The sequence below is a fragment of the Micromonospora sp. NPDC007271 genome, assembly GCF_040634005.1.
In the GTDB taxonomy this organism is placed as follows: Bacteria; Actinomycetota; Actinomycetes; order Mycobacteriales; family Micromonosporaceae; genus Micromonospora.
Genome location: NZ_JBEYER010000030.1, coordinates 1 through 55,254 on the forward strand (window position 1 = coordinate 1; position 55,254 = coordinate 55,254).

Here is a 55,254-nt window from a genome sequence, read left to right on the forward strand (position 1 = left end):
AGCGCGAGGAGTGAGCCGGTTTTGCGAGCCCCGCAGTCGCGAACGAAGGTGGCGCTGTGAGCGCGATGATCCCCCGGCAGCGCGACGGCCGCGACCCGGTGCCGTACGTGCTGGCCGTGGTCGGCACCGACGTGCACCGGTTCGACCGGCTGGTGGACTGGCTGGAGCGGTGGCACGCCGGGCGGCCCGGGGTCCGGGTCGTCCTCCAGTACGGCCACAGCCGCACCCCCCGCCTGCCCGAGGCCACCCCGTTCCTCGGCCACGAGGAGCTGCAGCGGGCGATGGCCGAGGCCACGCTCGTGGTGAGCCACGGCGGGCCGGCCACCATCACCGAGGCCCGCCGCACCGGTCACCTGCCGATCGTGGTGCCCCGGGACCCGGCGCACGACGAGCACGTCGACAACCACCAGCAGCTCTTCGCCCGGCGCCTCGGCGCGGTCGGCCTGGTCCGCCTCTGCGAGTCGGCGGCCGAGCTGGTTGCGGCCCTCGACGAGGGGCTGGCGGATCCGTCCCGTTTCACTCTCGCCGCGGACCCGGACCGGCCCGACCCGCGGGCCGAGGCGGTGGCCCGGGTGGGTCAGGTCATCGACGACCTGGTGGCCCGCCGGGTACGCCAGCGTGTCGGAGGGCAGCGGCGGTGACGGAGCGTCCTCGGGTTCTCTTCGTCGGCGGTCTCGGCCGCAGCGGGTCCACGCTGCTGGAGCTGCTCCTCGCCCAGAGTGCCGACGTGTGCGCGGTCGGTGAGGTGGTCCACCTCTGGGAGCGGGCGCTCGGCGCCGACGAGCGGTGCGGCTGCGGCGAACGCTTCACCGGCTGCCCGTTCTGGCGGCAGGTGGGCGAGCGGGCCTTCGGTGGCTGGTCCGCCGTCGACCGCGAGGAAATGCTGGCGCTCAAGGACCGGGTCGACCGCACCCGGCACATCCCCCGGCTGGCGAGGAGTTCCCTGTCGCCGGCACAGCTCGCCGACGTCCGGGAGTACGCCTCCCGCTACACCCGGATCTACCGGGCGGCCCTCGCGGTCACCGGGGCCCGGGTGGTGGTCGACTCCAGCAAGCACGCCTCGCTGGCCTTCGCGCTGCGCTGGGCCGAGGGGCTCGACCTGCGGGTGCTGCACCTGGTCCGGGACAGCCGGGCGGTGGCGTACTCCTGGGGCAAGCAGGTGCGCCGGCCCGAGGTGGTCGACGGCGAGGACTTCATGCCCACCTTCTCCCCGCTGGAGGTGAGCAAGCTGTGGACGGCGCAGAACGCCGCGTTCCACCTGCTCGCCGCCCGGGCGGAGGTGCTCCGGCTGCGCTACGAGGACTTCACCGCCGACCCGGCGGGCACCGTACGCCGCCTCCGGGAGTTCGCCGGGCTGCCGGACGACCCGGAGGCGCTGCGCATCCTCACCTCCGAGCCGTCGCCCCCGGCGTCGCCCGTCCGAGCTCACAGCATCGCCGGCAACCCGCTGCGGTTCAGCGACGGGCCGCTGACCGTCCGCCGGGACGAGGCGTGGCGTACCCGCCTGCCGCGTCGCAGCCGTGCCCTGGTCAGCCTGGCCACGCTGCCCTTCCGAGTCCGCTACGGCTACCTGGGCCAGCGGGGATCCGATTCCGTGGAGGCGTCCTCTTGAGTAGTCCGAGCATTTCGGTAGTCGTAGCGACGCGGGACCGTCCGGAGCTGCTGCGGGTGGCGCTCGACGCGATCCTCAACCAGGCGCACCCGGGCCTGGTCGAGGCCATCGTGGTGTACGACCAGTCCGAGCCGGACCGGTCCCTCGAGCTGGACCGGGGCGACCGCCGGGTCCGGGTCATCACCAACACCCGCACCCCCGGGCTGGCCGGGGCGCGCAACACCGGCATCGAGGCGGCCACCGGCGAGCTGGTCGCGTTCTGCGACGACGACGACGAGTGGCTGCCCGGCAAGCTCGCCGCCCAGCTCGGCGCGCTCGACGTCCACCCGGACGGCGCGCTGGTCAGCTGCGGCATCCGGGTCAGCTACGACGACCGGACCGTGGACCGCTCGCTGGACCGGTCCCGGGTGTCGCTGGAGGCGCTGCTCCGCGACCGGCTCACCGAGCTGCACCCGTCCACGTTCCTGATCCGCCGGGCCGCGCTGCTCGACGCGATCGGGCTGGTCGACGAGCAGATCCCGGGCAGTTACGCGGAGGACTACGAGTTCCTGCTCCGGGCCGCCCGGTACGCCCCGCTGGTGAACGTGGAGAGCCCGTACGTGCTGGTCCGCTGGCACAAGCGGTCGTACTTCGCACAGCGCTGGGAGACCATCTCGACCGCGTTGCAGTGGCTGCTGCGCCGGTACCCCGAGTTCGCGACCGTGCCGCACGGCGAGGCCCGGGTCGCCGGGCAGATCGCCTTCGCGCAGGCCGCCATGGGCAACCGGCGGGACGCGCTCCGCTGGGCTCGGCGTACGTTGGCCCGCAACCCCCGCGAGCCGCGCGCCTACCTGGCCCTGGCGGTGGCGAGCCGGGCCGTCCACGCCGACCGGGTGCTGCGTACGCTGCACAAGCGCGGCCGGGGCATCTGAGCCGTACGCCGAACGGGCGGGCGACCAGCCGGTCGCCCGCCCGTTCCACGTCACCCGGTCAGGCCGTGCAGAAGGACTTCCATGCCTGGATGCTCGGCTGGTCCAGCAGCCGGAAGTCACCCTTGCTGACGACGTTGTTCCAGTACGCCACGAACTCCGGCCGCTGCCCGTTGACGTAGCCCGTCATCGAGCGGATCCATTCGGCGCGGCCGGGGCCGGAGTCGCCGGGCAGCAGGTCGCTTCCGGTCTCGGCCAGGCCCCAGGGCTTGCCCAGCGCCCGGGACTTGCTGATCATCTGGCCGAAGACCTCCTGCGGGGGCGCGTACCGCTTCCACCGGACCGCCCAGTTGTAGCAGTCCCAGCCGAGCGTCTCGACGACGTCGCTCCCCGGGTAGAAGTCGTTGAAGCTCCGCCCGGACTTCGGGTCGACCGTCCAGCACATCAGGATGAGTGTGTTGATGAGCTTCGGATTGTTGGCCCGGGCGGCAAGCCCGGCGATCCGGCGCCAGGCGGCCCGGTACGCCTCGGCGGTGAACGCGCCCCGCTCCACGTCGTCCTCCGGCTCGTGGAAGTACGACCAGTAGACGTTGTGGTCGCGCGGAATCGAGGCGAACCATGAGGCCAGCCGAGAGTCGTACTTGCCGGCGTTGATGTCCTGCGGGGCGGCCTTGAAGGAGACGATCACGGTCCGGTCGACGACGTCGGACCGGCTGCCCTTCCAGGCCGGCGGAAGGCCGGGATAGAAGATCCGGGCAACCCGGAGTCGGCCGAAGGTGCGGTCGGACCGGGCCAGCGCCTGCGCGAAGGTCTCCCCGCTACCGGGGTCGACGGAGGCGCCGGGCAACGTCAGCCGCGTCCCCTTGAAGCCCTGGGCCGACCCGGTGGTGGCCGACGGCGAGGCGGTGGGACGGGCGCCGAGCCCTTCGGCGGCGCTCGGGCCGGCAGTTGCGGGGGCGGGTGCGTCGGCCGGGACCGGGCTCTGGGCCGGAGGTCGGGCGGCCTGCGGCGACGCCCCACTGGGCCGGTCGGTGGAGTCCGGGCGTAGCTTCGCCACGGCGACCCCGCCGCTGGCCACGGACAGTACGACCGCCGCCGCTACGGCCAGCCGCCAGCGCCGCCGCGAACCGCCGGGCGGTGCCGGTGCCGGAGCTGCCGGGGGCGGCAGCGGTCGGTCGGGACCGCCGGCACCGGGCGCGGCGGGCTCGTCGGCCCAGGCGTCCTCCCCCGGCGGCGGCCCGGTCGGGGCGGTGGTGGGAGCCGGCGATTCCTGCTCCCGGACCCTGTCCCAGGCCGCCGGGCCACCGGGTCCGGCCCACGACTGGTCGTGGTCGAGGTCGGTGGCGACGTGCCCGCCCTCGGGCCACGGCAGCGTCGACCGGGCCTCGATCGGCGGCACCGGCGGCGCGGCCTCCGGCCACGGCAGGGACGCTGCGCCCTGCTGGCGCGGGATGTCCTGGCCCGGCCAGAGGCCGGTCGGCTGCCCGAAGGCGTGCTGCTGGTCTCGCTCGGCCGGCATGACCCTCCCTGCTGGCGGCCCGTGTCGGGCAGGTGTATTCCGCGACACTATCCCCCGGTCACCCGGGCCGTGGGTACCGCGACACTCGGCCGAACGTTCGGCTGGCACCGGCGGCCACCGCGGCCCGCGATCCTTCGACGGCCGGTGGTCGCGGGCCGGCGTCGGTCGGAAGGTGGACGGACCCCGAGCCCATTTCTGATCTCCATGACCCGCCCGGCCGGATCGGCCGCCCGCATGTTGAACTTCGCGTGTATGCCGGTCGGACCCGCCGTACCAGGCCCTAGGCTCGTGCGCATGACCGCCGAGCAGCTGATCTCCTTCGCCCGTGGCGCTCCCTCGCTGGACATTGTTGATGTCGAGGGGCTCAAGGCCGCCGCCGTCCGTGCCTTCGACGCCGATCCCGCTGGCATCACGGCGTACGGCACCTCCGTCGGCTACCCGCCCCTGCGGAAGTGGATCGCGGAGAAGCACGGCGTCGAGGCCGACCAGGTGCTGATCACCAACGGTTCGCTCCAGGCCGACGCCTTCCTCTTCGACCACCTGGTCCGCCGGGGCGACGCGGTGGTGGTCGAGCGCCCGACGTACGACCGGACCCTGCTCAACCTTCAGCAGATGGGTGGCGAGGTCCACGGCGTGACGATCCAGCCGGACGGTCTGGACACCGCCGAGCTGCGCAAGCTGCTGGAGTCGGGGGTCCGGCCGCGGCTGGCCCACGTCATCCCGAACTACCAGAACCCGGCCGGGGTGACCCTGTCCCTGGAGAAGCGCCGCGAGCTGCTCGACCTGGCCGCCGAGTACGACTTCACGATCTTCGAGGACGACCCGTACGCGGACATCCGGTTCCGGGGCGAGCCGCTGCCCTCGATGCTGTCGATGGACACCCGGGGCGTGGTGGTGCACGCCTCCAGCTTCACCAAGACGGTCTGCCCCGGCGTCCGGGTCGGCTACCTGATCGGCCCGGCCGAGCTGATCGCCGCGATCGCCAAGAAGGCGACCAGTCTCTACATCTCGCCGGGCATGGTCTCTGAGGCGATCGTGCACCAGTTCTGCGTCTCGGGAGACATCGAGCGGTCCATCCACACCGTGCGTTCGGCCCTCGGTGAGCGGGCCGGGGTGCTCGCCGAGTCGCTGCGCCGGCACATCCCGGAGGCCCGGTTCGTGGAGCCGGACGGCGGCTACTTCCTCTGGGTGGAGCTGCCGGAGGACGTCGAGGTGGACCGGCTCGCCCCGGCCGCCGCGGAGCGCGGCGTCGCGGTGGTGAAGGGCAGCGACTTCCTCCTGGACGGCGGCCGGCACGCGCTCCGGCTGGCGTTCTCCGCGGTGACCGCGGACCGGATCGACGAGGGCGTCCGCCGGCTGGCGGAGGCGATGGCCGCCGTTCGCGGCTGATTTTCTGTCGGGTTTCCGACAGTATGCGGATACCGGCCGGCTCAGCTCTCCCGCTGGGCCGGCCGACGGCCCACAATGCTGCGAGCGCCGTTCACCCTCTGCCGGTGACGGTCCGCCGTGCGGGGCGTCTTCGTCGCCCCCGCCGGTGCCGCCGGCGCGCGCAGCAGAACTCCCGCCCCCAATAGGTGCCGGGTGGGCCGTGTCGCCCCTCACCCCCCTGACGCGGCCGGCCCGCCCGGCGCCACCCACGGCACCGCCCGCCGGGTGATGCCCGCCGCAGCCGCGCTGTCGCTCCGGCGCTCGCCCGCGCTGCGATTCCTCCCGATCGGCGTAACCTGCAAGCCGCAGCATCGTGGGGAGGGGGGCGAGAGATGACAGACCGGGTGGCAGGCGATCGCACCGGTGGGCAGAACGGCGGCCGGGTGCTCAGGCCACGGGCCTGGGCGGCACCCGTACGCGCCATGTCCCGCATCCTGAACGCCGACGGCTCCCCGCGTACGCCGGAGTCGAGCGGGCCCGGCCGGAGCGGGGTCGTCGACTGCGGCCTGTACGTGGACGGCGAGCGCCAGTCCGGCGAGTGGCACTACGCCGACGCCCTGGCGGCCGCCGGCAGGCGGCGCAACGCCTTCGTCTGGCTCGGCCTGCACGAGCCGACGCTGGACGAGATGACCGAGATCGCCGGCACCTTCGGCCTGCACGAGCTGGCGGTGGAGGACGCGGTCAAGGCCGAGCAGCGCCCGAAGCTGGAGCGCTTCGGCGAGGTCGCCTTCCTGGTGCTGCGTACCGCACGCTACTGCGAGCACGCGGAGCTGACCGAGAACTCCGAGGTGGTGGAGACCGGCCAGGTGATGCTCTTCATCGGGCCGAACTTCCTGATCAGCGTCCGGCACGGGGACGCCTGCCGGCTCGCGCCGGTCCGGGCCGACCTGGAGGCGAAGCGGGAGCTGTTGGGTCACGGTCCGTGGGCGGTCGCGTACGCGATCACCGACCGGGTGGTGGACCTCTACCTGGAGGTCGCCGACCGGCTGGAGGACGATCTCGACGTGCTGGAGGCCGACGTCTTCGACCGGCAGGGCAGCGGGCGGATCCAGCGGATCTACCAGATGAAGCGGGAGCTGGTCGAGTTCAAGCGGGCGGTGGCGCCGCTGCAACGCCCGCTGCTCACGCTCACCTCGCAGGTCAACCGGGAGGTGCCGCAGGAGGTCCGGAGCTACTTCCGGGACGTGCAGGACCACCTGAGCCGGACGGTTGAGCAGGTCAACTCGTACGACGATCTACTCAACTCGATCCTCCAGGCGCGGCTGGCCCAGGTCACCGTCGACCAGAACAACGACATGCGCAAGATCGCTGCATGGGCCGCGATCGGCGCCGTGTGGACCGCGATCGCGGGCATCTACGGGATGAACTTCGACAACATGCCGGAGCTGGGCTGGACGTACGGCTATCCGGGTGTCTGGGCCCTGATGCTGGTGTCGTCGTTCACGCTGTACCGGCTGTTCCGCCGCAACGGCTGGCTGTGACCGGGTCGGCCTGCCGCCGACGGCGGGCCGGCACCGGCGGACGGAAGCGCCGGCCGCGCGGGGCGTACCCCGGCGCGCCGGCGCTCTCCGTGCCCGCTGCGGTCAGCGACGGCCGCTGGCCTTGGCGGTGTTCTTTCCGTTGTTCAGCGCCTTGGTGACGTCGGCGGCCGGGCGGCCGGAGACGTCCCGGGCACCCTCGGCGACCGAGGGCACCTGGTCGGTCGGCTGGATCACCGGCTGGCTGCCGGACGTCGCGGTGGCGGCGCTGCCGCCCCCGGCCCCCGCCGAGCTGCCCGCACCGGTCGCCTGGGTCACCTTCGCGCTCGGGTCGGGCGTCTCCACCACGATCGTGTCGACGTCCTCGCGCATCGGCTCCAACCGGCCGGTCGGGTCGTACTCGGCCCACTCCAGCTGCTCGCGGCGGCGGCGCATGGCCATGGCGCTGGCCAGTCCGGCGACCGTGCCGGCGGCCAGCAGGCCGGCCATCGTGGCCGGCGACTTCTTCTTCTGCTTCTTCCTGGCGGCCTTCAGGTTCCTGGCCTTCGCCTTCCGGCTCACCGCGGCCTGCTTCGCGGCGGCGGCCTTCCGGCCGGCGACCGCCCTGCCCGCGGCCTCGGCCTGGGCGTTGCGCATCGCCAGGACCAGCGGCGCGAGCGCCATGACCGCCGAGGCGAGGCCGTTCGACGCCCGGTCCCGGACCATGATCGCGGTGGGCGCGACGGCACCCCGGGCTGCCCGGACCCGCGGGCCGACCGTGGCGCCGGTACCCTTCGCCGCGTAGGCCGCAGCCTGCCTCAGGTGACCGATGCCCTGGTTCAGCTCCGCCTTCGCGAGCTGCCCGTGACTCCTACGCCGCCCGATTCCAAACACGGTCCCACCTCCTGGGAGTTGTTCCTTAGTCATCCTCCACCCTCGGATGCCTCCGCATGGCCAGATCGGGCACATGGGAGGATCCGCATGGAACTGACCGACAAGTGAGGAGTACCCGTGGCCGAGGCTGTCTACGCCACCTTGCACACCAACGCCGGCCCGATCCGGCTGGAGCTCTTCCCGAACCACGCGCCCAAGACCGTCCGCAACTTCGTCGAGCTGGCCGAGGGCACCCGGGAGTACATCGACCCGCGGACCGGTCAGCCGGGCAGCGGGCCGTACTACGACGGCACCATCTCGCACCGCGTGATCAGCGGCTTCATGATCCAGATGGGCGACCCGACCGGCACCGGTCGCGGTGGCCCGGGCTACAAGTTCGCCGACGAGTTCCACCCGGACCTGCGCTTCGACCGGCCGTACCTGCTGGCCATGGCGAACGCCGGGCCGGGCACCAACGGTTCGCAGTTCTTCATCACGGTGGGGCCGACCCCGCACCTGAACAACCGGCACACCATCTTCGGGCAGGTGGCCGACGAGCAGTCCGCGAAGGTGGTCGACACGATCGCGAACACCCCGACCGGCCCGAGCGACCGGCCGCTGCAGGACGTGGTCATCGAGCGCGTCGAGATCGAGCGCAAGCCGGCGTGAGCGAGCGGAGCGAGCGAACCATTTGGCTCAGCAGCGTGGCGCCTCGCGCCGCCGCGGAGCGCAGCGTAGCGGCGGCGTGAGCGTCGTGCGGGTACCTTTGCTCGCATGACTGAGCGCTCCGGGCAGGCAGGCGACGCCACCGGCGGGCCGGTGCCGACCACTCCGGTCTGCTACCGCCACCCCGGTCGGGAGACGTATGTCCGGTGCACCCGTTGCGATCGGCCGATCTGCCCGGAGTGCATGCGGGACGCGTCGGTCGGGCACCAGTGCCCGGAGTGCGTCAGCGAGGGACGCCGCAGCGTGCGGCCGGCGCGTACCGCCTTCGGCGGCGGTGCCGCCGGCCGCCAGGGCTACGTCACCAAGACCCTGATCGCGCTGAACGTGCTGGTCATGGTCCTCTCCATCGCCTCGGCCCGGAGCGGGGCCGCGGCCGCCGGCGGCTCCGGCTTCGGCGGCCTGTTCGGCGACTCCACGCCGCTGACCAACTGGGGTGCCGTGATCGGCCAGGCCATCCTCCCGGACGGCACGCTCGGCGGGGTCGCCGAGGGGCAGTGGTACCGCCTGGTCACCGCGATGTTCCTGCACTACGGCCTGCCGCACCTGCTGCTCAACATGTGGGGGCTCTGGGTGCTCGGCCGCGCGCTCGAGGCGGTCCTCGGCCCGCTGCGCTTCCTGGCGCTCTATCTGATCGCCGGGCTGGGCGGCAACGTCGCGGTCTACCTGTTCAGCCCGGCCAACCAGCCCTCGGCCGGGGCGTCGACCGCCATCTTCGGCCTCTTCGCGGCGATCTTCGTGATCATGCGCCGGCTGGGCCGGGACACTTCGGCCATCGTGCCGATCCTGGTGATCAACCTGGTCTTCACGTTCGCCGTGCCGAACATCTCCGTTGCCGGTCACCTCGGTGGCCTGGTGGTCGGCGCGTTGATGGCCCTGGTCCTGGCGTACGCCCCGCGGATGCGGCGAACCACGTTCCAGGCCGCGGGCGGCGCGGTCCTGCTGGTGGCGCTGCTCGGGCTGGTCCTGGTCCGCACCGGGATGCTGATCGGCTGAGCCACGCGACCGGGATGCCGGTCGAGCCGCGCCGGTCGGGGCCGTCAGCCGGCGGCGGTGCGGGCGTCGCGGAGCGCCTCGGCGACCTCGTCCAGCGGCGCGTCCAGGTCGTACCGGCCGAACAGGTGCAGCGACTCGCCCGCGTCGATCTCCAGGGTCTCCGCGGTGAGCCCCCGCCGGGTACGCCGTTCCAGCCGGACTGCCTCCACGGCCGGCCAGGGCAGCCGCCGCCAGCCGGCGAAACCCTGGCGCACGGTGATCCCCTCGGCGTCGACGGTCAGTCGGACCGGGGCGACCAGGTCGCGTGCGGCCCAGCCGGCGAGCACGGCGGCGGCCAGTTCGGCGAGCACGAGCCGGACCAGGTCGCCGTCGGCGAAGAGCAGCCCCAGCACGATCAGGACGAACGCCCCGACCAGCTTGGCCACCGGCAGGGCGGCCGGCACCCGCCACTGCCGGGCCGGGGAGGACTGGGCCGGGGAGGACTGGGCCGGGGAGGACTGGGACATCACCGCACCAGCATGCCAGCCGGCGCCAACCTCGGCGGCGGTCGCCGGCCGGCCACACCGTTCCGCCGGGCGGCCGGAGCAACCGGGGGAGGACGGCCGGCCGGGTCACCACGTAGGATCGGGGCGAGCCAGGTTACCGGGGAGTAGACATGAGTGACGCGGTCATCGTCGGTGCGGTACGGACCCCGGTCGGGCGGCGCAAGGGCAGCCTGGCCGGAGTGCATCCGGTCGATCTCTCGGCGCACGTGCTGCGCGCCCTCGCCGAGCGGACCGGGATCGACCCCGGCCAGGTCGACGACGTGGTCTGGGGCTGCGTGTCCCAGGTCGGCGAGCAGTCCTGGAACGTCGCGCGCAACGCCGTCCTCGCTGCCGGGTGGCCCGAGTCGGTGCCCGGCACCACCCTCGATCGGCAGTGCGGGTCGAGCCAGCAGGCGCTGCACTTCGCCGCCGCCACCGTTCTCTCCGGCCAGGCCGATCTGGTGGTTGCCGGTGGGGTGGAGTCGATGACCCGGGTGCCGATGGGCTCCAGCGTGGCCGACGGGATGCCGTTCAGCGCGGCGATCCTGGAGCGCTACCGGGGCGTCGAGGGTGTCGCCGAGGGCAGCCCGCTCCCGTTCAACCAGGGGGTCGGCGCCGAGCTGATCGCCCAGCGGTGGCGCTTCTCGCGGGCCCAGCTCGACGAGTACGCGTTGGCCAGCCACGAGAAGGCCGCCGCCGCCCAGGACGCGGGCGCGTTCGACCCCGAGCTGGCCCCGGTGCCGCTCGCGGACGGCGGCAAGTTCACCGCCGACGAGGGCATCCGGCGGGACACGTCGCTGGCCAAGCTCGGCGAGCTGCCCACCCCGTTCCGGGCCGACGGCGTGGTCACCGCCGGCTCCGCGTCGCAGATCTCCGACGGGGCCGCGGCGCTCGCCGTCACCACCAGCGAGTGGGCCAGCCGGCACGGCCTGCGCCCGCTGGCCCGCGTGCACACCGCGGTGGTCGCCGCCGACGACCCGGTCACCATGCTCACCGCCCCCATCCCGGCCACGGCGAAGGCGCTGCGCCGCGCGGGGCTGGGCATCGAGGAGATCGGGGTGTACGAGGTGAACGAGGCGTTCGCCCCGGTGCCGCTGGCCTGGCTGGCGGAGACCGAGGCGGACCCGGAGCGGCTCAACCCGCGGGGCGGAGCGATCGCCCTCGGCCACCCGCTCGGCGGGTCCGGGGCCCGGATCATGACGACCATGCTCCAGCACATGCGGGACAACGGGATCCGCTACGGCCTGCAGACCATGTGCGAGGGCGGCGGGATGGCGAACGCGACCATCGTCGAGCTGCTCTGAGCCGGCACAGCCGCACGGGCTCCGGTGCCCGCCAGCCGAATGTCGGACAGGGGGTGCGAACCGCACGGGTGGAAGTTCCAGAAATCGGAAGTGACCCATATCACCCCTGGTCACTTGCTCGTTGCATCTTGCATGGACGTGTTCTCGCGAACGTTCCTTCCCGCCGCCGCCGAGACAGGTCTGGCGGCGCAGACCGTCAGCCGACACATGCCGATCTTCCGCCGGTGCGTCGGCTCCGGCGACGCCACGATCCTGGTCACCCGGTGCAGCCGCCCCGATCACCCGATCGGCGGTGAATACCTCCTGCTCCTCACCCACCGTCGGCTGGTGGTCACCCGGCAGAGCAGGGTGCTGCACCGACTGCACCTGCACCTCAACACCGAACTGCGCGAGCTGAGCAACGTCACCTGGAGCCCCGATCCCCGGTCGCACAGCGTCGAGCTGGCGGCCACGGCGATCGACGGGGTCCGCGAGCGGTTCCTCATCCGTACCCACCACCCGAAGCAGGTGTGGCAGGTCGACACCCTGCTCAACCACGCGTTCCGGACCCGGCTCCGGAGGCCCGCGGAGCGGCTGGTCGCCACCATCGGCGAGCCGCCGGTCGGCGCCCGGCCGGCCGCCTTCCGCCCGGCCCCGGTGCGCTGACCAGATCCTTACCGGGCCCGAACATTCCCCGTACGTCGCTGGCGCCCACCGGTCGGTAATCATGGGCCGGTGACCGCCGACACCGCGCAGCGTGGGCTCGTCCTCGTGGTGGAGGACGAGCCGGCCATCGCCGACCTGGTCCGGCTCTACCTGATCCGGGACGGGTTCGGCGTACACCTGGAACGGGACGGGGAGGCCGGGCTGTTCGCCGCGCGGCGGCTGCGCCCGGTGGCCTGCGTGCTGGACATAGCGCTGCCCCGCATGGCCGGGACCGAGATCTGCCGGCGGCTCCGCGAGGCCGGCGACTGGATGCCGGTCATCTTTCTCACCGCGCGTGACGACGAGGTCGACCGGATCGTCGGCCTGGAACTGGGCGCGGACGACTACGTGACCAAGCCGTTCAGCCCGCGCGAACTGGTCGCCCGGGTGCGGGCGGTGCTGCGCCGTACGGCCGGGATGCCCGCCGGGGCCGAGCAGCCCCGGGTGGTCGGCGCGGTCACCCTCGACCCGGGCCGCCGGACGGTCACCGCCGCCGGCACCCCCGTGCAGCTCACCTCCACCGAGTTCGACCTGCTCGCGTACCTGATGGCCCGGCCGGGCCGGGTCTTCACCCGGGAGGAGTTGCTGGCCGGCGTCTGGGGCTACGCGGCGCACGCCGGCACCCGTACCGTGGACGTGCACGTGGCGCAGGTCCGGGCCAAGCTCGGCGCGGCCAGCGTGATCCGGACCCACCGCGGCGTCGGGTACGCGGCCGATGCCTGAGCCCACCGCCGACGCGCTCCGGCCGCATCAGCCGACCGTCGCCCTGCCGGTGCTCGGCCCTCGCCCGGCGCCCGCCCGGCGGCCGAGCCGGCTCGGCCGTACCCTGACCGTCCGCGCGGTGCTGGTCACCTGCGCGGTGGCGCTGGTGTCGGTGCTGGTCACCGCGCTCGTCGCGGTCCCCTTGGCGGTGCGTGGGGCCGAGCGGCGGGACCAGGAGGCGCTGGACGCCCAGGCCCGGCTCGCCGCCAGCGTGCTCCGCGTCAGCGCCGCACGCCAGCGGGACAGTGCCGGGGAACGGCTGATCCGCCAGCTCCGCCAGCAGGACGTCGACGTGTACCTCATCCGTGCCGGCCAGGTGGACCGTTCCGGCCTGCCCCGGCAGGTGGTGACCCGGGTGTCGACCGGCCACAACGTCTCGGGCCGGCGGCTGGTGAACGGGAAACGGAGCCTGGTCGAGGGCCGGGCACTGCCCGGCGGGGACGGGGTGGTGCTGACCCGGGCCGCCACCGCCGGGCCCTGGCGTCAGGTGCTGCGTGGCCTCTGGCTGCCGCTGCTCGCCGGGCTCGCCGCGGGGGTGGCCGCCGGGCTGCTGCTGGCCCGCCGGCTGGCCCGGCCGATCCGCACCGCCGCCGTCGCCGCCGCCCGGCTGCGCGCCGGGGACCGCTCGGTCCGGGTGCCGGTCGAGCCGCCCGACGAGGTGGCCGACCTGGCGTACGCGCTGAACGGGCTGGCCGCCGCGCTGGCCACCAGCGAGGGGCGGCAACGGGAGTTCCTGCTCTCCGTCTCGCACGAGCTGCGCACCCCGCTCACCGCGATCCGGGGCTACGCCGAGGCGCTGGCCGACGGGGTGCTCGACGCGAGCGCGGTGCCGGCCACCGGGCGGACCATGCTCGGCGAGGCCGAGCATCTGGACCGGCTGGTCAGCGACCTGCTCGCGCTGGCCCGCCTGGAGGCCGCCGACTTTCCGCTGGAACCGGGCCCGGTCGACCTGACCCGGCTCGCCGCCGACGCCGAACGCACCTGGTCCGACCGGTGCGCGGCGGTCGGGGTCCCGTTCCGGGTGGAGACGCCGGGCGGGCCGGTGCCCGCGTACACCGATCCGGGGCGGATCCGGCAGGTCGTGGACGGGCTGCTGGAGAACGCGCTGCGGGTCGTACCCCCGGGGGCGCCGATCGTGCTCGCGGTCCGGCCGGCCGGCGCGGACCCGGCCGCGGGGGGCATCGTCGAGGTTCGCGACGGCGGGCCCGGCTTCACCGACGACGACCTGGCGGTGGCGTTCGAGCGCGGGGCGCTGCACCAGCGGTACCGGGGGGTGCGCAAGGTGGGCAGCGGCCTGGGGTTGGCGCTGGCCGCCGGCCTGGTACGCCGGCTGGGCGGCGACATCGCGGCCGGGCACGCGCCGGAGGACGGAGCCGCCCTCACCGTCCGGCTGCCCGGTGATCCTTACCTGCCCCGAACATCGGCCTGACGATCCGCTCGCGTCCCCGGGGGACGCTGGCCGCACCACCCACGAGAGAGGACAACCGATGGCACGTCAGGGAATCGTCACCGGCGTCACCGCGCTGTTCGCGGCGGCCACGCTCGGCCTCGCCGGCTGCGGCCCGGCCCCGCTCGCGCAGGAGCCGGCGAAGGAGACCGCGGTCGAGGTGGCCGCGGCCATGGGGGCGGACGGGCAGGCGCTCACCGCGCTGGGCCTCGACGCCGCCGACCTGGACGTCGACCCGGTCGCCGCCCCGGTGCCCTCGGCCTCCGCCTCGGTCGGCGAGCAGGCCGGTCCCCAGGACGAGCGGCGCGAGCGGGCGGAGGAGTGGCGGAAGCGGCACCGGGCCCGGGTGCTGCTGCGCAGGAACACCCTGCACGGTGAGGTGGTGGTGCAGGCCCGGGACGGCGGGACGAAGACGGTGGCCGTGCAGCGCGGCCAGGTGACCGCCGTCGACGAGAGGTCGATGACCGTGAAGTCCCCCGACGGCTTCACGATGACCTGGACCTTCGACGACAAGCTGCGCGTCGTCGAGCGTCGGAGGACCATCCAGTCGAGCGACATCAAGGTCGGCACCACGGTCGGGGTGGCCGGCACCAGGACCGGGGACAGCTCCCTCGCCCGCCTGATCGTCGTCCCGCTCAAGCAGAGCTGAAAGGAAGGGCCCCCTGTTAACGGATTCCGTTGTACAGGGGGCCCCTGTTAACAGGTCGGGTCAGTAGACGCGGGAGCCGATGAAGTCGGAGTGGCCGTAGCCGACCGGGTTGGCGTACGACCGGGACTCGAAGGACCACTGCTGGCGGGTGCTGGTGGAGCAGGTGGCCAGCCGCAGCCGCGGCGTACCCAGCACCGGGTTGTCGAAGCCGACGCAGAGGTTGGTCGCGCCGGCCGGCTTGAGCTGGTTGCCGGCGAAGACGAACTTCTGGTTGAGCCCGCCGTGGCAGTCGTGGATGTTGACTGTGGTGCCGGCGGTCAGCGCGCCGCCCGTCACGTCCAGGCAGCGGTCGTGGGAGAGCTCGGAGTGCAGCGACTGCCGCGCCGGGTCGTACCAGAAGCCCTGGTTGCGCCCGCCGTGGCAGGCGTACGCCTGCTGGACGGTGGCGTTGCGCGAGTCGTACCCCTTGCCGTCCACGCAGCTGTCGGTGGCGAGGTTACGGAGCTGCTTGAACGCCAGCAGACCGTCGACCAGCACGCCCTGCCCGGTGCTGGCCGGGTCGACGCAGGTGGCCCGCTGCCGGCCCGAGTTCCAGAACTGGGTGATGCACTGGGCGAACATGCCGTGCCCGCGGTAGTTGGGGTGGAACGACTGCCGGGCGGCGTTCTCGTCCCAGATCCCGATCTCGATGAAGAGACCGCGGACCGAGGTGTTGTCGGTGCACACCTCGTGGCCGTGGAAGAGCCGGCTGGCGTCCAGGTAGCGGGTGCCGGTGTTGGCGGCGGCCGCGCGCAGCGCCGACTCGAAGAGCGGCACGGCCTTGTTCCGGGCGAACGCCATGTCGGCCAGGTAGAGCAGGCAGCCGCCGGAGTACCAGCCGGGGAAGTTCGGGTTGTCCTCCACGTCCGGGCTGCCCGGGCTCGGGTACGACATGAGCACCAACTCGTAGTCCGATCGCAGGTAGCCGGCGGCGGTCATGGTCTGCCGGATCGAGTTGAGCGCCTCCTCGACCGCGCTCCGGCTGCCGTCGGTGCGGATCGTCCACTGGTCGGTGTAGGTCGGCCAGCACGGCCCCAGGAAGAAGACCCGGCGGATCGCACAGTCGGTGGCGACCGGTCCGAACTGGATGGTGCCGTCGCCGTTGGCGCCCACGACCACCCAGATCAGCTTGACGTGCGTGTTCCGCGCCTTGATCGCCAGGTAGTCGCCCTGGTTCAGCTCGTTGTGCTGGGTCGGCCCACCGGCGATCAGGTTCCACGGCGTGGCCCCGGAGCAGGCCAGGTTGTACTTCTCGTCGGCCGCGATGCCGGTACGGAAGACCGCCTGGTCGTACGAGCGGTCGCACCAGTTGCCGTTCTGGTGCGTGCCGGGCACGTAGTTGCCGACGCCCTCACCGGAGATCTCGCTGTCTCCCATGGTGACCAGGGCGGTCCGCCGCTGTTCCAGCGGCCGGACGTCGGGGGAGCCGTAGAGGGCGGTGGCCTCGGCGGCGCGGACCGCTTCGAGAGCGGCGGGGAGGGGTTGGACGGCGGGTCGGTCGACGGCGGCTGCGGGGCTGGCCGGTCCGACCAGCATCGGCAGGGCGAGAGCGGTGGCGGACAGCACGGCCAGGGCCCGCCGCCGGGTCGTCCGTCCGCGCCTGGTGGGGGTGCCAAGCATCGACGCACTCCTTCCGATCAATCGCTAGACGTCGATTGAGTTACCAGACGGTAACGGCGCGGCGACGGGATGTGAACCCGGCTCGGAAACCTTGCGGCGGGGTGCGGAAGGGAACTCTTCCGGCAGATCGGGCGGCCTGGATGCGGCGGATGTCGGGCGGCCCGCTAAGACGTTCATCTGCCAGGGGGCATGCTCTGGTGACCACGGCGAGCAGCCGGGTTACGCTAGGGCCGACTTTCCGTAGCCACCGTGGAGAACCCGTGAAGCTCTCGATCCTCATGCCGGTCTACAACGAGGAAGAACGCATCGCGGATGCCCTCAAGCAGGCATTGGCGGTGGACTACCCCTGCGAGATCGAACTCGTCGTCGTGGACGACGGCAGCCGGGACGGCACCGCGGAGGTCCTCGGCCGGCTGGACGACGCGCGGCTGCGGGTGATCACCCACCAGCGCAACTCCGGCAAAGGCGCGGCGATCAAGACCGCCGTGGACAACGCCGAGGGTGAGTACATGGTCATCCTCGACGCCGACCTCGAGTACGACCCGCAGGACATCCCCCGGCTGCTCGAGCCGGTGCTCGACGGGCGGGCGACGGTCGTCTACGGCAATCGGACCTTCGGCAGTCACAGCGCCTACAGCTTCTGGTACGTGATCGGCAACAAGGGCGTCACGATGGCGGCCAACGTGCTGTTCAACTCGTACATCGGCGACCTGGAGACCTGCTTCAAGCTGATGCCGCTGGAGCTCTACCGCTCGCTCCAGGTCCGCTCCCGCGGCTTCGGCATGGAGGCCGAGGTCACCGGCAAGTTGCTGCGCCAGCGCATCCGCCCCTACGAGGTGCCGATCAGCTACCGGGCACGGGGCCGCGAAGAGGGCAAGAAGATCACTTGGAAGGACGGCGTCGAGGCCATCTGGATCCTCGCCCGCGAGCGCGCCCGGCGTCGACCGGTCAGCCCCGCCTGACGCCGTACCGGCCCACGGTCAAGAAAATGGCGGCACCCCGGGTGGGTGCCGCCATTTCCGTGTTCGGGTGGCTCAGCCGGTGGCCAGGGCCGGGGCGAGGAACGCGTCGATCGAGCGGCGCAGACCGGCCACGTCCAGGCCGTGCCAGCGGTCGTGGTCCTCGGGCGTGCCGTAGCGGCGCAGCTCCGCCCGGCCCACGCCGAGGGTGAGCAGCCGGTGCGGCCGGTCGGCCAGGGCCGCACCGACCACCCGGGCCGAGGTGCCTGCCAGGTACGGCTCGACCACGATCACGTCGGTGCCCGCGAGGGCCCGCAGGCCGGCGGTGTCGAACGGGCGCGGCCGGTGGGTGTACGCCACGGTGACCAGCAGGTCGGCGACCGCCGCGAGGGCCTGGTCCAGCAGCGGCCCGACCGCCACCAGCAGCGGCGCGCCCGCCCCGGCGTCGCGGATCACCCGCAGGTCACCCGCGTCGGGGTACGCCCGCGCGTTGCTCTGCGTGGACAGCCGCACGTACGCCGAGTCCTGCCGGCCGCACACCACGTCGCGCAGCAGCGTTGGCACCTCGTCCCGGTGGCCCGGCACGTGCACGGTCCAGTCGTTCAGCGTGTCGATCAGCGCGACGTCCGCCGGCGCGAGGTGGGTGCGGCCCGCCGCCGCCCGGTCGTACGACGCCCCGACGCTGACCAGCACCGCCCCGACCCCCTGGTGGTCGAGGTCCAGCTTGATCTGCTCGTACGCCCGCTCGACGAGGAACGGCGCGTAGCTGTGCACGATCGGGCGGTGCCCGGTCAGCGCGAGCCCGCCCGCCACGCCCATCATGAGCTGTTCCCGGATGCCGACGTTGATGACCCGGTCGGGGTACCGCTCGGCGGCCGGGGCGAACGCCGCGGCGGAGATGTCGGCCAGGACGACGGTGGTCCGGGGGTCGTCCAGGAAGGCGGTGGCCGTGGCCACGAAGGTCTCGCGCATGATCACTCCCCGTCGGTGACGACCGCGACGACGACGTGCGGCCGGTGGTTGTCGTGCCCGGTGAGGGCGGTGTGCAGGGCCTCGTGGTCCCGGCCGGACACGGTCGCGGCGCTCCACCCGTTGGCGGTGAACCGGCTCGCCACGCCGCCCGGCCACCCGTGGCTCGCCGACCGGTTGTCCAGCACGATCGCGGTCAGGTTGGCCAGTCCGGTCGCGCCGGCGTACGCGATCGCCTCATGATTGGAGCCCTCGTCCAGCTCGGCGTCGCCGAGCAGCACGTACACCCGGGGGTCGAACCGGCCCTGGGCCCGCAGCCCGAGCGCGGTGCCCACGCCCAGGCCGAGCCCGTGGCCGAGCGACCCGGAGCCGATCTCCACCCCGGGCACGAGCAGTCGGTCGGGGTGGTCGCCGAGGCGGCTGTCCGGCCCGCCCTGGTCGTCCAGCCACTCGACCGGAACGAAGCCCCTCGCGGCGAGCAGGGCGTAGTAGCCGGCGACCGCGTGGCCCTTGGAGAGCAGGAAGCGGTCGCGGTCCGGGTCGTCGACGGTCTCCGGGGTGATCCGGAGCACCCGGTCGTAGAGCACCTGCAGCACGTCCAGGGTCGAGTACACGTTCGCGCCGAACTCGCGCCCGGCGCGTATCCGGTCGAGCAGCGCCCGCAGCACGGCAGGGTGGGTGGCGGTCGTCGTCGTCATGCGGCTAGCCTCGGAGTTGAAGCGCACTTCAACTCAAGGCCCTGTGATGCACGAAGCACTGACCATCGGACAGCTCTCCGCGCGCAGCGGGGTGGCCCCCTCCGCGCTGCGCTACTACGAGCGGCTCGGGCTGATCCGGTCCCACCGGACCGGCGGCAACCAGCGCCGGTACGCGCGCGCCGAGCTCCGTCGGGTGGCCTTCATCCGGATCTCCCAGCAGGTGGGCGTCTCCCTCGACGAGATCCGTGCGGCGCTCGACTCCCTGCCGTCCTCGCGTACGCCCACCCCGGACGACTGGGCTGCCCTCTCCCGCGCCTGGCGGGACCGGCTGGACGAGAAGATCCGGCTGCTCGGCAAGCTCCGCGACGACCTGGACGGCTGCATCGGCTGCGGCTGCCTGTCGTTGCAGCGCTGCACCCTCTACAACCCGGCGGACTCGCTGGCCGCCGAGGGCCCCGGCGCCCGGCTGATGCTGCCCCGCCCCGACGCCGACCGGGCGTCGGCCTGACCGGTCACCGCACCAGCAGCACCTTGCCCAGGTGGTCGCTCGTCTCGATCAGGCGGTGCGCGTCGGCGGCGTCGGCCAGCTTCGCCCGACCGTGCACGACCGGCCGGACCGCCCCGGACTCGACCAGCGGCCACACCTGCTCGCGCACCCCCCGGACGATCTCGGCCTTCTCGTCCAGCGGGCGGGAGCGCAGCGCCGTCGCGTGGATCGTGCCCCGCTTCGCCAGCAGCATCCCCAGGTCCAGCTCGCCCTTGCGGCCACCCTGCATGCCGATCACCACAAGCCGACCCCCGGTGGCCAGCGCCGCCACGTTCCGCGGCAGGTACGCGGCGCCCATGATGTCGAGGATCACGTCCGCGCCCCGGCCGTCGGTGACCCGGCGGACCTCCTCGACGAAGTCCTGTTCCCGGTAGTCGATGGTGTGCGTGGCGCCCAGCTCGCGCAGCCGTTCGTGCTTCCCCGCCCGCGCGGTCACCACCACGGTCGCGCCGAGCGCCACTCCCAGCTGGATGGCGAAGGTGCCGATCCCGCTCCCCCCGCCGTGCACCAGCAGGGTCTCGCCCTCGGCCAGCCGGGCGAGCCGGACCACGTTCGACCAGACCGTGCAGGCCACCTCCGGCAGCGCCGCCGCGTCGACCACATCCACCCCGGCCGGCACCGGCAGCAACTGCCCGGCCGGCACGGCCACCCGTTCGGCGTACCCGCCGCCGGCCAGCAGCGCGCAGACCTCGTCGCCGACCTGCCAGCCGGTCACGCCGCGGCCGAGCGCGGCGACCACGCCGGAGCACTCCAACCCCGGGTACGCCGGCGCGCCCGGGGGCGGCGGGTAGTGCCCCTGCCGTTGCAGCAGGTCGGCCCGGTTCACCGCGCTCGCTGACACCTCCACGACCACCTCGCCGGGGCCGGGCTCCGGGTCGGGCACCTCCGACCAGACGAGGGCCTCGGGTCCACCGGGTTTCGGAATCGTGATCGCGTGCATGGCCCAGTCTTACCCGATCCGCCCGTCCCGCCACGCCCGAGTCAGGATCTCGTCCACCGTCTCCTTCGAGGTCTGCGCCGAGGTGTCCAGCCAGAGCCCGATCCGGGGCGTCTCGGCGCGGAACCCGGCGTCGAAGTCGGCCACCGGCCAGTCCCCGTACCCCTGCTTGGGCCGGTCCCGCTCGCGGACGGCGACCACCTCGGCGCGAGGCGCGAGCACCACCACCGCGAGCGGCCGGTGCCGGATCCGCTCGACCATGGCCGACAGCTCGGTGCCGATCACGATGTCCTGGAGGACGACGGTGAACCCCTCGGCGGCGTACCGATCGGCCGCCGTGGCGGCCAGGTCGTAGCGGAGCCGGAGCTGCCGCCACGCCTCGTCCGAGAGCTCCGCGGTCATCTCCGCGCGCCCGTTGACCACCATCCGCCGGAACACGTCACCGCGCAGGTGCACCGAGCGGGGCAGCCGCCGGGCCAGCAGCTCGGCCACAGTGGACTTGCCGGCCGCCATGATTCCGGTGATCAGCACTACCGCCGGGGTCTCCCACACGGCCAACATCATTGCAGCAGGGGTGGGACGCCGGCGCGCCCGTCACGCCGTCCGTGGCAGACTAGGCACCGGTCGCGTACCCCTGCGGGGGACGTGCCCGGGAGGGTTCGCCTAGTGGCCGATGGCGCTGGTCTTGAAAACCGGTAAGGCAGCGATGTCTTCGTGGGTTCGAATCCCACACCCTCCGCCACTGAGCAGCAGAAACGCCCCCTGACCGGCGCAAACGCCGGTCAGGGGGCGCTGCTATGGGCAGCGAGCGGGTGGCAGTTCGTCAGGATCTCGGCTGCCCCGGGTGCGGTGTCGTATGCCAACCCTGGGACGCCGCGTTTGCCGTCGGTGGACTACAACTGATCGGGATGTGGGCCTGCGTCGATCTGTGCGGGGCCATCCGATCGGGGAGGTGGCGGTGGGGCGACAGGTCGAACGGGTGTCTGCTTGGCCGGCGGTGCTGGTGGTGCTGCTGCTGGTCTGTGGTGGCGGTGCGCTCGTTTCGTGGGAGATGATGTGGCGGCAGTTCCGGAAGACCACCGAGGCCCGCTCGGCGGCGGAGGCGGCGGATCTGGATCGGCGGATCCGGCTCTATGCCGACACGGTGATCGCCGAAGGGGAGACCGCGCCGAGCGACGAGCACCTCGTCGCCCTTGGACAGTCATGGGGCATGAAGGTGCGGGAGATTCGGCGGGTGCCGTCGCTTACCGTGATCTTCTTCGAGGTGGTCTCCGGTCCGTCCGCCAACCGGTGTGACCAGATCATCTTCCTGGACCTCGGTCGGCCGAGCGCCACCGCGCGGATCGAGACACTGCCGGCCTGCCCGGCCGCCACCGGGCTGCCGACACCCGCGAGTACCGGCCCCTGAGTGGCCGACGGTCCCGGCGGGCGCCGGAAGGATGGGCGGGCCGGACACGATGCGCTTTCGGTTCGTTCCGCGCGCTCAACGGGGTATGAAAGGGCGCAGGCATTCGCGTACCCGGAAGGACCGTCCCGATGACCCTGGAACGACCGATCGCCCCGGACCCGTACGAGCTGCTGCCGACGGTGCCGTCGTTCACGCTGACCAGCGACGACGTGCGCAACGGCGAGCCGATGGACACCCGGCACGCCCACGGCAGCGCCGGCGGCGAGAACGTCTCCCCGCAGCTGTCCTGGTCCGGCTTCCCCGGCGAGACCAGGGGCTTCGTCGTGACCTGCTTCGACCCGGACGCCCCGACCGGCAGCGGCTTCTGGCACTGGGTGCTGGTCAACCTCCCCACGTCGGTGACCGAGCTGCCCAGCGGGGTGAAGGAGGCCGACCTCGGCGGTGCCTTCAGCATCCGCAACGACTACGGCGACACCGGCTACGGCGGGGCCGCGCCGCCGCCCGGCGACCGCCCGCACCGCTACGTCTTCGCCGTGCACGCGCTGGACGTGGACCGCCTCGACGTCGGCCCTGGCGCCAGCCCGGCCTACGTCGGCTTCAACCTGGCGTTCCACACCCTGGCCCGGGCGGTCATCCGCCCGACGTACCAGATCCCCGGCTGACCGGCGGCTGGTTAGGAGGGGCCCCTTGTTATCGCCCAGGCGATAACAAGGGGCCCCTCCTTGCACCTCAGGCCGGGACGCGGGCGACCGCGAAGACGGACTGGCCGAACGGCGGGCGCAGCCGCTGCTCGGCCGCCTTGGTGGCGGGCAGGACCAGGCTGTCGTAGATCTTCACCATCGGGCCCTCCTTCGGCATCAGCCGGAAGACCTTGGTGGCCATGAAGTAGCCGATCAGGCCGAGCGCGTTGGCGTAGTGGATCTTTTCCACGGTGAGGCCGGCCTCGGTCATCGCGGCGGCGAGGCTCTTCTTCGTGTAGCGCCGGACGTGACCGGTGGCGATGTCCGCCGGGCTCATCGCGAACTGGAACGCCGGCACGATGATGATCACCGCCCCGCCGGGACGGACCAGGTCGCGCATGCTGCGCAGCGCGCCCACGTGGTCCTCGATGTGCTCCAGCACGTTGTACGACACGGCGGCGCTGTAGTCGCCGCGCTCCGAGTGCGGCAGCAGCATCTGGCGGACCTCGATGGCGGGGTGGTCGGCCAGCCGCTCCTTGAGCCGGACCAGCCGGTCCGGGTCGGCTTCGGTGGCCGTGATCCGGGGCAGGTGCTCCGACCACTCCAGCGCGTAGTCCCCCAGGCCGCTGCCGATCTCGATCGGGTTGTCACCGAGGTAGGGCACCGCCAGCTCGACGAACCATCTGCGATGGTTGACCGCCGTCGCCAGGCCTTCGAGCACCTCCGACTGGACGCGCTGATCCCCAGTGATTTCTGCCATGCGTCGATTCCTCACGATATGACTGACCCGCGCCTGGACCGACAGAGTCAACCATCCCGATGGATGAAGGGGGAATCGGGGTACCGGGGGTGGCCGAATTGTGGTCGGGGGTGGGCACGCGATCGGCGGTCGGCGAACTCGGCACATACTACGCCGGTGCCCAGAAACATGCACGGCACCGCTTTTTCCTGACTACGCTCTGAATTGTCATGACTACTCCTGGATCGGATGTCGCCTGCGGTGACGACGAGCCCGACGAGGGTGGACGACCCGAGCGGGGAAGGCGGATCGATGCCGCCGCCGTGCTCAGTTTCGTGCTGCTCGGCTTCTGGGTGACGGCGCGGTTCTGGGCGAACCCGGCGGCGGGCGTACGGGACAACCGTACCGATCAGGCGCAGTTTCAGTGGATGATGGCGCACGGTGCGCGAGTGGTGACAGATTTCGCCTATCCGTTCGCCTCGGACCGGATGAATGTGCCGGACGGCGTAAATTTGATGGCAAATACGTCGGTATTATCCATTTCCCTGCCAATGGCGCCGGTCACCGTGCTGTTCGGGCCGCGTACCGCATTTCTGGTCTTCCTCACCGCCGGGATGATTGCCACCGGCGTGGCCTGGTACTTCCTGCTCTCCCGGGTGCTGATCCACAGCCGGGGACCGGCCTGGCTCGGGGCGGGCTTCTGCGCCTTCGCCCCGGCCATGGTGTCGCACGCCAACGCACACCCCAACATCGTCAGCCAGTTCGTGGTGCCCCTGATCATCTGGCGGACGCTGCGCCTGGCCGAGCCGGGGCGCTGGCTGCGCAACGGTCTGCTGCTCGGCCTGGTGATCGTCTGGCAGGCCTTCCTCAACCTGGAGATCCTGCTGATGACGGCGATCGGCGTGGGCGTGGTGGTGTCCGCCGTCGCCCTCGGGCGGCCCGAACTGCGCCGGGCGGCCCGGCCGTTCGGCGCCGGGCTCGGGGTTGCCGCGGTCGTGGCCGGGGTGCTGCTGGCGTACCCGCTCTACGTGCAGTTGTTCGGGCCCGGCGCGTACCAGGGGCTCTCCCGGCTGATCCGCGGCTACCGCACCGACCTCGCCTCGTTCGTCGCCTGGTCCCGCGAGTCGCTCGCCGGCGACGCCCGGAGCAGCGCCCACCTCGTGAAGAACGCCACCGAGGAGAACGCCTTCTTCGGCTGGCCGCTCGCCGTGGGAGTGGTCGCGCTGGTGTGGTGGCTGCGCCGGAACGTCGTCGTCCTCGGCCTGGCCGCGGTCGGCGTCGTCTTCGCCCTCTTCTCCCTCGGCCGGGAGATCCGGTTCGACGGGCGGGACACCGGCATCCCGGGCCCGTGGGCCGTCCTGGAGAAACTGCCCATCCTGCACTCGGTGGTGCCCACCCGCTGGTCGCTGGCGCTCACCCCGATCGTCGGCATCCTGCTCGCGCTCGGCGCTGAACACACCCGTGTGCTCAGCCGCCGCCATCCCGGCGCCCGCCGGCAGATCCGGTTCGCCACCGCCACCGTGCTGGCCATGGCGCTGCTGCCGCTGCTGCCCACGCCGCTGCCCGCGGTGCGCCTCGACCCGATCCCCGCGTTCGTGACCTCCGGCGCCTGGCGGCCGTACGTGGCCGGCGGGCACAGCGTGGTCACCCTGCCGTTGCCGGACACCGACTACGCCGACCCGCTGCGCTGGGCCGCCGAGACCCGCCTCGACATGCCGTTGGCCCGGGGCTACTTCCTCTACCCGGACACCCGGCCCGGTGCGGGCCGGGTGGCCCTGTTCACCGCCCCGCCCCGCCCCACCAGCACCTTTTTCATCACGATCCGCCGGACCGGCGGGGTGCCGCCGATCACGCCGCAGGACCGGGTGGCCGCGGTGGACGACCTGCGCTACTGGCGGGCCGGCGTCGTGGTCCTCGACCCCCGGCTGCGGCAGGCCGACGCGCTGCGCCGGGGGATGACCGAGTTGACCGGCGTCGAGCCGGCGCTCACCGGCGGGATGTGGGCCTGGGACGTCCGCCCGCTCGTCGCCTGAGCGCCGGCCGGATCGTGCGCGCCGGGGCCGTGCGCCGGCAGGCGGGCGCCCACGGGCACCCGGCCGTCGGCGCGCTGCCCGCACCTTGAGCGCGGGCCGGACCTGCCTGCGGGGTCAGGAAGGGCGGACGCAGCAGCCCTGGCAGACCTTCGGCTGCGGCAGGGTGAAGGCCAGGCAGCAGGTGCGCCGCTGCACGGTCGGCTCGCCGCCCGGGCCGGGCACCAGCTCGACCAGGTCGCTGAGGTCGAGCGCGTCGAGCAGGCTGCCGATGCTCTCCGTGGCGGAGCCGGGCAGCGCGTCCGAGGCGCGCAGGACGCCGTGCGCGATGCCCGAGGCGACCGAGCCCAGCAGCGTACGCGTGCCGATCCGGACCTCGGCCTGGATGGCGGCGATCAGCGGGGCGAAGTGGGCGTCGAGCAGCGCGGCGCGCAGCGCGTCGAGCAGGGCGGCCTCGTCGGCGACCACCCGTACGCCTGCGGCGCCGGCCAACGCCAGCGGGTCGTTGGGCAGCACGGCGACCGTGGTCGAGCGGCGCAGGCCCAGGGTGAACAGCTGGTGGGGGTCCTCGAAGTGGAGCAGCACGTCGGCCGGGTCGAGCAGCGGCACCCGCCGGGCCGAGGCCCAGCCGAGCACCACCGGGAGCGCGGCCCAGTAGCTGTACGACTTCCAGGCCAGCGCGGCGCAGGCGTGCGGGGTGCCACCCCACTGCCGGGTCGCGGCCTGCAGGAACTCGGGCAGCAGCGTCCCGTCGACCAGCCGGGTCGCCGGCGCCCAGCGGGCCTCCTCGCCGGTGACCAGCAGGCCGGGTGCGAGCCCGGGCAGGTCGTCGGTGCCGAACATGGCGCGCAGGGTCGCGGTGAGCGGGGCGAACGGGGCGAACGGCGTGACGACGTCCCGCCTTGGTATCACCGCTGTCACCTGAACCGTCCCCTGTCTGGTCGCGTCCCGCCGGCCGGCGAACACTGCCGATCGGAACTAAGGCTAGCCTAACCATATTTCCGATCGTGGGGGAAGTCGCGCCGACCGCCGGTGAAAGAGGTCCCGGTCACGGAGGGCCGGTCGCCGCGGCCGCGTTCTACCCGACCGGGCGGGCGGGAAACGCCGTCGGGGATCCGGTGGGGCGCCTAGGCATCGGGTACGCCGTCACATTGTCAAGCGACTGTCGAATATGAGGCAGTTTCCGTACGCGATCGGCCACAGAACGTGAAAATGGGTTTCCCGCGTACGAGGAAGCCGATGACGACCTCACCCATCGAGCGTGCCGCCGACTCCTTCGCCGCCGAACTCGCCCGGCACCGCACCGGCCGAGGGCTGTCCAAGAAGCAGTTGGCCACCCTGATGGGCTTCGACCCCTCGTACGTGAGCCACGTCGAGGGGCGCCGGCACCGGCCCACCGAGGACTTCGCCCGCCGCGCCGAGGCCGTCCTGGAGGCCAGCGGCGCCATCTGGCAGCGCTTCCGGGAGTACGACGAGCTGCGGCACGGCCGCGCCGGCGGAACGCACCGCGACCCGCCCGTCCCCGGCCAGTGGCTGCCGCCCGGCACCGGCCTGGTGGTCGAGCGGGAGAGTGCCACCCTCACCCATACCGGCGAGGGCTACCACTGCACGATCCGGCGGGAGCTGTACAACGCCGGCACCGAGCCGGTCACCCGCTACCTGGTCCGGGTCGCCGTCGACCGCTACCCCAACGACCCGGGCCGCTCCAACCGGCACCACCGGGAGCACCCGCTCACCTTCGCCGAGCTCAGGCTGACGGCGTACCGGGACGACGGCGGCGCGCGGGAGCCGATGCACTGGCGGGCCAAGCACGACCGGGACGCGTTCAAGGAGATCTGGCTGCTCTTCGAGAACGACGAGGGCCGCTTCCCGCTCTATCCCGGCGACCGGGTCACCATCGAGTACGCGTACCGGGTCGGGCGGGACAAGTGGGGCCCGTGGTTCCAGCGCGCGGTACGCCTGCCCACCCGGCACCTCGCCGTCCGGCTCGACCTGCCCGCCGACCTCGATCCGAAGGTGTGGGGGGTGGAGACCTCCCTGTCGGCCGAGGAGGGGCCGCTGCGTACCCCGATCCAGCGGAGTGAGGAGGGCGGCCGGGCGCTGTTCGACTGGGCCACCGACGACCCGCCGCTGAACGCCCGCTACCGGATGCAGTGGCGGTTCCGCCGTCAACGGCCGGACGCCGAGGTCGACACCCCCGGCCCGCGCGGCCAGGTACGGGCCAGCGACCGGATGCGGGCCCTCGGCATCGTGCAACGCGGCGACGATCTGCTCCGACAGTCTGCCCGTCAGTTCGACCTGCCCCGCGAGGAAGGCGTCGCCCGGAACGTGGCCGACCGGCTCTCCGGTGCCCTGGCCCGCCTCGACGAGCTGCACCCGTTCAGCAAGGGGGTCGGCATAGCCGCCCCGCAGCTCGGGCTCGGCTGGGCCGCCGCCCTCGTCCGCCCCGCCGACCGGGCCGCCGAACCGGTCGTCCTGCTCAACCCCCGAGTCGTCGACACCGCGTCCGAGACGGACGAGCAGTACGAGGGCTGCCTCTCCTTCTTCGACCACCGCGGTTTGGTGCCCCGCCCGCTGCGGATCGACGTGGAGCACGCCCAGTGGGACGGCAGCCGGATCATCACGTCCTTCGAGTACGCGATGGCCCGGCTGGTCGCCCACGAGATCGACCACCTGGAGGGGCGCCTCTACGTCGACCGGATGGCCCCCGACGTGCCGTTGGTGCCGGTCGAGGAGTACCGGGAGACCGGCAACCCCTGGCGCTACTGATCGGCCGGGATTCCGGTGTGCGGGCCGGTTGCCGGCCCGGCCCGCACACCGGTGAACGGGGGGCCGGGTCGCGTACCCCAGGGGGCGGGGCACGCGACCCGGCTCGGGGGGAGCAAGGTCTACAGGTTGCCGAAGGTGTCGTACCGGATGTGATCCGGCGGGACGTCGTCGGCGGCCAGGGCGCGCAGGGTGGCCCGGACCATCGGTGCCGAGCCGGAGACGTAGCAGTCGTGCGTCGTCCACGGGCCGTAGCGGGTGACCACCTCGGAGATGTCACCCAGTTCGCCGTCGAAGTCCGGGTCCTCGCTGCACGCCGGGGTCACCGACAGCCACGGGTACGCGGCCACCAACTCCTCCAGGCCCGGCAGGCCGTAAAGATCGTCGGGACGCCGGGCGCCGTAGAACACGTGCACCCAGCGGGTCCGGTTGACCCGGGTCAGCTCCTCCACCAGCGCCTTGATCGGGGCCAGGCCGACCCCGCCGGCGACGCAGAGGACGTCCCGGTCGGAGGAGCGGTCCAGCGTCATCGACCCCATCGGCGCGGCCACCCGCAGCAGGTCCCCCGGCTTCGTGCGGCGGACCAACGCCCCGGACACCCAGCCCGCCGCCCCGGCCGGCGTACGCACGTGGAACTCCAACACGTTGTCGTCGTTCGGGGCGTTCGCCACCGAGTACGTCCGCCACACCCGTGGGTGGTACCGGGGCACCTCGATGCTGACGTACTGGCCGGCCTCCCAGGGCAGCGGATGCTGGAGGGCGCGTACGGTCAGCACCGCCGTTTCCGGGCCGCGCCGCTCGTGGGTGAGCACCTCGGCATGCCAGAACGGCGGGTTCCCGTCCGCCGCCGCCCCGGCGAGCATCCGCTCGCAGATGCTCGCGTACGCCTCCCGCCACGCCTGGTCGTACTCGAGGTTCCAGCCGTCCCCCGCGGTGCTGCGCAGCGCGTCCATCAGGGCGACGCCCATCGTCTCGTAGTGCCCGGCGTCGACGTGGTACTTCCGGTGGTCCCGGCCCAGGGCACGCAGGTACTCGTCGAAGCTCTCCGGGTCGCCCACCGTCTGGGTGGCGGTGACGATCGCCTCCAGGATCCGGTCGCCCTGCCCGTTCATCTGCACGGGGAAGAGCGCGCGCAGCTCCGGGTCGAGGAGGAACAGGCGGGCGTAGAAGTGACCGCTCAGCCGTTCCCGGTGCTCCTCGACCAGGGTCCAGCTCTCCTTCAGCAGCCGCGCGAAGTTCTCCACAGGGGCACGCTCCTTCTGACGGCGGATCGGGCCACCACAGAATCTCCACGGAGCGTGCTTGCCGGTCGCACAGAATGTGCGATCGGTTCACCTGGCATCGCGGGGCGGTGTCGAGGGGCGCCCCCGTGCGGCAGAGTGGTCCGGTGACCGTTGACGAGCTCGCCCGACCGGTGTCGCGCCGGACCCTGGGCACCGAGACGCTGCTGGTGCTCGGCCTCTCCCTCGGGCAGTCGGCGGTGTACGCGCTGGTCTCGCTGATCGCCAAGCTGACCGCCACGGGCGGACTCGCGAAGCAGACCGCCGCGCTGAACACCTCCGCGTCGGCCCGGCCGTACCTCGATCTGACGTACCAGCTTCTGGGCATCTTCTTCGCGCTGCTGCCGGTGCTGCTCGCCGTACATCTGCTGGCGCGGGACCCCGGCGACCCGGCGCGGACCCTCGGGGTGGACCTCACCCGGCCCGGGTCGGACCTGGCCCGCGGCGCGGGCCTGGCGGCGCTGATCGGCCTGCCCGGGCTGGCGCTGGTCTGGGCGGCGGCGCAGCTCGGTCTCAACGCCACCCTCGTCCCGGCCGCCCTGCCGCACCTGTGGTGGGCGGTGCCGGTGCTGATCCTCGCCGCCGCCCAGAACGCCGTGCTGGAGGAGCTGATCGTGGTCGGCTACCTGGTCACCCGGCTGCGGCAGCTCCACTGGCGGCTCGGCGCGGTGATCGCCGCCAGCGCCCTGCTCCGCGGCTCGTACCACCTCTACCAGGGCTTCGGCGCGTTCGTCGGCAACGCGGTGATGGGCGTGGTGTTCAGCTTCTTCTTCCTGCGTACCCGGCGGGTGGCCCCGCTGATCGTCGCGCACACCCTGCTCGACGTGGTCGCCTTCGTGGGCTACGCGCTGCTGCCCAGGTCCTGGTTCGGCTGGCTCTGACCGGCCGCCGTCCCGCCAGGGTCAGCGCGGCCGGGTCGGCCGGTAGAGGGCGCCGGCCCGGGCGGCCAGCCGCTCGGCGGCGGCCGAGTCGCCCGCCACGGCGGCGAGCAGCGCCGCGCCGGGGAGCAGCCGGGACGCCAGCCGCAGCATCAGCCAAGCACCGGCCTGCGCCGCCAGCGGCGTCGCCAACCGCCACGCTGCCTCGACCGCCCGTGGCCACGGCCCGTCCGCCGGTGCGCCCGCCGATCGGACCGCGTCCAGGGCCGCGCGTGCCGTATCGATGTCCGGGTGTACCTGGGTCAGCACCAGCAGCTCCGCCGCCCGGTCCGGATGCCCGGGATCCCGGCCGTGGACCGCCGCCAGGTGCAGCACCAGGCTCGCCTGCGCCCACAGGGCCGCCGCCAGCTCGGCCACCGGCGCGAGGAGACCAGCCCCCACCGCGAACGCCCCGGCCGTACCGGCCAGCCGGACGAATCGCCGGGTCACCAGGCGGGCCAGCCCGTCGGCGTCCGCGCCGGGGTACGTCCTTCGGAGCTGCTCGACCCGGTCCCGGGCAGCTGACCCGAGGGCGTCCACCGCGGCGAGGGCCAGCAGCTCCGGCGCGAAACCCGGGTGGTCGGCCACCCGTGCGGCCACCGCCCGCCAGCCCGCCTCAGGCGTACGCGCCGATGCCTCCTCGGCCATCGTCATGGTGACCTGCGGCCGCTCCGGCCCCGGATCGGCGGCGGCTGTCTTCCTCGCCGGGGCGGTCTTCCTCACCCCCGTGGTCTTCCTCGCCGCCGTGGCCTTCTTCTCCGGGGCGGCTGACTTCTCGCGGGTGGCTGACTTCTTCGGGGCGGCCTTTCTGGCTGAGCTGGCCTTCTTCGCCCGGATGGCCTCCTCGGCCCGGTTCTCCTCGGTCGGGCCGGCCGCCGTCTTCGCCGTCGGCGTGGCCCGTTCGGCCGGGGGCGCCGTGCGGGCCGTGGCCCGGTCGGCAGCCTTCGGGACCGGCTTCCCCACCGCCTCGGCGTCGGCCCGGGCGGCGGGTGCCCGCCGGCCGCTCGCTGCGGGCGTCCTTCGCCGGCCGGGCGGGCTGTCCGGCGTACCGGAGGCGGTGTCGGCCTCGGCGGCGGGTGGGAGCGCCTCCGCGGATGGGCGGGGGTGGGGCGCGACGGCGGGCGCGTCCGTCGGCGGCTCACGCCCGGCGGCGGCCGGGTCGCCCTGTGCCGGGCCGGCCACCGCAGTGGGGGGCGCGACCGCGGCCGGGTCGGGTGGCTGGAAGAGCACGATCGGAGCACCCTGGGCCCGACGGGCACGGGGCGGTGGCCCGCCTTCGGTCTCGGCGTGACCCGCCGGTGGAGCGGGAGGCTCGGAGATCGGGGGCGGGGTGAAGTTCGGCTTCGTGGAGCGGCTCCGCCGGGCATTGGCGGCGGGCTCGCGACGGGGCGGTTCGCTCGGCGGCTGCTCCTGCATATCGATGGAGCCTAGTCCGGACTGTGAGCTCGCACACGGGGTAATCCCAGCCAACGCCCCCTTCGCCGGTAGTCGCTTTGCTCAGGGCGGGTGCGGACCTGTATCCTCGGGCGCGGTGGTCTCCGGGCCACCGGGGAGACTTCGCCTAGTCTGGTCTATGGCGCCGCACTGCTAATGCGGTTGGGGTCTTAAAGCCCCTCCCGGGTTCGAATCCCGGAGTCTCCGCGCGAAAGCCAGGTGTGTAGACTGGCCGAGCACCAAGCGCCCGTAGCTCAACGGATAGAGCATCTGACTACGGATCAGAAGGTTAGGGGTTCGAGTCCCTTCGGGCGCGCAAGATCGTAAGGGCCTGACCTGCGGAAACGTGGGTCAGGCCCTTTGCTTATCCGTCCCTTGTGGACGTGTGGCTGCTCGGTGGCTGCTCGTCCGACGGGTATCCCCTATGTCCGTTTCCGTCTGGCGACGTCCGGATGGGTCCGGATGGGTCTTGACGGCAGTGACGTCTACGATCACTAAGTCCACCGATATCCGTCGATGCGGGCCGGCCGATTGGGTGGCGGCGGTGAGCGTGGCGGGACCTGAGCGGCTGTAGCCATCCGGGGTGCAGTGGGGGCGTTTGGCGGGTTTGACCGTCCCGCACCGATACGCCGGCTCGCAGTGCGCTCGAGCCGGCGTAGATCCCGAACACAACGTGGCCGGTGTTGCGGCCGTCCCCCCGCGATCACGTCGCGGTTGCTGTCGGCTCGCGGCTATGCGCCCCAGCGCGTGATGTGCTCGGTCGGGCCTCGCGGATGCATCGGGTGCGCCGGTGTCGCCTACCCATGTAGACGATGCGGCGGTCCGGGGTGTCGCGTCTGCTCGACCATTGCGGGAGTCCGGACCACTGTTGCGGGTGTCTTGCGGTGTCCGGATCTACTTTGCGGGTAGTTACGGTCCCGTCGGGCTGAAGGGGAGGGCTGCCTGACTGCAGATGATCTTGTGAGCCGCTTCTCGTGCTGGGCGGGCGTTCGATGGGCCAGGACCCGGATGCTGCGCCTTTGGGAACGGCTCGGCGCCGTACACAGGGAGGAGAGACATCGGATGCGTGGAGTAGTGATGTACGCCGCCGGCGACGTCCGCGTCGAGGAGCGTGAGGACCCGAAGATCATCGAGCCTACGGACGCGGTCATCCGGGTGACCGCGACCTGTATCTGTGGGTCCGATCTGTGGCCGTATCGGGGCATCGAGCCCGTCAAGGACCAGGTCATGGGTCACGAGTACGTGGGCGTGGTCGAGGAGATCGGTTCCGAGGTGAAGAACGTCAAGGTCGGCGACTTCGTTGTCGGGTCGTTCGTCATCTCCGACAACACGTGCGAGATCTGCCAGTCCGGCTACCAGTCCAAGTGTGTGCACGGCATCTTCGTGTCGACGATCGGTACGCAGTCGGAGAAGGCTCGTATCCCGTTGGCGGATGGCACCCTTGTTCCTACGCCGGGGCAGCCGGACCCGGAGCTGATCCCGTCGTTGCTGGCTGCGTCCGACGTGCTCGGTACTGGTTGGTTCGGTGCGGTCGCCGCCGAGGCCGGCCCGGGCAAGACGGTCGCGGTCGTCGGTGACGGCGCGGTTGGCTTGATGGCCGTCCTGGCCGCCAAGCAGCTGGGTGCGGAGCGGATCATCGCGATGTCCCGCCACCCTCAGCGGCAGGAGCTGGCTCGGTTCTACGGCGCGACCGACATCGTGGAGGAGCGCGGCGACGAGGGCGTGGCGAAGATCAAGGAGCTCACGAACGGACTGGGTGCGCACAGCGTGATCGAGGCGGTCGGCACGCAGGAGTCGATGATGCAGGCCATCCGGTCCACCCGCCCCGGCGGGCACCTCGGCTTCGTCGGCGTCACCCATGGGGTCGAGCTGCCCGGCCTGGAGCTGTTCTTCGCCGATATTCATCTGCATGGTGGGCCCGCCCCGGTGCGCCGGTTCCTTCCGGACCTGATCCAGCTGATCTGGGACCGCAAGATCGACCCCGGCAAGGTCTTCGACCTCACCCTGCCGCTGCAGGAGGCTGTGGAGGGCTACAAGGCGATGGACGAGCGGCGCGCCATCAAGGTGCTCCTCACCGTCTGACGCGACCCCTCATGCGCTTCCGCCCGCCCCGCATGGCCACGGCGGGGCGGGCGGACGCGCTCTTAACAGCACCAAACTAAAAGTCATGTCGGTGCTGCCTTCGCTGGAGGGACGGGCTCGCGGGCGCTGCTCAGTCGTGCAGCCAGTGAGGAGCGCAGCCATGGCCGCGACCCCCGTGAGGCCGGCCGCCAGGAGGGTTCTGCGGCTCAGCGAATCGGTCACGATGCCGTCTTCCTGTGGGCGACTTCGGACGGGACGATCAGGATGAGCGCGGCGGCCAGGGCGATGCCGAGCATGACGGCGCCGCCGGTGTAGGCATCGGTGACGCGGGTTTCGAGTGTGGCTGCTCCGGCGGCGACGGAGGTGAGGATAGCGACGCCGAGGGTGCTGCCGAGCTGGTGAGCGGTGTTGACCATGCCGGATGCTGCTCCGGCGTCTTCGACTCGAGCCCCGGCGATCCCCGCGGCGGTGAGCGGGCCGAAGGCGATGCCTTGGCCGAGGCCGATGAGGACGAGCGGGCCGACGGCGCCGGCGAGGAACGAGGTCTCGGCGGTGAGTTGGGCGATCCAGATCATCCCGGCGAGGACGAGCGTGAGCCCGGTCGCGACGAGGGCCGCGTTACCGAATCGCCGGGTCAGTCGAGACACGAGCAGCGAGGAGGCGAACTGGACGAGGGTCATGGGGAGGAACCCGAGGCCTGCTTGCAGTGGGGTCCAGTCGTAGACGCCTTGGAAGAGCTGGGTGGTGAAGAAGAAGAACGCGATGATCGTCCCGGCGAACAATAGTCTCGCCACGGCCGCGCCGGATCGCTCCCGGCTCGCGAACAGCCGCAGCGGCATGATCGGCTGAGTTGCCCGCCACTCGTTCAGCACGAAGCATGCGAGCACGACGACGCCGACGGCGAGCGACACCATGGTGACCGGATCGGTCCAACCGTGATCGCCGGCGTGGATGATGCCGTAGACGAAAGCTCCCATGCCGAAGGTCGAGGAAACGGCGCCGAGCAGATCGAACCTGCCGCGTTGAGTGGCGAATGCGGGCAGGAACCGCGCGGAGCCCACGATCATGAGGATCGCGATGGGAACGTTGATGAAGAACCCTGCCCTCCAGGAGATCCAGTCAGCCAGCGCCCCGCCGACCACCAGGCCAAGGCTCGCGCCCAGCCCCGCTGTAGTGCCGTAGGCGGCCACGGCACGGGTCCGTTCGGGGCCGGCGGGGAACAGAGCCGTGATGAGGGAGAGGGAGGAAGGGGCGACGATCGCGGCACCGATGCCTTGGAAGGCGCGGGCCGCGATGATCCACGCCTCGTTCTGCGCGATGCCGATCAGGAACGAGGCGAGCCCGAACACAGCTAGGCCGACGATGAACACGCGTCGCCGACCGAGGAGGTCGCCGGCACGAGCGCCGAGGAGGAGCAGCCCGCCGAAGACGAGCGTGTAGGCGTTCTGCACCCAGGCGAGACCCCCGGCCGTGAGCCCCATGGTCGCTTCGATCTGCGGCAACCCGGTGAAGATGATCGAGTTGTCCAACACGATCATGAAGTAGCTCACCAGCACGATCGCCAGCACCGCGCCCATGTGCTTGGGTGTCGCTACGGCAGAGCGTGCGTTCGTAGGTGAAGGAGAGGCCATGCAGCCATTCCACCGCGTCCTGGGCGCGCGGGGGAGTCAGGGCTGATCCGTGTACTGGCAGTTCCTCCCACAGCGCTGTAGCTGGCGTTAGCGTTGATGGTATGGATCATCGAGCGGAGGTGGCAGACTTCCTGCGGTCCCGCAGGGACCGCATCACGCCCGACCAGGCCGGCGTCATCGGCGGTGGACGCCGCCGCGTGCCTGGTCTGCGCCGGGAAGAGGTCGCCATGCTCACCGGCGTCAGCGTCGAGTACTACGCGCGAATGGAGCGCGGCGACCTCGCCGGCGTCTCCGTCGAGGTTCTCGACGCTCTCGCCCGTGCCCTCCAGCTCGATGAAGCGGAGTACGATCATTTGACAGACCTCGCCCATGCCGCTGGCCCACCGCTGCCGCGCCGCAAGCGGTCCACCGGGCAGTCCGTGACACCCACGTTGCAGCGATTCCTGGACGCGGTGACCGGCGCGCCGATGTGGGTGCGAGACCGTCGCATGGACTTCGTCGCTACGAACTCGCTTGGCCGGGCTCTCTATGCTCCCATGCTCGAGGACCCGGCGAACCGGGGGAACACGGCACGATTCACCTTCCTCAATCCGGCCGCGCGGATCTTCTTCCCCGACTGGGAGCAGAACGCCGACAACATCGTCGCGACCCTGCGCATCTACGCCGGGCAGAATCCGCTTGACAAAAAGCTCACCGGTCTTATCGGCGAGCTTGTCAGCCGCAGTGACACGTTCCGCCACCGGTGGTCGAAACACAACGTCCGCCACCACCGGAGCGGAATCAAACGCATCCACCACCCCGCGGTCGGAGATTTGGAATTCTCCTACCAGGCGATGGATCTGCCTGCGAACCCGGAGTGGTTCATGTTCGCCTACACCGCTGAATCTGGGAGCCCGACTGAGGAGCGACTGAAGCTTCTCGGCAGCCTCGCCGCCACCGACCAGACGATCGGCGGCGTCCGCGAGCGTCGCTGATTCCGGACGTACACCGACGGGAGTTGAACAGGCGCCCTCGCATATCGGAGGGGCGCAGAGTCCGTCCACGTACTGCCAGTACCTCCCTCCGGCAACCGGTCGGGCCTAGCGTGTGATTTATGAACCATCGAGCAGAGGTGGTGGAGTTTCTGCGCACCCGTAGAGACCGGATCACACCCGACCAGGCCGGCATCATCGGTGGCAGCCGCAGGCGCGTGCCGGGACTGCGGCGTGAGGAAGTCGCACTGCTCACCGGCGTCAGCGTCGAGCACTACGCGCGCATGGAACGCGGCGACCTCTCCGGGGTCTCTCCTGAGGTTCTGGACAGCCTTGCCCGGACACTCCAGCTGGATGAAACCGAAACCGGGCACCTCCACGACCTCGCCAGGGCAGCCAGCCCGCGCCCCGCGCGCCAACGCCAACGCAAACGCCCGGGAGACCATGCCATCAGGCCCAGCCTGCGGCGGCTTCTCGATGCCATCACCGGAGCACCGGTCTGGATTCGCGACCGCCGGATGACCATCGTCACCGCGAATCCGCTGGGCCGCGCCCTGTATGCGCCGATCCTCGATGACGCGGCAAACCACGCGAATACCGCCCGGTTCATGTTCTTCAATCCCGCCGCAGACACCTTCTTCCCAGACTGGGACCACGTCGCGGACGAGATCGTCGCGACATTGCGCAGTTACGCCGGGCAGCGTCCCCACGACAAGGAACTGACCGACCTGATCGGAGAGCTTGTGACCCGCAGCGACGAATTCCGCATCCGTTGGGCCAGGCACAATGTTCAATTCCACCGGCTCGGCATCAAACGTATCCATCACCCCCTCGTGGGAGACCTGGAACTCGACTACGAGGCGATGGACCTGCCTGCGGACCCGGACTGGTTCCTGTTCGGTCACACCGCCGCACCTGGCAGCCCGACCGAGGAGCGGCTCAGGCTTCTCGGCAGTCTGGTCGCCACCGGCCAGGCGAACAGCGACGAGCACTCCGGCGGCTGAACCTGCGACAGCAGCCGACCACTCCAACGCATGGGGCCAATTGGTCCACCGCGAAGGGCGTACTGCCAGTTACTCCCTCAACCCACCGCCACGACCCTAACGTGGAGAGCATGAGCATGACCGTGACCTTGAACAACGGCGTCGAGATGCCCGCGCTGGGTTTCGGCGTCTTCCAGACCCCGCCTGAGACCACTGCCGCTTCCGTCGCCGAGGCATTGCGTGTCGGCTATCGCCTGATAGACACGGCGGCCTCGTACTTCAACGAGCGCGAGGTCGGCGAGGGCATCCGCCGTTCCGGGCTCGATCGGCCCGAGGTGTTCATCGAGACGAAGATCTGGATCAGCGACTACGGCTACGACGAGACCCTGCACGCTTTCGACAAGAGCGCGGGCAAACTCGGCGTCGACCAGATTGACTTGCTGCTGCTGCACCAGCCCGTCCCCACGCAGTTCGACAAGACGGTGGGCGCGTACAAGGCGCTGGAGACGCTGCTGGCCGACGGTCGAGTCCGCGCGATCGGAGTCAGCAACTTCATGCCCGGCGTCCTGTCGAAGCTGCTGGAGGAGACCAGTGTGGTGCCCGCGGTCAACCAGGTCGAGGTCCATCCCTACTTCTCCCAGCCGGCGGTGCAGGCGGCGAACGCCGAGCAGGGCATCCTGACCCAGGCGTGGTCGCCCATGGGCGGCATCACCAGCTACCGCGGCGACAGCAGCCGATCGACCTTCAACGACCCTGTGATCGGCGAGATCGCCGCCGCCCACGGCAAGACGCCGGCCCAGGTCATGCTGCGCTGGCATCTGCAGGAGGGGCGCTGCGCCATCCCGAAGTCCGTCAGACCGGAGCGGATCGCCTCCAACTTCGACGTGTTCGACTTCGAGCTCACCACCGCCCAGCTCGCCGCGATCGACGGCCTCGACACCGGGGTGCGCGGCGGCCCCGACCCGGAGACCGTCACCCCGGAGGCATTCGGACGCGACATCCCCGAAGCCTGAGCTGCGGAACCACGGCGTCGATGAACTCACGGTTGCCCAAATGAACGACGGGTCGATGAACGCCAGCGACCACTTCGAATTCACCGCGATCGGCACGGCGTGGCAGATCGACACCGAGCGCCCGTTGCCCGAGCAGTCGCGGCAGCGGATCCGCTCGCTCGCGGAAGACTTCGACCTTGTCTGGTCCCGGTTCCGCGCGGACTCGCTCATCACCCGGATCGCACATGCCGAGGGCGGGGGACGCTTCGAGTTCCCCACCCGGGACGCAGCGCTGTTCGATCTCTACGACCGCCTCGTCGCCGCCACCGGCGGGGCAGTGGACCCGCTCGTCGGGCGGGACCTCGAACTGCTCGGCTACGACGCCCGGTACACGCTCATCCCCGATGAGGCCGCCATCGCCGGGCGCCGGAACCGCGACGCCTGGGTCTCCGACATCCACCGTAACGGCACCACGATCACGGTGAATCGTCCGGTCGTGATCGATGTCGGCGCAGCCGGCAAGGGCTACCTGGTCGACCTCATCGCGCAGACGCTGCTGGACGCCGACATCGACAACTTCGTGGTCGACGGCAGCGGCGACATGCGACACCGCGGCAGTGAGCCTGTCGTCGTGGGCCTCGAACATCCCACCTTGCCGGGGCGGGTCATCGGCAAGGTCTCCCTGCAGGATGCGGCGCTGTGCGCGTCGGCGACGAACCGGCGCGCCTGGGGTGATGGTCTGCACCACGTGCTCAACGGGCGGACCCGGCGCCCCGTATCCGACGTCGTCGCGACCTGGGCCATCGCGGCAGACGCCGCGACCGCCGACGGGCTGGCGACCGCGCTGTTCGTCATTGAACCCGCGTCCCTGCGCACGTTCGAGTTCAGCTGGGTACGGATGCTCGCCGACGGCAGAGTCCAATGGTCGAACGACTTCCACGGAGAACTCTTCCTCTGACCCCACCCGCGCCATCACCCCGGCGGTGCGCTGAGCCATCAACCAGCACCAACCCCAAGGGAGACGAGAAGATATGAAACCTCACATCCTCACCCGCGCGGCCTTCGGGGCCGCCGCATCGGTCGCCGTGCTCATGCCCCTGGCCGGATGCAGCAGCACAGACAGCAGCACCCCGCCGCCGTCGCCCAAGCCGTCGAACACACCGCCAGCCAGTTCGCCGCCAGCCGACCCCAGCTCGCGCGGCACCAAATACAAGGACGGCACCTATACCGTGAGGGGCGTTTACGGTGGCGCACCGTCCTACATGACCATCACCATCACCCTCAGCAACAGCACGATCACCGACGTCACCGTCGAGCCGATGCCGGAGAACAACGACACCTCCCGCGGCTACCAAGAGCGGTTCGCCGCCGCCGTGCCGGACGAGGTGATCGGGAAGAGCCTCGACGAGGCCGAGGTCGGCAAGCTCGCTGGCGCCAGCGGCTGCGCCGACGGGTTCAACGATGCCATCACGAAGATCCGCGAACAGGCAACCACGAGCGACTAACAAAGGAACGATCATGGCAAACGTGATGTCCACGGTGCTCGTCGTCGGGGCAAGCGGGAGCATTGGAAGGCCGGCGGTCGCCGAATCACTCGGTGCCGGCTACGAGACCAGGGCGCTGGTGCGCGACGAGGCCCAAGCGGACCGGTTTCCCGAGGGCACGCGAGTCGTCGTCGGTGACCTGACGGACGCGGAGACGCTGCGCGACGCCGTCAGAGGCGTCACCGGCATCGTCTTCACCCACGGCAGCCACGGAGGCGCGCAGGAAGCCGAAGCAGTCGACTACGGAGCCGTGCGCAACATCCTGAGTGTCCTGGACGCCCCGGCCAGGATCGCGTTGATGACCGCGATCGGCGTCACGAAGCACACGCCAGGCCACGATTGGAAACGCCGCGGGGAACGGCTCGTCCGGGCAAGCGGCCTGCCGTACACGATCGTCCGTCCGGGCTGGTTCGACTACAACACCCCCGATCAGCACCGTCTGGTGATGTTGCAGGGCGACACCCGGTGGGCCAGCGATCCTTCCGACGGCGTCATCGCACGCACCCAGATCGCCCAGGTACTGGTCGGGTCACTGACGTCGGACGCCGCGACGCGCAAGACCCTGGAACTGGTGGCCGAGAACGGGCCAGCCCAGACGGACCTCGACCCGCTCTTCGCCGCGTTGCGGGCCGACCCGGCGGGCGCGCTCGACGGTGTCTTGGACCGCGACAACATGCCGCTCGACCAGGAGCCCGCCGGCGTCGTCGCCGAACTCGACGCCGTCCGCGGGCGGTTCTGAGCCCGCTATCCGTTTCGGTACTGCTGTCGCAGTCCGGCGAAGTGCACGCGTTCGAAGACAACCAGCGCGGCGAGGACGAACGTCACGCAGGCCAGCGCTGCCAGCGCAGGAAACAACACGATCACGGGTGAGAGCACAGTGAGGACGAGCAGCGTGCTGATCCGGGCGATGTTTCGTGCGCGCAGGACGCGGCGGTCGAATATCAAGTGCCCGACCATGTGCAGCATCACTCCGCCAGTCGGGCACAGTCCATAGAAGGCGCCGACGGGTTCAGGCTTTTCTGCCAGATGCAAGGCGCCTTCAACGCCGACAGCAGCGACGACGACCCCCGCGATCAGAGGGAAGTGACCGTAGACGTAGGCCTCCAGCGCCACCCGCACACGTTTCGATCCCGCGAGCTCAGCAACGCGCTGTTCGGTGGCGGGCGCGACCAGATCGAAGTACAACCACCACAGGCAGACCGCGAAGCCGACACCCAACCCGGCAGCGATGAGGAGCGGCCCGCTAAGGGCGTGCTCAGCCGCCCCGACACCTACCGCGACAAGTGACTCGCCGAGAACGATCAGGACGAACAATTCGTACCGTTCCGTCCAATGGGACGCGCTGTGGATTCTCCAGCTGCCAGACCGGGAGGTCAGGTAGATCGACAGCCATTCGCCGAGGACCGCGACGGCGAACAGGATCGTCCGCAGTTCGCCACCCATGGCAGCGCCGAGCAGGAGCAGGACACCCATGACGATGAGCGGCAGCCAGGAGATCGCGATCTGTCGCCTCAGTCCCACGTCGCCTTGCGCAGCGATGCTGTACGCGACGAGGTGGACTACCCGCACGAAAAGGTACGCCGATACCAGAACGGCCGGTCCGTACAAGCCACCGTCGGCGTCTGACCACGCCTCGGGGACTGTCATGGCGACGACGAAGACACCGACCGTGGCGAGGCCGAAACCGGCCATCCCGATTCCCGCATCGGCGCGGACCTGATTGCCCAGCCAGGTGAAACCGCACCACGTCCACCACAGCATGCCGAGCAGAATCAGCCCGTGCAGGACACCCTGCGCGCCGTGGTCGTGCGTCATGAGGTCGGCGACCTGCGTGACGGCGAAGACGTAGACCAGGTCGAAGAACAACTCGAACGTGGTCGCACCCTCACCGGCATGTGCACGGGCGCGCCACCGTCGGACTCGTGCGGGCGCAGGTGACGTGCCGTCCATGCCTCGATTCTCCTCCGCCCGCAGAGAACGCCCCCCGGGACTCGGCGCACGTTCGGGCAGGTTCTCTGACCACCGGCACCCGACCGATTCGAAGCCCCTGCTCGCGGTGACCCAACGGCAGACACCCCCGCGTGGCTCACGCCGGGGGTGCAGCCCAGCCGTTGAAGGCGTCTTCGCGCGCCTATACGGTTCTGGCGAAGAACGCCGTCAGCTTGCCGAGTGCGGCATCCACGTACTCGTCAACCCAGTAGGTCTCGATATGCGTTGCGCCCTCGATGAGGAACAACTCCTTGTCCTCCGTGCCGGTCGCCTTCGAGAGCGCGTCCTCACTCATGTAGCGGGTGTCGGCCTCGCTTCCCGCGATCAGCAGAAGCGGTACGTTGATCAGGTCGAGCTGGTCGGTGGCGTCGAAGGACATCAGATCGAGCAGACTGCTCATCGTGTACTTGAAGGTCGAGCCAGGGTGCGCGTGGGTCCTCCAGTAATATTTGTAACCCTGCCGATATAGATCGACCGGCAGTGCATCGATTTGCTCATCCGTCAGGTCCGCGTCGCCCGCATAGAGAATATTCCCGCCGGTCATCTCGTGGGTACGGACGGGAATACCCCTCCCGGCCACCTCCTGCGCGCGGGCGTCAGAAGCCTCCTTGAGGCGCTTCTGGATGGTGCCCATCTGCGAGTCCTGCATGCCATTGCGACGCACCCGGCCCGAGTTGAACATGCTCACCGTGGCGACGGCCTTGAAACGCTTGTCGGACTGCACCGCCTTCAAGGTGTACCCGCCCCCGCCGCAGATGCCAAGCGCCCCCAAACGCTCGGTGTCCACGCCCGGATAGCCGGCGATGAAGTCCGCCATGCCGTGCACGTCGTCGGTGCGGAAGAAGGGCTTGTCCACGTTGCGCGGCTCGCCTTCGCTCGCACCTTGATAAGCGGCGTCCGCGGCGATGGTGATGTAGCCCTGCTCGGCCAGTCGCTGGGCGTAGCGACCGGCGACCTGCTCTTTCACTCCGCCGTTAGGGTGCGCTACGGTGATGGCCGGGTACGCGCCGTTCGGGTCGTAGTTCGCCGGGGTGTAGACGTTCGCGGCGATCTTCAGGCCGCGCAGCGTGTAGCTGACGGGGTGGATGTTGACTTTGCCCGGCTCGTTCTCCGTGATGGCGTACTCGTAGACGAGGCCGAACGGGTTGTCACGGTAGTCGTGCACCGGACCCATTTCGACTTTGGTGTTCCTGTCGTTCATGTGCATCTCCTTGGGTGTGCTCAGTCGAGGTTTTTGTCGGCGAGGAACGTTGTGATCTGGTCGGCGATCTCGTGGTTGTTGAGGTCGCTGAACGCGAAGTGGGTGTTCCCGTGGATGCCCTGCTCGGGCAGCGACACGAAGGTTGCGTCGCCGCCGTGGCGGTTGATCGTGTCGACCCAGATCCGGGCCATCTTCACGCGGACGCGCCAGTTGTCGCGGCCGGCGATGTCGGTCGGCGCGGTCGGGATGTCGTCGCCGTAGTAGACGATGATCGGTACCCGCGTCAGCGCCTCGAACTCCGAGGCGGGGATGGGCGTTGGCTCCAGCGTGCCGTTCGAACTCGGCATCGCCTCGGGCAACTCACCCTCGGGGAACACGAACCCGCTGCCCGGTTCGATGCTGACCACCGCGCGCACATTGGGGTTGCGCATCTGGGCGAGCCACCCGAACCCGCCGGCGTGAGAGTGGGTGACCAGCACGAGCGGGCCGATGCGGTCGATCGCCGCCGACGCTGCCGCGACGATCACCTCTGTGTCAAGCGGACCGGTGTCGGGCACCATGGCCCGGAAGAACTGCTCGAGCGCCGCAGGATCGTCAGAGAACTGAACGCCCTCGTACAAGTCTGGCCACAGTCCCAGACGGAACTGGTTGAAGAACCACTGCTCGTTCGGCTCGGTGTTGATCTCTGTGGCAGTTGTCGTCTTGCCGGCCGAACCGCGCCGCGGCTGATCGAGCAGATACACCGGGAAGCCGCGTCGGAGGAACAGGGTGCGGAAGCCTTCGCGACCGTCGGGCGTCGTGTCCCAGCAGCTGCTATCTACCCACCAGCCGTGCCAGAACAGCAGCGGCAGGGGGCGGGCATCGACCGGGATCTGGAACGTGACGCGGGCGTGATCGCCATGCAGTGTCTGTCCCACCGGATTCATCGGATCGCGCGGGTTGAAGCTCCCCTCCTTGGACACCATAGTGCCGCCGACGGCGAAGCTTCCCTGCGCGGCAATCGCCAGCGGCGTAGCTGTTGGCTCGGATGTCACGCTGTCGTCCGTCGTCATCGCGTGCTCCTTCCGGTGTCGCCACTGGTCGCGGCGGTGTACTCGTCGTCGCTGACGTGCTCGCCCCACTCGACATCGGCGACACCGGCCTCGCTGCCGCTATCGGTGAGTGCGAGGTGCGTCATGAACGAACCGGGCATCGCCCCGTGCCAATGCCAGGTGCCGGGTGGGGTGTAGACGGTGTCGCCCGGTCGCATCACGATGATCTGTCCATCCCTGGACTGGACGAGCCCGTGCCCGTCGGTCACGCGGAGAGTCTGGCCGCGGGCGTGGCAATGCCACGCGGTCCGTGCTCCCGGTGAGAACCGCACTGTCGCCAGTCGCGCGCACCCGGCCCCGGCCCCATTGGTGATGCCGTCCACCCACACATCGCCGGTGAACCGATCTTCCGCCGCCTTCGCCGTGGGAGGCGCGGGCAGGATGATCACCGGGTGGCCGTCCGGTTGGTCACCGCTCATCGACGACCTGCTTGAGTAGGGTCGCCGCGCTCATCCCGGCCGGCCATCCCGCATAGAACGCCAGGTGAGTGGCCAGCTCGGCCAGCTCCTCCGGAGTCACGCCGTTGTCAAGCGCCAAGCCGAGGTGAGACCGGAGCTGATCGGTGCGCCCGAGCGCGGTCAGAGCGGCGACCGTGATCAGACTGCGGTCGCGCGGCGAGAGTCCGGGTCGGGTCCAGACATCGCCGAACAACACCTCGTCGGTCAGCTCCGCCAGCTTCGGGGCGATGTCACCCACCAGCTGCTGTGCGCGACTCTGTTCCTGTGCCATGCGATACCTCCTGCGGTAAGCGAGAACGGGTGGTGGTGCTCTGCTTCGACGCTAGGCCCGGCCGGCCTCGAGAAGGGAGGAACTGCCATTACACGTACTGGAAACGGACCCGTCGGCGCACGCTTCGCCAAGCGAAGTCGCGATGGCGGCTTGAAGGTGCCTGCGTCTATCCGATTCCGCGAACTACCGGACGTCCGGCTATCGGTCCATCCTTGCTGGCGCCCTGCGGATCACCGCCACGAGTGGTCACGAGAGCGACGGTCGCTGCGGCAACAGTCAATGCAGGCGGCCGGCGCAACCGTCAGCGGGTATCCCGTCTGGGCGCACCTCAGCAAATGCTCGTCCGACGAGCATCCCCTCCGTCCCGCCCGATCCTGGGGGTTCCGGGGCGTCCAGCCCGGTCCAGCGGACGCTGGGGGTTGATGATCACCAAGGCAATCACCGAGCATCAATGCTTTAACCCCGGCGGTCCGGTTGCCCTTTTTGCGGTTCGCCTCCCAGGTCCGGCCCGCCGCCGGGCACAAAGTCAGGGTGTGGGTGAGGTGCAACCCGGCCTCAGGGGCATAGTGCGTGCGGTGACTTTCAGTCGTAGTTGTCACCGGCGCACCGCTCTGGCGCGGTCTGGCCAGCGGGATCTGGAACGTCCGCGCACCCATGATCATGTCAACGTTCGCAGACAGCTACGACTTCACCGGCAAGACCGCCCACCCGGTCACCACCTACGCCCTGAGCGGTCTGGGCACCACCGAACGCGACTCCGCGGCCGCATGCCGCGGCGCCGTCATCGCCGCCGGACTCGCCATACGCGGCGAAGAAGTCAACGACGCCCGTCCCGCCATCGAAACCTGGCTGCGGCAAAACGGCCTGATCAACCCGTGACCACACACCAGAACTGAGTGTCCAGGTCGGCCACCCCGCAGCGCAAGAAGCTCCGGATGCCATTCGGCAGTAGCGCCTGGCCGTCCACGTCCGACCGATCCGCCTCCCCAGGTGCCGTCAGGGACTCCGTCAGGGACTTCGCCAGGGCAAGTGCCTCATCCTGGAATACCGGAAGCGCCGAGCGGTGTGCCCCAGGATGGCCGGCCAGTCCGAGCAGTGGACTGCCCGGCATGGCCAGCGTCCGGCCCTACGCGCCAGTGCTCCACGAACGCCTGGTCGTCGTCATTCATCCCGACCAGCTCAGCCGACCTGGGAGAGGCGGAACCGGGTTGTCCTCTCCGCTGGTTGGAGATACTTTCGCCGAGGTGCAGATCACCTACACCCCGCCGGCGTCGGTGGAAGAGGCTTTGAACCTGCCGGTCGACCGCCTGGCTCTTGTCCTGCTGAAGCGATTCGCCGCGAGCACCGGTGGACTCTTTCAGCGCAACGGCATGATCCAGGGCGCGAAGCAGGCGTACGCGGCGAACCGGGTCAGCGATTACGCCGAGGCGCTGCGTGCCCTCGGGGAGGCGTTCGATTGGCTGCGTACCCATGGGCTGCTGGCGGCCGACCCGGAGCAGAACTCCGCGCACTGCTACATCACCCGACGTGGGCGAGCGGTCCTCGAAGCATCTGACGGGCTTGCTCTCGTTCGTGCCGAGCAGCGGCTGAACGTGGATCTGCATCCGCGGATCGCGGCCACGGTGCGTACCCAGTTTCTGCTCGGCGAGTACGAATTGGCGGCCTTCGCGACGCTGCGCGAGGTGGAGATCCGCGTGCGGGAACTTGCCGGCGCCAGTGACTCGGACATCGGCGTCAAGCTGATGCGGCAGGCATTCGGCAGTCAAGGGCCGCTGGCTGACCCTGCCCTCGACCCCGGCGAGCGCGACGCGCTTGGCACCCTGTTCGCCGGGGCCATCGGCGTGTTCAAGAACCCCAGCTCGCACCGGCAGGTCGAGTACGGCGATCCCACGGTCGCATCCGAGGTCGTGCCCTTCGGCGATCTCCTGCTGCGAATGCTCGACCGCACCGCCGTCCGGCTCGGCCGGGCCTGACCAGAGTGGCACAGCGCGCCGACACGCTTCGGACAGTTGGCTGAACGGTCAGCCACGAGCCCACGACGCCGCAACAGGCACCATCCGGATGAATGACATGGCACCGGCGATACCCGGCGGTGCTCAGCTTCCCGAGAAGGAGGGGTCGTGGCAGCGGTGGTGGAGCCGGTGCTGACGGAGGAGAAACTCCGGTCACTGCTGGCCGAGGGCTGCGAGCAGTCCTGCCTGGACTTCAAGACCTTGTGCGATCTCAGCGACACCTACGACCTGGTCGCGCTGGTCAAAGACATCGCGGCAATGGTCGGCAACGATCAGGGCGGCTACATCATCATCGGGGCCGCCGACGACGGCACCCCAGTTACGGGCCTGACCCGACGACACCTCGAACTGTTCGACGAGTCCCGCCTCCGCGCGAAAGTCGCCAAATACATCACGGAGCCGATCGAGTTCGGCGTTGCCCGGCACAACATCGACGGGTGCCCGATGGTGCTGCTCTACGTCGCGGCCAGCCCCCGCGGTTTCCACATCTTCACACGCAACGGCGAGTACGAGATCGACGACCCGCAGGCCAAGGGCGGCAAGCGCAAGGGATTCGAGTTCCGCAGGGGCGAGGTGTACGTCCGGCGGGGAACCTCGAGCGTGGTGTGGGAACCCGCCGATCGTGAGCGCCTCATCGCATCGATCGTCGAACGGCAGAAGGAACAGTGGCGTGCCGAGTACCGCGACGAGATGAGCGCACTGATCAACGTCCGGCTCGCTGCGCACAACCTGCAACAACTGCCGGTCGCCGCGATGACCTGGCGGCTCGACGCTGCCGCGTTCGACGATCTGGCGCTGGAACTGATGCGCCGCCACGACGACATCCCCCTGCGCCGCGCCGTACTGCAAGCGACCGCCGACGCGGCCGAGATCCCACCGTCCGATCTGGCGGAGCTCGGTACCCTGCTGCACCGAATGGCGAGCATCGCCGCGCTCGCTCTGACCTATCGGCAAGACCAATGGTTCACCGAGGCGGTCTCCGCGCTGGTGCGCATCTACGAATCGCCCCTACCAACGGCCGACCAGCTCAGCGCACTCCAGCGGCGGCTGCTCATCGCCGCCCACGCCTACGCGCTAGGCGGGCAGGCGGTCCGCGTCAAGAATTGGACCGCGGTCCGGACGCTCGCCGACCGGAAGCCCCAGGGGCCCGAGTTCGACTACTACCGCAATTGGCTGCGCCACGCCATCCTCTACGCCTCCCGCGCCAGCCTCCTCGACCAGCCCAACATCGACATCATCGGCCGGGCGCGCAACATCATCCGCGAGTGCCCGGCCCTGCACTCCGACGTGCCCTCAGAGTCCGACCGCGCGCTCGACAGCCTCTGCCAATTCGACGCACTGACCGGCATCGTCTTTCTCGGCGACCCCGACGGATCCGGAAGCCCCAGCTACCATCCGAACTTCGCGCGGTACCGCCACCACCGAACCGAGCCGATCTTCATCGACCTCGTCGGCGACTCAGTGATGCGTCAACAACTCGTCGGCGGCAATGACAAGCGACTCGCCGACGCGATGATCACGATCGACGAGATGGCCCGACGGGCCGGATTCCGCTACGACGGATGGGAAGGCTTCGCCTACACCAACAACCCAGCCGTCATGACCTACCTCGCCCAGCACGCCACGAACACAGCGCACACGATGTAGGAGCGGTGGCGCTGCGCGAACCGGACCGCGCGGCGGGGGGAGCCTGCTGGGCCCGTTCGGGGTGGGCGGGCCGAGCGTCGACACGGGTTGGTGTCGCCGGCGGCATGATCGCGAGGAGGTCTTCGACTCGTTCGGCGACGACGAGGGCGGCGAGGGCGAGGATGCTGACCTGGTGGTCCCCTGTGGACTTAACAACGCGGCTGATGATCTAATCCAACCTGGTTTGCCCCGTGTAGCCGGAATTGCCTGGCCACGTGAAAAAGGAGTGTTCATGCCCGTCACCGCCGACCTCACCACGCTCGTCGACAAGGCCTTCCAGGACAAGACCCTCGCCGAGCTGGTCGACGCCCCGGTGTCCGCCCTCGCCGGGGTTAGCGACGGTGGTGCCAAGCTGCTCAAGGAGGCGCTCGGCATCGTCACGATCGGTGACCTCGGCCGCAACCCGTACTTCCGCACCGCCAGTGCCCTGGTCGCCCTGGCCAAGTAACACACTCTCGCGGCGATGCCCGGGCGGCCAGGTCCCGTGGCCGTCCGGGCATCCGCCCGTTCCATGAGAGACAGCGGTTGGCCCCCTTGCGCGGTTAGGCGACGTTGGAAGCAGATAGCCGCCTGGGAAGGGACGCTTTCGTGGAAGTCACCGGCATCTTCACCGCGTTCATCATCGGCCTGGTCATCGGCGCGTTGGGCCGGCTGGTCGTACCAGGCAAGCAGACCATCCCGATCTGGCTCACCTTGCTCATCGGGGTGGTCGCCGCGCTCCTCGGCACGCTCGTCGCCGGAGCCTTCGGCGTCGCCGACACCCGCGGCATCGACTGGATCGAGCTGGTCCTCCAAGTCGGCTTCGCCGCAATCGGCGTCTGCATCGCCTCCGGCGCCTACGGCCGCCGCTGACTCCGGCCCTGACCGTCGGCCCGCCCACCACCCGGGCCGGCGTCATGCGCCCGCCCGGGAATGCGACTGTCCGCTGACTGGCCCTTTTCTTGCCGGTACCTCCGGTTCGGGGCGGGGCGAAGCCCCCCACCAGGTTGCTTGGCGGTGGGGGCGTTCGTTGTTGGTTGAGGGCGCAGGGCTGGCTATCGGGCCAGGACGACCACGATCGTGGCGAGGAATCCGATCATCACTGCTGTACCGCCCAGCGCGGCGTACGGCAGCCAGTCGCGCGGCTGTTGCTGTACCACCAGGTTCGGGCGGGTTGGCTGGTTCCACGCTGTGGGTGCGGGCCGGCTGTCGTTGACTGGCCAGCGGGGCGGCGGTGTGCGGGTGGTCGATTCGACGATCACGGGGCCTCCGGCAGCGTCAGGGGGCGCTGTTGCGGGTCGGACATGGGGAGGCCGGACGGGACCACGGGGAGGGTGGGGCCTGTCGTCCCGCCCGGCGAGGGGAGGGCCGTGCGTCACGGGCGTCCCCTGTGGATCAGCGTCGGTCCGGTGCTCGCTGTTACAGCTACGGCGGGGGCCAACGGCGGGGCAGGGCAGGCACGCCGATTGTCCAGCACGATAGCCGGCGTTAGTGCCGCTGACCGCCGACGAGAAGACAGGTCCTCCCGTCGCCGCCCGCGATCGGGTTGGGCCGGAGTACCCCAGAGGTGGCCGCCGGTCAGCACGCCGGCGTCGCGAAGCTACGAGGCGCCCCCTGCCTTGCCAGCAGGGGTCCGCGCGCTGGCCGAAGCGGGGCTTTGCCCTGGCCGTCCTCCCACAACGGACGCCGGTAGCCGCCCCTGATGCAGCCCCTAACCCGGTGGAGGCGCCAGCCGATGAACGGGTAAGGGGTATGCGTTTCCGGAATCAGGGGTGGTCCCCGGGACGCGAGGAGAGCCGGTACCCAGGGGTGCCGCCATCTTCTATCGCGGACAGGCTTCCGGATGGCTGCGACACATCCCGGCAAGGACACCATTAGATCAGTCCTTGGGTTCTCGGAGAACCTGTCACTCGGACTCGACCCGTGCCTGCACGTCGCGTTGCCCTTGATGGACGTTGATGTGCCGACGTCGGTCGAGCGCCATCACGAATGCGTGCCTGCCTGCCGCCGTTCGGCGTGCAGGCCGACAGCTGCAAACTGCTGCTGACCCTCAGGTTGCCCGAAGCCGCCAAGGCGCGGCCCGCGCCCGATTCTGATGCTGCAAACGCTGTGGGGCTTGCCGTATCGTCGCGGGCAGTCCGGGTGCTGCGATCCCCCCGTGTCGTAGCACCCGGCTCTTGCTGCTCGACTTCTCCGAGGGCTTCCGCTCTGGCTGTTGGGGCGCGTCCCGGTTGTCCCCTACGGCGCCGACCCAGGCCCTCTACGTACCTACGGTTACCCGATGGAACGGGCGCACGTTCATGGCGAGTTGGCCTCCGGTGACCGCTGGGTCGGTGTGGGTTAGTTCTTCGGCTTCTGTCGGTGTGAGCGCGAGGATGAGCACGCCGACGAGGTCGCCGTCGAGGTGTTGGTCGTGACGCCAGATGGGGCCGGCTGCGATGGCGGTGCCGGAGGCGACGTGGTGTGCGACCCAGGCCATGTGTCCTTGGGCGTTGTGTTGCTTCGCCAGTGGCTGGGTGTGGTCCCAGTTGGGGCCGGGATGCACCAGGACCAAGCTGGTGGATGGTTCCTCGGTTGGCTGGGGCATGCCGACCTCCGTGAGCACCCGGCCCGCCGAGATGGCTCGGCGGTGGTGTAGGTAAGCGGAGGTGCCTGTCCTGCTGGGAACCTGTGAGGTGGTGACCAGGTTGCTCCGTCAGGGAGGCACTTCGGGTTGCAGTCTATTGGGCCTCTGCTGGACTTGGGGGCCGTCCGGGAGCCGTGGTGCGCAGCGGCACGTTGGGGACGACGCACTGTGGATGCGAGCCGTCTGAATGCCGGGCATTCCTTCCTGTGATTACGACGAGCCGCGCCGACGGATCATCCCCCACCGACGCCCAGTGCAGGGTGAGGGATCGGCCGGCGAAGGCCAGGACCTCGCGGTGGGGAACGTCGGCGACGCGGCCGGCTGACCAGGCCAGGTCAGCGGCGGGGCTCGCTTCTCGGATCGCGGTGACGACGCTCTGGACGGACTCGCCAGCTGTCTCGTACCAGCTCAGTGTTGATCGTGTGCGGGCGACGAGTTCGGCGGACACGCGGGGCCAGTCGTCGAATTTCGCGGCGGCGTCGATTGCCCAGAGTGCGAGGTTGGCGGGCGTTGCCGGGGCCGAGGGTGATGCGGCGAGGACGGTCCATGCCGGGTCGACCGCCCACGCGGGTGCGCTGATGTGGGCCAGTAGTTGGTGCAGATGGTCTGCCGGTGGTGGTGCGGGGGCGGTGCGGGGTGGGTGCATCAGGCGGTCGAGGTGCCGGCGGCCTGCGGGGTCGAGTCCCAGTGTTGTGGCGATGGCGTGCATGGTTTTGGGTGTGGGGCGCCGGCCGGCCTCGATTGCCTGGTAGGCGCGGACGGTGATGCCGGCTCGCCAGGCGGTGTCGACTTGGGTGAGTCCTGCGGCGCGGCGCACGGTGGCGAGCCAGGTGCCTGCGGTGGGCTGTTGGGTCATTGCCGGAGGCGGATGCAGGCCGGGCACACCTCGGTGCCGCTGCTGCCGGACGGGGCGGGAGGTGTGTAGCCGGGCGGGTATTGGAAGACGACGAGTCTCCTGCCGTCCTCAGGTTGTGCGGGTGCGAGGATCACCATGTCGAGCGGCACGCCGGGATCGTCAAGGTCCTTGCCGGGCTCGCGGAAGAGTCTGGTGGCGGTGGGCGGGTCGACGCTGATCGCGGCGGTGTCGGACCAGCGGCTCTCGAACTCCGGGTGCTCGCGTAGCTCCGCGAGGAGGCTGGTGAATCCCTCGCTTTCCCCGAGTCCGGCGTACAGTGCCCGGAATCGGGCGACGAATTCGTCAGCGAACCGGGGCCAGCCTACGAAGACGTGCGTGGCGTGCGGGTTGGCGAAGATGTACTTGGCGATATTCCGTTCGGCTGCCGGTAGTGCGCCGAAGTCGTCGAACCAGTTGGCGAGCGCCTGGTTGGCGGCGATGACCCACCAGGCGGCGTCGGTGACGTAGGCCGGGTAGGGCAGCGACTTGCACAGCTGTGTCAGTCCAGGGTCCGCGTCGCGCATGTAGCTCTGAGCGGGCCGTGCGGTGCCGGTGGCCGCCAGCCACAGGGCCCGGCGTTCGTCGGCGGACAGGCGCAAGACCTCGCTGACGGAGTCGAGGAGTTCGGGGCTGGGCCGGGACCGGCCTCGCTCCAGGTCCACGTATGTGCGTAGCCCGAATCCGGTGGCCTCGGCGACGTCCTCCTGGGTCAGGGATCCGTGCTTGCGGTGGACTCGGGGCGGCAGTCCGATGTCGTCACGAGTCAGCCGGCTGCGCCAGTGCCGCAGCATCTGGCTGACCAGCTCTTCCATCGGTCACCTCCCGAGCGGGCATGGTAGCGCAGCGCCCTTAACGCAGCCTCAGTACACGAACTGGCAGTTCGTGCAGGATTTGCCACCTGTCACAGCTCCGATCAGTCAGGCATGGTTGGTCCGTCGATCCATGCGAGAGCGAAATCAGGGGTGAAGCTGACAAAACCACGGGGGGATTCGAGTCCGGCGCGGGCGCGCTGCGGCGCCTTGCCTCGGACTCGAATCGGACGGCAGCACCTGCGAGGGACCGGGCACGGTGGTGTCTTCACGCTGTGGTCTCCGTGCCGGAGGTGGTTCCTAGGAGTTCCTGCCTCCCTCTCGCGCGGATTCCTCGAGGTCCACGAGGTTCTCGATGATCTTCGCGATGCTCTGTTGGGAGGCGGGTGAGAGCTTGGCGATGGATCTCGCCATGACCCTGACCTCCCGGCTTTGCTCTTCGGGCTCGTCCTGGTCGCCGAGCAGGTAGCCCGCGGGCACGTCGAAGAACTCGGCGAGGGCGCGCAGGGTGGAGGCCTTGGGGTTGATCCGGGGGGAGCGCAGGAGGTTGCGGATGCCTTCGGCGGTGATGCGGTGTCCGCGCTCGTTGAGCCTCCGGGCGACCTCGGTCTCCGTATAGGGAGCCCGGTCTTCGTTGGCGGCCTCGAAGAGCGCGAGGAGTCTGGTCTGGATCAGGTGGGAGGCCTCGGCCTCGGCCTGGTCCACGGGCGTGTCGTTCATGGATCTCCCAACCCGCAAACCGTAGTTGGTAGCAACTCAAACTGTGGTTGACGCCGTTCGGTGGTGTGTGCTTAGCTCTGAGCATCGCTCCGCAACTGCGGTTCGGCTCAACTCGAACTGAAGTTGGAGCGTAGCGGATCGGGGTACCGCACGCGAGACGGCATCCCGATGCGCGGGCGGCGGCGTCAGAGGGGGACAGGCCGCCGCTGAGGGGCTGCTCCGTCTGATCCGCGTTCAGGCCGCAGCAGTGACGGGACCCGATCGCGTCGATCCCGACGTCGACCCGGAGTTGCGCGGCAAGCCTTGAAGGGGGAGGCGAACGTGCAGGGGTCCATCAGACGAGCAGCCCGAGCGTTCACGGCCCGCCCGCCTTCCCGGCGGACGGGGTCGCGAGCGGGGGAAGCCGGCGGGCGGGGAGAGGGCCTTCCCGCCGGCTTCACGCCCCTCAACGACAACACCGCCAGAGCCTTGGCGCGCGCAGCGTGGCCACCACACGCGGTTCGCCTAGCGGCACGGCAGGGTCCGGCGGTGACGCGACCACGAGGAGAGGCGGCAGTGACAAGACACCGACGAACGGACGCGGCATACATACCGGGGCCGGCCCAGCGAGGGGCATCCCGGCGACGCCTACCTGCGCGGCGTCGCCGCGCGACCACCTTCGAGGTGCCGACGACCGCGATCAGCAGCAGTCTCACTCGGTTGCGCACCGACATCGCGGTCCTCGTCGACACAGCGACCCGGCAGCCCACCGTGCAGCGACGGGCGGCGCTGGTCGACGTCCACCATCAACTGCGCCTGCTCGGCCAGCGCGTCAACGCCGCGCTCGGCGCCGCATCGGGACACGAACCGCCGCAGCCCACCTGACTTGAGCCCGCGGCGGGGCGGCCAATCGCCCCTGTCTTAACGGCCGGGTCGCAGCCGCAGCCGTCCTGGTGATCGGTGCTGTGCCGCGGGCGCGTGCTCGTGTGTGGCATGTGCCGCCAGCACCGCATGGTCAGCCCACCGGCCGAGGTGCTCCCCTCTTCCCGGGGTGTCCTGACCACCGTCGCATCGGCGCCGCCGATGGCGCCGACCACCACCGATACGCCTCGCCTCCCCGTTCAAAGGCTGCGAGCTGGTGCGTCGAAGAGACGACATGCGCCTCACGCCCATGCCTGTGCTCGGGACTAGCCGAACATCCACACCTTGACGCCGAGCGCCGGCAGTCGGGTCAGCACCGACGAGATCAACGAAGGCTTGGGTGAGGCCCGGCCGCAGCCACCGGCACAACAACGACAGCGCGCGAACCACGGGGGTTGAACCATGCGCAGCGAACAGTCCAGCCAACCACGCCGACCGACACCCGAACCGCCGCCGGGCGACTGCGGCGGGGGCAAGGGGGGCCAATGCCGCAACCGGCAGGCCC

At 70.6% G+C, this 55,254-nt stretch carries 55 protein-coding genes and 3 tRNA genes; 35 read left to right on the forward strand and 23 right to left on the reverse strand.

Features of this window, described 5'->3' with window-relative positions; translation table 11 throughout:
- Positions 1–65 precede the first annotated feature (65 nt).
- Genes ABZ570_RS13415 through ABZ570_RS13425 form a run of 3 tightly spaced genes read left to right on the forward strand, consistent with a single transcriptional unit; the run spans position 66 to position 2,523 of the window.
- Positions 66–641, forward strand: coding sequence for a glycosyltransferase (locus tag ABZ570_RS13415; protein ID WP_358061860.1), 576 nt, complete (start codon positions 66–68; stop codon positions 639–641).
- Entirely contained in the window at positions 638–1,612 is a 975-nt protein-coding gene (locus ABZ570_RS13420) for a sulfotransferase (RefSeq protein ID WP_358061676.1), read from the forward strand. The genes ABZ570_RS13415 and ABZ570_RS13420 overlap by 4 nt, the downstream gene beginning before the upstream one ends.
- Entirely contained in the window at positions 1,609–2,523 is a 915-nt protein-coding gene (locus ABZ570_RS13425; protein WP_358061679.1) for a glycosyltransferase family 2 protein, read from the forward strand. The genes ABZ570_RS13420 and ABZ570_RS13425 overlap by 4 nt, the downstream gene beginning before the upstream one ends.
- A 58-nt stretch (positions 2,524–2,581) precedes the next feature.
- On the opposite strand, the gene ABZ570_RS13430 is transcribed toward ABZ570_RS13425, so the two are convergent.
- Positions 2,582–4,039 carry a hypothetical protein gene (locus tag ABZ570_RS13430; protein ID WP_358061682.1) on the reverse strand — a complete coding sequence of 486 codons (1,458 nt, stop codon included), beginning with the start codon at positions 4,037–4,039 and terminating at the stop codon, positions 2,582–2,584.
- Between the two features lie 294 nt (positions 4,040–4,333).
- Here ABZ570_RS13430 and ABZ570_RS13435 point away from each other — a divergent pair, with 294 nt between their 5' ends.
- Both ABZ570_RS13435 and corA read left to right on the forward strand, forming a co-directional pair.
- Positions 4,334–5,428 (forward strand): PLP-dependent aminotransferase family protein, encoded by a 1,095-nt coding sequence (locus ABZ570_RS13435; RefSeq protein ID WP_358061685.1) that lies wholly within the window; start codon positions 4,334–4,336, stop codon positions 5,426–5,428.
- Between the two features lie 371 nt (positions 5,429–5,799).
- Positions 5,800–6,948, forward strand: coding sequence for a magnesium/cobalt transporter CorA (gene corA / locus ABZ570_RS13440; protein ID WP_358061688.1), 1,149 nt, complete (start codon positions 5,800–5,802; stop codon positions 6,946–6,948).
- 102 nt (positions 6,949–7,050) lie between these two features.
- Here the strand turns inward: corA and ABZ570_RS13445 are convergent, their stop codons facing one another.
- Positions 7,051–7,851 carry a hypothetical protein gene (locus ABZ570_RS13445; protein WP_358061691.1) on the reverse strand — a complete coding sequence of 267 codons (801 nt, stop codon included), beginning with the start codon at positions 7,849–7,851 and terminating at the stop codon, positions 7,051–7,053.
- An 84-nt stretch (positions 7,852–7,935) separates the two neighbouring features.
- Here ABZ570_RS13445 and ABZ570_RS13450 point away from each other — a divergent pair, with 84 nt between their 5' ends.
- Both ABZ570_RS13450 and ABZ570_RS13455 read left to right on the forward strand, forming a co-directional pair.
- The gene (locus ABZ570_RS13450) at positions 7,936–8,466 is read left to right on the forward strand and encodes a peptidylprolyl isomerase (protein ID WP_358061694.1); all 531 of its coding nucleotides are present in this window, start codon (positions 7,936–7,938) and stop codon (positions 8,464–8,466) included.
- Positions 8,467–8,571: 105 nt separating this feature from the next.
- Positions 8,572–9,516 (forward strand): rhomboid family intramembrane serine protease, encoded by a 945-nt coding sequence (locus tag ABZ570_RS13455; protein WP_358061697.1) that lies wholly within the window; start codon positions 8,572–8,574, stop codon positions 9,514–9,516.
- A gap of 44 nt (positions 9,517–9,560) precedes the next feature.
- Here ABZ570_RS13455 and ABZ570_RS13460 read toward each other — a convergent pair whose 3' ends face one another.
- A complete protein-coding gene (locus ABZ570_RS13460; RefSeq protein ID WP_358061700.1) occupies positions 9,561–10,022 on the reverse strand; it encodes a PH domain-containing protein in 462 nt (153 codons plus the stop codon).
- 149 nt (positions 10,023–10,171) lie between these two features.
- On the opposite strand from ABZ570_RS13460, the gene ABZ570_RS13465 reads away from it, so the two are divergent.
- From ABZ570_RS13465 to ABZ570_RS13485, 5 genes are all read left to right on the forward strand, one after another.
- The gene (locus ABZ570_RS13465; protein WP_358061703.1) at positions 10,172–11,344 is read left to right on the forward strand and encodes an acetyl-CoA C-acyltransferase; all 1,173 of its coding nucleotides are present in this window, start codon (positions 10,172–10,174) and stop codon (positions 11,342–11,344) included.
- A gap of 132 nt (positions 11,345–11,476) precedes the next feature.
- Complete coding sequence (locus tag ABZ570_RS13470) at positions 11,477–11,989, forward strand: hypothetical protein (RefSeq protein WP_358061706.1); 513 nt, start codon at positions 11,477–11,479, stop codon at positions 11,987–11,989.
- Between the two features lie 69 nt (positions 11,990–12,058).
- On the forward strand, positions 12,059–12,751 hold the full coding sequence (locus ABZ570_RS13475) for a response regulator transcription factor (protein ID WP_358061709.1): 693 nt from the start codon (positions 12,059–12,061) through the stop codon (positions 12,749–12,751).
- Entirely contained in the window at positions 12,744–14,219 is a 1,476-nt protein-coding gene (locus ABZ570_RS13480; RefSeq protein WP_358061712.1) for a HAMP domain-containing sensor histidine kinase, read from the forward strand. The genes ABZ570_RS13475 and ABZ570_RS13480 overlap by 8 nt, the downstream gene beginning before the upstream one ends.
- Before the next feature lie 58 nt (positions 14,220–14,277).
- Positions 14,278–14,886, forward strand: coding sequence for a hypothetical protein (locus ABZ570_RS13485; RefSeq protein WP_358061715.1), 609 nt, complete (start codon positions 14,278–14,280; stop codon positions 14,884–14,886).
- Positions 14,887–14,946: 60 nt separating this feature from the next.
- Here ABZ570_RS13485 and ABZ570_RS13490 read toward each other — a convergent pair whose 3' ends face one another.
- Positions 14,947–16,545, reverse strand: a complete 1,599-nt coding sequence (locus ABZ570_RS13490; protein ID WP_358061718.1) for a ricin-type beta-trefoil lectin domain protein — start codon at positions 16,543–16,545, stop codon at positions 14,947–14,949.
- 260 nt (positions 16,546–16,805) lie between these two features.
- Between ABZ570_RS13490 and ABZ570_RS13495 the strand changes: the two genes are divergently transcribed.
- Positions 16,806–17,507, forward strand: coding sequence for a glycosyltransferase family 2 protein (locus ABZ570_RS13495; RefSeq protein ID WP_358061721.1), 702 nt, complete (start codon positions 16,806–16,808; stop codon positions 17,505–17,507).
- 72 nt (positions 17,508–17,579) lie between these two features.
- Here the strand turns inward: ABZ570_RS13495 and ABZ570_RS13500 are convergent, their stop codons facing one another.
- A complete protein-coding gene (locus ABZ570_RS13500; RefSeq protein ID WP_358061724.1) occupies positions 17,580–18,476 on the reverse strand; it encodes a transketolase in 897 nt (298 codons plus the stop codon).
- 2 nt (positions 18,477–18,478) lie between these two features.
- Positions 18,479–19,171 carry a transketolase gene (locus ABZ570_RS13505; RefSeq protein WP_358061727.1) on the reverse strand — a complete coding sequence of 231 codons (693 nt, stop codon included), beginning with the start codon at positions 19,169–19,171 and terminating at the stop codon, positions 18,479–18,481.
- Between the two features lie 46 nt (positions 19,172–19,217).
- Here ABZ570_RS13505 and soxR point away from each other — a divergent pair, with 46 nt between their 5' ends.
- Positions 19,218–19,679, forward strand: coding sequence for a redox-sensitive transcriptional activator SoxR (soxR, locus tag ABZ570_RS13510; protein WP_358061730.1), 462 nt, complete (start codon positions 19,218–19,220; stop codon positions 19,677–19,679).
- 4 nt (positions 19,680–19,683) lie between these two features.
- Here soxR and ABZ570_RS13515 read toward each other — a convergent pair whose 3' ends face one another.
- Together ABZ570_RS13515 and ABZ570_RS13520 are read right to left on the reverse strand one after the other, a co-directional pair.
- Positions 19,684–20,658, reverse strand: coding sequence for an NAD(P)H-quinone oxidoreductase (locus tag ABZ570_RS13515; protein ID WP_358061733.1), 975 nt, complete (start codon positions 20,656–20,658; stop codon positions 19,684–19,686).
- A gap of 9 nt (positions 20,659–20,667) precedes the next feature.
- The gene (locus tag ABZ570_RS13520; protein WP_358061736.1) at positions 20,668–21,207 is read right to left on the reverse strand and encodes an AAA family ATPase; all 540 of its coding nucleotides are present in this window, start codon (positions 21,205–21,207) and stop codon (positions 20,668–20,670) included.
- Between the two features lie 100 nt (positions 21,208–21,307).
- Between ABZ570_RS13520 and ABZ570_RS13525 the strand changes: the two genes are divergently transcribed.
- The 3 genes from ABZ570_RS13525 to ABZ570_RS13535 all read left to right on the forward strand — a co-directional run bounded on the left by ABZ570_RS13525 (position 21,308) and on the right by ABZ570_RS13535 (position 22,725).
- A tRNA-Ser gene (locus tag ABZ570_RS13525) sits at positions 21,308–21,397 on the forward strand.
- A 237-nt stretch (positions 21,398–21,634) separates the two neighbouring features.
- On the forward strand, positions 21,635–22,063 hold the full coding sequence (locus ABZ570_RS13530; RefSeq protein ID WP_358061739.1) for a hypothetical protein: 429 nt from the start codon (positions 21,635–21,637) through the stop codon (positions 22,061–22,063).
- Between the two features lie 128 nt (positions 22,064–22,191).
- Positions 22,192–22,725 (forward strand): YbhB/YbcL family Raf kinase inhibitor-like protein, encoded by a 534-nt coding sequence (locus tag ABZ570_RS13535; protein WP_358061742.1) that lies wholly within the window; start codon positions 22,192–22,194, stop codon positions 22,723–22,725.
- 67 nt (positions 22,726–22,792) lie between these two features.
- Here the strand turns inward: ABZ570_RS13535 and ABZ570_RS13540 are convergent, their stop codons facing one another.
- Positions 22,793–23,503 (reverse strand): class I SAM-dependent methyltransferase, encoded by a 711-nt coding sequence (locus ABZ570_RS13540; protein WP_358061744.1) that lies wholly within the window; start codon positions 23,501–23,503, stop codon positions 22,793–22,795.
- 209 nt (positions 23,504–23,712) lie between these two features.
- On the opposite strand from ABZ570_RS13540, the gene ABZ570_RS13545 reads away from it, so the two are divergent.
- The gene (locus ABZ570_RS13545; RefSeq protein WP_358061747.1) at positions 23,713–25,515 is read left to right on the forward strand and encodes a hypothetical protein; all 1,803 of its coding nucleotides are present in this window, start codon (positions 23,713–23,715) and stop codon (positions 25,513–25,515) included.
- 114 nt (positions 25,516–25,629) lie between these two features.
- Here the strand turns inward: ABZ570_RS13545 and ABZ570_RS13550 are convergent, their stop codons facing one another.
- Positions 25,630–26,355, reverse strand: a complete 726-nt coding sequence (locus ABZ570_RS13550) for a hypothetical protein (protein WP_358061863.1) — start codon at positions 26,353–26,355, stop codon at positions 25,630–25,632.
- A gap of 396 nt (positions 26,356–26,751) precedes the next feature.
- Between ABZ570_RS13550 and ABZ570_RS13555 the strand changes: the two genes are divergently transcribed.
- The gene (locus ABZ570_RS13555; RefSeq protein WP_358061750.1) at positions 26,752–28,281 is read left to right on the forward strand and encodes a peptide deformylase; all 1,530 of its coding nucleotides are present in this window, start codon (positions 26,752–26,754) and stop codon (positions 28,279–28,281) included.
- A 119-nt stretch (positions 28,282–28,400) separates the two neighbouring features.
- On the opposite strand, the gene ABZ570_RS13560 is transcribed toward ABZ570_RS13555, so the two are convergent.
- The gene (locus ABZ570_RS13560) at positions 28,401–29,522 is read right to left on the reverse strand and encodes a globin domain-containing protein (protein ID WP_358061753.1); all 1,122 of its coding nucleotides are present in this window, start codon (positions 29,520–29,522) and stop codon (positions 28,401–28,403) included.
- 143 nt (positions 29,523–29,665) lie between these two features.
- On the opposite strand from ABZ570_RS13560, the gene ABZ570_RS13565 reads away from it, so the two are divergent.
- Entirely contained in the window at positions 29,666–30,439 is a 774-nt protein-coding gene (locus ABZ570_RS13565; RefSeq protein ID WP_358061756.1) for a CPBP family intramembrane glutamic endopeptidase, read from the forward strand.
- Positions 30,440–30,460: 21 nt separating this feature from the next.
- On the opposite strand, the gene ABZ570_RS13570 is transcribed toward ABZ570_RS13565, so the two are convergent.
- Positions 30,461–31,705: a hypothetical protein gene (locus tag ABZ570_RS13570; protein ID WP_358061759.1), complete on the reverse strand. Its 1,245-nt coding sequence runs from the start codon at positions 31,703–31,705 to the stop codon at positions 30,461–30,463.
- Positions 31,706–32,025: 320 nt separating this feature from the next.
- On the opposite strand from ABZ570_RS13570, the gene ABZ570_RS13575 reads away from it, so the two are divergent.
- The 3 genes from ABZ570_RS13575 (at position 32,026) to ABZ570_RS13585 (ending at position 33,991) form a co-directional block, all read left to right on the forward strand.
- Positions 32,026–32,116, forward strand: a tRNA-Ser gene (locus ABZ570_RS13575).
- A gap of 36 nt (positions 32,117–32,152) precedes the next feature.
- A tRNA-Arg gene (locus ABZ570_RS13580) sits at positions 32,153–32,225 on the forward strand.
- Between the two features lie 746 nt (positions 32,226–32,971).
- Positions 32,972–33,991, forward strand: a complete 1,020-nt coding sequence (locus tag ABZ570_RS13585) for a zinc-dependent alcohol dehydrogenase family protein (RefSeq protein ID WP_358061762.1) — start codon at positions 32,972–32,974, stop codon at positions 33,989–33,991.
- A gap of 218 nt (positions 33,992–34,209) precedes the next feature.
- On the opposite strand, the gene ABZ570_RS13590 is transcribed toward ABZ570_RS13585, so the two are convergent.
- Positions 34,210–35,568: an MFS transporter gene (locus ABZ570_RS13590; protein WP_358061765.1), complete on the reverse strand. Its 1,359-nt coding sequence runs from the start codon at positions 35,566–35,568 to the stop codon at positions 34,210–34,212.
- A 155-nt stretch (positions 35,569–35,723) separates the two neighbouring features.
- Here ABZ570_RS13590 and ABZ570_RS13595 point away from each other — a divergent pair, with 155 nt between their 5' ends.
- The 6 genes from ABZ570_RS13595 (at position 35,724) to ABZ570_RS13620 (ending at position 40,851) form a co-directional block, all read left to right on the forward strand.
- On the forward strand, positions 35,724–36,596 hold the full coding sequence (locus ABZ570_RS13595) for a helix-turn-helix transcriptional regulator (RefSeq protein WP_358061768.1): 873 nt from the start codon (positions 35,724–35,726) through the stop codon (positions 36,594–36,596).
- Positions 36,597–36,715: 119 nt separating this feature from the next.
- On the forward strand, positions 36,716–37,597 hold the full coding sequence (locus tag ABZ570_RS13600; protein WP_358061771.1) for a helix-turn-helix transcriptional regulator: 882 nt from the start codon (positions 36,716–36,718) through the stop codon (positions 37,595–37,597).
- 110 nt (positions 37,598–37,707) lie between these two features.
- Positions 37,708–38,589, forward strand: coding sequence for an aldo/keto reductase (locus ABZ570_RS13605; RefSeq protein ID WP_358061774.1), 882 nt, complete (start codon positions 37,708–37,710; stop codon positions 38,587–38,589).
- A gap of 40 nt (positions 38,590–38,629) precedes the next feature.
- On the forward strand, positions 38,630–39,526 hold the full coding sequence (locus ABZ570_RS13610) for an FAD:protein FMN transferase (protein ID WP_358061777.1): 897 nt from the start codon (positions 38,630–38,632) through the stop codon (positions 39,524–39,526).
- A gap of 73 nt (positions 39,527–39,599) precedes the next feature.
- On the forward strand, positions 39,600–40,073 hold the full coding sequence (locus ABZ570_RS13615; RefSeq protein ID WP_358061780.1) for a hypothetical protein: 474 nt from the start codon (positions 39,600–39,602) through the stop codon (positions 40,071–40,073).
- 13 nt (positions 40,074–40,086) lie between these two features.
- On the forward strand, positions 40,087–40,851 hold the full coding sequence (locus ABZ570_RS13620) for an SDR family oxidoreductase (protein WP_358061783.1): 765 nt from the start codon (positions 40,087–40,089) through the stop codon (positions 40,849–40,851).
- A 5-nt stretch (positions 40,852–40,856) separates the two neighbouring features.
- Here the strand turns inward: ABZ570_RS13620 and ABZ570_RS13625 are convergent, their stop codons facing one another.
- The 5 genes from ABZ570_RS13625 to ABZ570_RS13645 all read right to left on the reverse strand — a co-directional run bounded on the left by ABZ570_RS13625 (position 40,857) and on the right by ABZ570_RS13645 (position 45,122).
- On the reverse strand, positions 40,857–42,062 hold the full coding sequence (locus ABZ570_RS13625) for a low temperature requirement protein A (protein ID WP_358061785.1): 1,206 nt from the start codon (positions 42,060–42,062) through the stop codon (positions 40,857–40,859).
- Between the two features lie 181 nt (positions 42,063–42,243).
- Entirely contained in the window at positions 42,244–43,302 is a 1,059-nt protein-coding gene (locus ABZ570_RS13630) for an alpha/beta hydrolase (RefSeq protein ID WP_358061788.1), read from the reverse strand.
- A 20-nt stretch (positions 43,303–43,322) separates the two neighbouring features.
- The gene (locus ABZ570_RS13635; RefSeq protein ID WP_358061791.1) at positions 43,323–44,354 is read right to left on the reverse strand and encodes an alpha/beta fold hydrolase; all 1,032 of its coding nucleotides are present in this window, start codon (positions 44,352–44,354) and stop codon (positions 43,323–43,325) included.
- The gene (locus ABZ570_RS13640) at positions 44,351–44,812 is read right to left on the reverse strand and encodes a cupin domain-containing protein (protein WP_358061793.1); all 462 of its coding nucleotides are present in this window, start codon (positions 44,810–44,812) and stop codon (positions 44,351–44,353) included. Before ABZ570_RS13640 ends, ABZ570_RS13635 begins: the two co-directional genes overlap by 4 nt.
- Positions 44,802–45,122: a carboxymuconolactone decarboxylase family protein gene (locus tag ABZ570_RS13645; RefSeq protein WP_358061795.1), complete on the reverse strand. Its 321-nt coding sequence runs from the start codon at positions 45,120–45,122 to the stop codon at positions 44,802–44,804. The genes ABZ570_RS13640 and ABZ570_RS13645 overlap by 11 nt, the downstream gene beginning before the upstream one ends.
- Positions 45,123–45,755: 633 nt before the next feature.
- Here ABZ570_RS13645 and ABZ570_RS13650 point away from each other — a divergent pair.
- From ABZ570_RS13650 to ABZ570_RS13670, 5 genes are all read left to right on the forward strand, one after another.
- Positions 45,756–46,001, forward strand: coding sequence for a flavodoxin (locus tag ABZ570_RS13650; protein ID WP_358061866.1), 246 nt, complete (start codon positions 45,756–45,758; stop codon positions 45,999–46,001).
- A gap of 365 nt (positions 46,002–46,366) precedes the next feature.
- A complete protein-coding gene (locus ABZ570_RS13655) occupies positions 46,367–47,095 on the forward strand; it encodes a TIGR02391 family protein (protein WP_358061798.1) in 729 nt (242 codons plus the stop codon).
- 147 nt (positions 47,096–47,242) lie between these two features.
- Positions 47,243–48,781, forward strand: coding sequence for an ATP-binding protein (locus tag ABZ570_RS13660; RefSeq protein ID WP_358061801.1), 1,539 nt, complete (start codon positions 47,243–47,245; stop codon positions 48,779–48,781).
- A 271-nt stretch (positions 48,782–49,052) separates the two neighbouring features.
- The gene (locus ABZ570_RS13665; protein ID WP_358061804.1) at positions 49,053–49,268 is read left to right on the forward strand and encodes a hypothetical protein; all 216 of its coding nucleotides are present in this window, start codon (positions 49,053–49,055) and stop codon (positions 49,266–49,268) included.
- A 140-nt stretch (positions 49,269–49,408) separates the two neighbouring features.
- On the forward strand, positions 49,409–49,672 hold the full coding sequence (locus ABZ570_RS13670) for a GlsB/YeaQ/YmgE family stress response membrane protein (protein ID WP_358061807.1): 264 nt from the start codon (positions 49,409–49,411) through the stop codon (positions 49,670–49,672).
- A 182-nt stretch (positions 49,673–49,854) separates the two neighbouring features.
- On the opposite strand, the gene ABZ570_RS13675 is transcribed toward ABZ570_RS13670, so the two are convergent.
- The 5 genes from ABZ570_RS13675 to ABZ570_RS13695 all read right to left on the reverse strand — a co-directional run bounded on the left by ABZ570_RS13675 (position 49,855) and on the right by ABZ570_RS13695 (position 53,849).
- Positions 49,855–50,061 (reverse strand): hypothetical protein, encoded by a 207-nt coding sequence (locus tag ABZ570_RS13675; protein WP_358061810.1) that lies wholly within the window; start codon positions 50,059–50,061, stop codon positions 49,855–49,857.
- A gap of 998 nt (positions 50,062–51,059) precedes the next feature.
- Entirely contained in the window at positions 51,060–51,386 is a 327-nt protein-coding gene (locus ABZ570_RS13680) for a hypothetical protein (RefSeq protein WP_358061812.1), read from the reverse strand.
- A gap of 133 nt (positions 51,387–51,519) precedes the next feature.
- On the reverse strand, positions 51,520–52,281 hold the full coding sequence (locus ABZ570_RS13685) for a helix-turn-helix domain-containing protein (RefSeq protein ID WP_358061815.1): 762 nt from the start codon (positions 52,279–52,281) through the stop codon (positions 51,520–51,522).
- On the reverse strand, positions 52,278–53,132 hold the full coding sequence (locus ABZ570_RS13690) for a helix-turn-helix transcriptional regulator (protein WP_358061818.1): 855 nt from the start codon (positions 53,130–53,132) through the stop codon (positions 52,278–52,280). The genes ABZ570_RS13685 and ABZ570_RS13690 overlap by 4 nt, the downstream gene beginning before the upstream one ends.
- A 297-nt stretch (positions 53,133–53,429) precedes the next feature.
- The gene (locus ABZ570_RS13695; protein WP_358061821.1) at positions 53,430–53,849 is read right to left on the reverse strand and encodes a hypothetical protein; all 420 of its coding nucleotides are present in this window, start codon (positions 53,847–53,849) and stop codon (positions 53,430–53,432) included.
- 699 nt (positions 53,850–54,548) lie between these two features.
- Here ABZ570_RS13695 and ABZ570_RS13700 point away from each other — a divergent pair.
- Positions 54,549–54,713, forward strand: a complete 165-nt coding sequence (locus tag ABZ570_RS13700; RefSeq protein ID WP_358061824.1) for a hypothetical protein — start codon at positions 54,549–54,551, stop codon at positions 54,711–54,713.
- Positions 54,714–55,254: the final 541 nt, after the last annotated feature.

Coding starts and splice junctions, on each gene's coding strand:
- ABZ570_RS13555 (WP_358061750.1), top strand. CDS start 26,752: ATGACGACCTCACCCATCGAGCGTGCCGCCGACTCCTTCGCCGCCGAA.
- ABZ570_RS13485 (WP_358061715.1), top strand. CDS start 14,278: ATGGCACGTCAGGGAATCGTCACCGGCGTCACCGCGCTGTTCGCGGCG.
- ABZ570_RS13585 (WP_358061762.1), top strand. CDS start 32,972: ATGCGTGGAGTAGTGATGTACGCCGCCGGCGACGTCCGCGTCGAGGAG.
- ABZ570_RS13480 (WP_358061712.1), top strand. CDS start 12,744: ATGCCTGAGCCCACCGCCGACGCGCTCCGGCCGCATCAGCCGACCGTC.
- ABZ570_RS13680 (WP_358061812.1), bottom strand. CDS start 51,386: ATGCCCCAGCCAACCGAGGAACCATCCACCAGCTTGGTCCTGGTGCAT.
- ABZ570_RS13685 (WP_358061815.1), bottom strand. CDS start 52,281: ATGACCCAACAGCCCACCGCAGGCACCTGGCTCGCCACCGTGCGCCGC.
- ABZ570_RS13540 (WP_358061744.1), bottom strand. CDS start 23,503: ATGGCAGAAATCACTGGGGATCAGCGCGTCCAGTCGGAGGTGCTCGAA.
- ABZ570_RS13625 (WP_358061785.1), bottom strand. CDS start 42,062: ATGGACGGCACGTCACCTGCGCCCGCACGAGTCCGACGGTGGCGCGCC.
- ABZ570_RS13430 (WP_358061682.1), bottom strand. CDS start 4,039: ATGCCGGCCGAGCGAGACCAGCAGCACGCCTTCGGGCAGCCGACCGGC.
- ABZ570_RS13515 (WP_358061733.1), bottom strand. CDS start 20,658: ATGCACGCGATCACGATTCCGAAACCCGGTGGACCCGAGGCCCTCGTC.
- ABZ570_RS13455 (WP_358061697.1), top strand. CDS start 8,572: ATGACTGAGCGCTCCGGGCAGGCAGGCGACGCCACCGGCGGGCCGGTG.
- corA (WP_358061688.1), top strand. CDS start 5,800: ATGACAGACCGGGTGGCAGGCGATCGCACCGGTGGGCAGAACGGCGGC.
- soxR (WP_358061730.1), top strand. CDS start 19,218: ATGCACGAAGCACTGACCATCGGACAGCTCTCCGCGCGCAGCGGGGTG.
- ABZ570_RS13470 (WP_358061706.1), top strand. CDS start 11,477: ATGGACGTGTTCTCGCGAACGTTCCTTCCCGCCGCCGCCGAGACAGGT.
- ABZ570_RS13615 (WP_358061780.1), top strand. CDS start 39,600: ATGAAACCTCACATCCTCACCCGCGCGGCCTTCGGGGCCGCCGCATCG.
- ABZ570_RS13460 (WP_358061700.1), bottom strand. CDS start 10,022: ATGTCCCAGTCCTCCCCGGCCCAGTCCTCCCCGGCCCAGTCCTCCCCG.
- ABZ570_RS13490 (WP_358061718.1), bottom strand. CDS start 16,545: ATGCTTGGCACCCCCACCAGGCGCGGACGGACGACCCGGCGGCGGGCC.
- ABZ570_RS13600 (WP_358061771.1), top strand. CDS start 36,716: ATGAACCATCGAGCAGAGGTGGTGGAGTTTCTGCGCACCCGTAGAGAC.
- ABZ570_RS13690 (WP_358061818.1), bottom strand. CDS start 53,132: ATGGAAGAGCTGGTCAGCCAGATGCTGCGGCACTGGCGCAGCCGGCTG.
- ABZ570_RS13505 (WP_358061727.1), bottom strand. CDS start 19,171: ATGACGACGACGACCGCCACCCACCCTGCCGTGCTGCGGGCGCTGCTC.
- ABZ570_RS13630 (WP_358061788.1), bottom strand. CDS start 43,302: ATGAACGACAGGAACACCAAAGTCGAAATGGGTCCGGTGCACGACTAC.
- ABZ570_RS13610 (WP_358061777.1), top strand. CDS start 38,630: ATGAACGACGGGTCGATGAACGCCAGCGACCACTTCGAATTCACCGCG.
- ABZ570_RS13640 (WP_358061793.1), bottom strand. CDS start 44,812: ATGAGCGGTGACCAACCGGACGGCCACCCGGTGATCATCCTGCCCGCG.
- ABZ570_RS13445 (WP_358061691.1), bottom strand. CDS start 7,851: ATGACTAAGGAACAACTCCCAGGAGGTGGGACCGTGTTTGGAATCGGG.
- ABZ570_RS13415 (WP_358061860.1), top strand. CDS start 66: ATGATCCCCCGGCAGCGCGACGGCCGCGACCCGGTGCCGTACGTGCTG.
- ABZ570_RS13605 (WP_358061774.1), top strand. CDS start 37,708: ATGAGCATGACCGTGACCTTGAACAACGGCGTCGAGATGCCCGCGCTG.
- ABZ570_RS13645 (WP_358061795.1), bottom strand. CDS start 45,122: ATGGCACAGGAACAGAGTCGCGCACAGCAGCTGGTGGGTGACATCGCC.
- ABZ570_RS13545 (WP_358061747.1), top strand. CDS start 23,713: ATGACTACTCCTGGATCGGATGTCGCCTGCGGTGACGACGAGCCCGAC.
- ABZ570_RS13500 (WP_358061724.1), bottom strand. CDS start 18,476: ATGCGCGAGACCTTCGTGGCCACGGCCACCGCCTTCCTGGACGACCCC.
- ABZ570_RS13665 (WP_358061804.1), top strand. CDS start 49,053: ATGCCCGTCACCGCCGACCTCACCACGCTCGTCGACAAGGCCTTCCAG.
- ABZ570_RS13550 (WP_358061863.1), bottom strand. CDS start 26,355: ATGTTCGGCACCGACGACCTGCCCGGGCTCGCACCCGGCCTGCTGGTC.
- ABZ570_RS13695 (WP_358061821.1), bottom strand. CDS start 53,849: ATGAACGACACGCCCGTGGACCAGGCCGAGGCCGAGGCCTCCCACCTG.
- ABZ570_RS13635 (WP_358061791.1), bottom strand. CDS start 44,354: ATGACGACGGACGACAGCGTGACATCCGAGCCAACAGCTACGCCGCTG.
- ABZ570_RS13435 (WP_358061685.1), top strand. CDS start 4,334: ATGACCGCCGAGCAGCTGATCTCCTTCGCCCGTGGCGCTCCCTCGCTG.
- ABZ570_RS13620 (WP_358061783.1), top strand. CDS start 40,087: ATGGCAAACGTGATGTCCACGGTGCTCGTCGTCGGGGCAAGCGGGAGC.
- ABZ570_RS13535 (WP_358061742.1), top strand. CDS start 22,192: ATGACCCTGGAACGACCGATCGCCCCGGACCCGTACGAGCTGCTGCCG.
- ABZ570_RS13590 (WP_358061765.1), bottom strand. CDS start 35,568: ATGGGCGCGGTGCTGGCGATCGTGCTGGTGAGCTACTTCATGATCGTG.
- ABZ570_RS13465 (WP_358061703.1), top strand. CDS start 10,172: ATGAGTGACGCGGTCATCGTCGGTGCGGTACGGACCCCGGTCGGGCGG.
- ABZ570_RS13595 (WP_358061768.1), top strand. CDS start 35,724: ATGGATCATCGAGCGGAGGTGGCAGACTTCCTGCGGTCCCGCAGGGAC.